The sequence below is a fragment of the Vagococcus carniphilus genome (assembly GCF_014397115.1).
GTDB classification, from domain to species: domain Bacteria; phylum Bacillota; class Bacilli; order Lactobacillales; family Vagococcaceae; genus Vagococcus; species Vagococcus carniphilus.
This window is the reverse complement of record NZ_CP060720.1, coordinates 979,033-1,036,703: the sequence shown is the minus strand read 5'-3', so window position 1 is coordinate 1,036,703 and position 57,671 is coordinate 979,033. Positions and strand designations below refer to the sequence as shown.

Annotated in this window: 60 protein-coding genes and 2 riboswitches (2 of these 62 only partly in view); of the genes, 13 read left to right on the top strand and 47 right to left on the bottom strand. The window is 33.4% G+C overall.

Going from position 1 to position 57,671, the window contains the following annotated elements; genetic code table 11:
* From H9L18_RS05180 to H9L18_RS05110, 15 genes are all read right to left on the bottom strand, one after another.
* A protein-coding gene (locus H9L18_RS05180) for a F0F1 ATP synthase subunit gamma (protein WP_126794203.1) crosses the window boundary here: on the bottom strand, window positions 1-806 show its 5' portion. 112 nt of this gene lie to the left of the window's left edge; only the first 806 of its 918 coding nucleotides appear in the window; it begins with the start codon at window positions 804-806; its stop codon lies off the left edge, out of view.
* 16 nt (window positions 807-822) lie between these two features.
* Window positions 823-2,361 carry a F0F1 ATP synthase subunit alpha gene (gene atpA, locus H9L18_RS05175; protein ID WP_126794206.1) on the bottom strand — a complete coding sequence of 513 codons (1,539 nt, stop codon included), beginning with the start codon at window positions 2,359-2,361 and terminating at the stop codon, window positions 823-825.
* Window positions 2,362-2,391: 30 nt separating this feature from the next.
* Window positions 2,392-2,931, bottom strand: a complete 540-nt coding sequence (gene atpH, locus H9L18_RS05170) for an ATP synthase F1 subunit delta (protein ID WP_185847487.1) — start codon at window positions 2,929-2,931, stop codon at window positions 2,392-2,394.
* On the bottom strand, window positions 2,924-3,445 hold the full coding sequence (atpF, locus tag H9L18_RS05165; protein ID WP_126794215.1) for a F0F1 ATP synthase subunit B: 522 nt from the start codon (window positions 3,443-3,445) through the stop codon (window positions 2,924-2,926). Before atpF ends, atpH begins: the two co-directional genes overlap by 8 nt.
* Before the next feature lie 74 nt (window positions 3,446-3,519).
* On the bottom strand, window positions 3,520-3,732 hold the full coding sequence (gene atpE, locus H9L18_RS05160; protein ID WP_126794218.1) for an ATP synthase F0 subunit C: 213 nt from the start codon (window positions 3,730-3,732) through the stop codon (window positions 3,520-3,522).
* 39 nt (window positions 3,733-3,771) lie between these two features.
* A complete protein-coding gene (atpB, locus tag H9L18_RS05155; RefSeq protein WP_126794220.1) occupies window positions 3,772-4,491 on the bottom strand; it encodes a F0F1 ATP synthase subunit A in 720 nt (239 codons plus the stop codon).
* A 262-nt stretch (window positions 4,492-4,753) separates the two neighbouring features.
* Window positions 4,754-5,218, bottom strand: a complete 465-nt coding sequence (gene smpB / locus H9L18_RS05150; protein ID WP_126794222.1) for an SsrA-binding protein SmpB — start codon at window positions 5,216-5,218, stop codon at window positions 4,754-4,756.
* A 5-nt stretch (window positions 5,219-5,223) separates the two neighbouring features.
* Window positions 5,224-7,587 carry a ribonuclease R gene (gene rnr, locus H9L18_RS05145; RefSeq protein ID WP_376765020.1) on the bottom strand — a complete coding sequence of 788 codons (2,364 nt, stop codon included), beginning with the start codon at window positions 7,585-7,587 and terminating at the stop codon, window positions 5,224-5,226.
* Window positions 7,587-8,315: an alpha/beta hydrolase gene (locus H9L18_RS05140; protein WP_187559360.1), complete on the bottom strand. Its 729-nt coding sequence runs from the start codon at window positions 8,313-8,315 to the stop codon at window positions 7,587-7,589. Before H9L18_RS05140 ends, rnr begins: the two co-directional genes overlap by 1 nt.
* 101 nt (window positions 8,316-8,416) lie before the next feature.
* Complete coding sequence (gene secG, locus H9L18_RS05135) at window positions 8,417-8,653, bottom strand: preprotein translocase subunit SecG (RefSeq protein WP_126794231.1); 237 nt, start codon at window positions 8,651-8,653, stop codon at window positions 8,417-8,419.
* Window positions 8,654-8,751: 98 nt separating this feature from the next.
* A complete protein-coding gene (locus H9L18_RS05130) occupies window positions 8,752-8,937 on the bottom strand; it encodes a 2-hydroxymuconate tautomerase (RefSeq protein WP_126794244.1) in 186 nt (61 codons plus the stop codon).
* Window positions 8,938-9,094: 157 nt separating this feature from the next.
* Window positions 9,095-10,342 carry an NAD-dependent dihydropyrimidine dehydrogenase subunit PreA gene (gene preA, locus H9L18_RS05125; protein WP_126794247.1) on the bottom strand — a complete coding sequence of 416 codons (1,248 nt, stop codon included), beginning with the start codon at window positions 10,340-10,342 and terminating at the stop codon, window positions 9,095-9,097.
* Complete coding sequence (locus H9L18_RS05120; protein WP_126794250.1) at window positions 10,342-11,571, bottom strand: FAD-dependent oxidoreductase; 1,230 nt, start codon at window positions 11,569-11,571, stop codon at window positions 10,342-10,344. The genes preA and H9L18_RS05120 overlap by 1 nt, the downstream gene beginning before the upstream one ends.
* 394 nt (window positions 11,572-11,965) lie before the next feature.
* The gene (locus tag H9L18_RS05115) at window positions 11,966-13,135 is read right to left on the bottom strand and encodes an IS256 family transposase (RefSeq protein ID WP_104859673.1); all 1,170 of its coding nucleotides are present in this window, start codon (window positions 13,133-13,135) and stop codon (window positions 11,966-11,968) included.
* Window positions 13,136-13,233: 98 nt separating this feature from the next.
* Window positions 13,234-14,073 carry a DMT family transporter gene (locus H9L18_RS05110; RefSeq protein WP_126794952.1) on the bottom strand — a complete coding sequence of 280 codons (840 nt, stop codon included), beginning with the start codon at window positions 14,071-14,073 and terminating at the stop codon, window positions 13,234-13,236.
* A gap of 109 nt (window positions 14,074-14,182) precedes the next feature.
* Between H9L18_RS05110 and H9L18_RS05105 the strand changes: the two genes are divergently transcribed.
* On the top strand, window positions 14,183-15,517 hold the full coding sequence (locus H9L18_RS05105) for an aminotransferase-like domain-containing protein (protein ID WP_126794954.1): 1,335 nt from the start codon (window positions 14,183-14,185) through the stop codon (window positions 15,515-15,517).
* Window positions 15,518-15,572: 55 nt separating this feature from the next.
* Here H9L18_RS05105 and abc-f read toward each other — a convergent pair whose 3' ends face one another.
* Entirely contained in the window at window positions 15,573-17,042 is a 1,470-nt protein-coding gene (gene abc-f, locus H9L18_RS05100; RefSeq protein ID WP_126794956.1) for a ribosomal protection-like ABC-F family protein, read from the bottom strand.
* 382 nt (window positions 17,043-17,424) lie between these two features.
* A riboswitch (cobalamin riboswitch) is annotated at window positions 17,425-17,599 on the top strand.
* Window positions 17,600-17,737: 138 nt separating this feature from the next.
* Between abc-f and H9L18_RS05095 the strand changes: the two genes are divergently transcribed.
* The 6 genes from H9L18_RS05095 to H9L18_RS05070 all read left to right on the top strand — a co-directional run bounded on the left by H9L18_RS05095 (window position 17,738) and on the right by H9L18_RS05070 (window position 23,087).
* A complete protein-coding gene (locus H9L18_RS05095) occupies window positions 17,738-18,685 on the top strand; it encodes a methyltransferase domain-containing protein (protein WP_126794958.1) in 948 nt (315 codons plus the stop codon).
* Entirely contained in the window at window positions 18,685-19,671 is a 987-nt protein-coding gene (locus tag H9L18_RS05090; protein ID WP_126794960.1) for an ABC transporter substrate-binding protein, read from the top strand. The genes H9L18_RS05095 and H9L18_RS05090 overlap by 1 nt, the downstream gene beginning before the upstream one ends.
* A gap of 20 nt (window positions 19,672-19,691) precedes the next feature.
* A complete protein-coding gene (locus H9L18_RS05085) occupies window positions 19,692-20,747 on the top strand; it encodes a FecCD family ABC transporter permease (RefSeq protein WP_126794962.1) in 1,056 nt (351 codons plus the stop codon).
* A 2-nt stretch (window positions 20,748-20,749) separates the two neighbouring features.
* Entirely contained in the window at window positions 20,750-21,508 is a 759-nt protein-coding gene (locus H9L18_RS05080; RefSeq protein ID WP_126794964.1) for an ABC transporter ATP-binding protein, read from the top strand.
* A 142-nt stretch (window positions 21,509-21,650) separates the two neighbouring features.
* Window positions 21,651-22,154 (top strand): C-GCAxxG-C-C family protein, encoded by a 504-nt coding sequence (locus H9L18_RS05075; RefSeq protein WP_126794966.1) that lies wholly within the window; start codon window positions 21,651-21,653, stop codon window positions 22,152-22,154.
* Window positions 22,155-22,157: 3 nt separating this feature from the next.
* A complete protein-coding gene (locus H9L18_RS05070) occupies window positions 22,158-23,087 on the top strand; it encodes a TDT family transporter (RefSeq protein ID WP_126794968.1) in 930 nt (309 codons plus the stop codon).
* 35 nt (window positions 23,088-23,122) lie between these two features.
* Here H9L18_RS05070 and H9L18_RS05065 read toward each other — a convergent pair whose 3' ends face one another.
* From H9L18_RS05065 to H9L18_RS04985, 17 genes are all read right to left on the bottom strand, one after another.
* Complete coding sequence (locus H9L18_RS05065) at window positions 23,123-24,307, bottom strand: acetate/propionate family kinase (protein WP_148109041.1); 1,185 nt, start codon at window positions 24,305-24,307, stop codon at window positions 23,123-23,125.
* 22 nt (window positions 24,308-24,329) lie between these two features.
* The gene (locus tag H9L18_RS05060; RefSeq protein WP_126794970.1) at window positions 24,330-25,043 is read right to left on the bottom strand and encodes an MIP/aquaporin family protein; all 714 of its coding nucleotides are present in this window, start codon (window positions 25,041-25,043) and stop codon (window positions 24,330-24,332) included.
* Between the two features lie 16 nt (window positions 25,044-25,059).
* Window positions 25,060-26,175: a 1-propanol dehydrogenase PduQ gene (locus H9L18_RS05055; RefSeq protein ID WP_126794972.1), complete on the bottom strand. Its 1,116-nt coding sequence runs from the start codon at window positions 26,173-26,175 to the stop codon at window positions 25,060-25,062.
* 15 nt (window positions 26,176-26,190) lie between these two features.
* Window positions 26,191-27,582 (bottom strand): aldehyde dehydrogenase family protein, encoded by a 1,392-nt coding sequence (locus tag H9L18_RS05050; RefSeq protein ID WP_126794974.1) that lies wholly within the window; start codon window positions 27,580-27,582, stop codon window positions 26,191-26,193.
* Window positions 27,572-28,582: a cob(I)yrinic acid a,c-diamide adenosyltransferase gene (locus tag H9L18_RS05045; protein WP_126794976.1), complete on the bottom strand. Its 1,011-nt coding sequence runs from the start codon at window positions 28,580-28,582 to the stop codon at window positions 27,572-27,574. Before H9L18_RS05045 ends, H9L18_RS05050 begins: the two co-directional genes overlap by 11 nt.
* Window positions 28,583-28,592: 10 nt before the next feature.
* Window positions 28,593-28,856, bottom strand: a complete 264-nt coding sequence (locus H9L18_RS05040; RefSeq protein WP_126794979.1) for a EutN/CcmL family microcompartment protein — start codon at window positions 28,854-28,856, stop codon at window positions 28,593-28,595.
* Window positions 28,853-29,347 carry a PduM family microcompartment protein gene (gene pduM / locus H9L18_RS05035; RefSeq protein WP_126794980.1) on the bottom strand — a complete coding sequence of 165 codons (495 nt, stop codon included), beginning with the start codon at window positions 29,345-29,347 and terminating at the stop codon, window positions 28,853-28,855. The genes H9L18_RS05040 and pduM overlap by 4 nt, the downstream gene beginning before the upstream one ends.
* A 90-nt stretch (window positions 29,348-29,437) precedes the next feature.
* Complete coding sequence (pduL, locus tag H9L18_RS05030; protein ID WP_126794982.1) at window positions 29,438-30,079, bottom strand: phosphate propanoyltransferase; 642 nt, start codon at window positions 30,077-30,079, stop codon at window positions 29,438-29,440.
* Window positions 30,072-30,356 (bottom strand): propanediol utilization microcompartment protein PduA, encoded by a 285-nt coding sequence (gene pduA, locus H9L18_RS05025; RefSeq protein WP_126794984.1) that lies wholly within the window; start codon window positions 30,354-30,356, stop codon window positions 30,072-30,074. Before pduA ends, pduL begins: the two co-directional genes overlap by 8 nt.
* Window positions 30,357-30,376: 20 nt before the next feature.
* Window positions 30,377-30,802 (bottom strand): BMC domain-containing protein, encoded by a 426-nt coding sequence (locus H9L18_RS05020; RefSeq protein ID WP_126794986.1) that lies wholly within the window; start codon window positions 30,800-30,802, stop codon window positions 30,377-30,379.
* Between the two features lie 13 nt (window positions 30,803-30,815).
* Complete coding sequence (locus H9L18_RS05015; RefSeq protein ID WP_185847501.1) at window positions 30,816-31,172, bottom strand: glycerol dehydratase reactivase beta/small subunit family protein; 357 nt, start codon at window positions 31,170-31,172, stop codon at window positions 30,816-30,818.
* On the bottom strand, window positions 31,165-33,000 hold the full coding sequence (locus H9L18_RS05010; protein ID WP_126794990.1) for a diol dehydratase reactivase subunit alpha: 1,836 nt from the start codon (window positions 32,998-33,000) through the stop codon (window positions 31,165-31,167). The genes H9L18_RS05015 and H9L18_RS05010 overlap by 8 nt, the downstream gene beginning before the upstream one ends.
* Before the next feature lie 32 nt (window positions 33,001-33,032).
* The gene (locus H9L18_RS05005; protein WP_126794992.1) at window positions 33,033-33,545 is read right to left on the bottom strand and encodes a diol dehydratase small subunit; all 513 of its coding nucleotides are present in this window, start codon (window positions 33,543-33,545) and stop codon (window positions 33,033-33,035) included.
* 13 nt (window positions 33,546-33,558) lie between these two features.
* The gene (locus H9L18_RS05000; protein WP_126794994.1) at window positions 33,559-34,227 is read right to left on the bottom strand and encodes a propanediol/glycerol family dehydratase medium subunit; all 669 of its coding nucleotides are present in this window, start codon (window positions 34,225-34,227) and stop codon (window positions 33,559-33,561) included.
* A 14-nt stretch (window positions 34,228-34,241) separates the two neighbouring features.
* Window positions 34,242-35,903, bottom strand: coding sequence for a propanediol/glycerol family dehydratase large subunit (locus H9L18_RS04995; protein ID WP_126794996.1), 1,662 nt, complete (start codon window positions 35,901-35,903; stop codon window positions 34,242-34,244).
* A 22-nt stretch (window positions 35,904-35,925) separates the two neighbouring features.
* A complete protein-coding gene (gene pduB / locus H9L18_RS04990) occupies window positions 35,926-36,735 on the bottom strand; it encodes a propanediol utilization microcompartment protein PduB (protein WP_126794998.1) in 810 nt (269 codons plus the stop codon).
* Window positions 36,736-36,757: 22 nt separating this feature from the next.
* Complete coding sequence (locus H9L18_RS04985; protein WP_126795000.1) at window positions 36,758-37,033, bottom strand: BMC domain-containing protein; 276 nt, start codon at window positions 37,031-37,033, stop codon at window positions 36,758-36,760.
* A 311-nt stretch (window positions 37,034-37,344) separates the two neighbouring features.
* On the opposite strand from H9L18_RS04985, the gene H9L18_RS04980 reads away from it, so the two are divergent.
* Window positions 37,345-38,241: a PocR ligand-binding domain-containing protein gene (locus H9L18_RS04980; RefSeq protein ID WP_126795002.1), complete on the top strand. Its 897-nt coding sequence runs from the start codon at window positions 37,345-37,347 to the stop codon at window positions 38,239-38,241.
* Between the two features lie 42 nt (window positions 38,242-38,283).
* Here the strand turns inward: H9L18_RS04980 and H9L18_RS04975 are convergent, their stop codons facing one another.
* Together H9L18_RS04975 and H9L18_RS04970 are read right to left on the bottom strand one after the other, a co-directional pair.
* Window positions 38,284-38,715 carry a EutP/PduV family microcompartment system protein gene (locus H9L18_RS04975; RefSeq protein WP_126795004.1) on the bottom strand — a complete coding sequence of 144 codons (432 nt, stop codon included), beginning with the start codon at window positions 38,713-38,715 and terminating at the stop codon, window positions 38,284-38,286.
* Window positions 38,716-38,725: 10 nt separating this feature from the next.
* A complete protein-coding gene (locus H9L18_RS04970; RefSeq protein WP_126795006.1) occupies window positions 38,726-39,073 on the bottom strand; it encodes a BMC domain-containing protein in 348 nt (115 codons plus the stop codon).
* Between the two features lie 234 nt (window positions 39,074-39,307).
* A riboswitch (cobalamin riboswitch) is annotated at window positions 39,308-39,482 on the bottom strand.
* Between the two features lie 156 nt (window positions 39,483-39,638).
* Here H9L18_RS04970 and H9L18_RS04965 point away from each other — a divergent pair.
* Window positions 39,639-40,136 (top strand): LURP-one-related/scramblase family protein, encoded by a 498-nt coding sequence (locus tag H9L18_RS04965; RefSeq protein WP_126795008.1) that lies wholly within the window; start codon window positions 39,639-39,641, stop codon window positions 40,134-40,136.
* 58 nt (window positions 40,137-40,194) lie between these two features.
* Here H9L18_RS04965 and fosX read toward each other — a convergent pair whose 3' ends face one another.
* Window positions 40,195-40,602: a FosX/FosE/FosI family fosfomycin resistance hydrolase gene (fosX, locus tag H9L18_RS04960; protein WP_126795010.1), complete on the bottom strand. Its 408-nt coding sequence runs from the start codon at window positions 40,600-40,602 to the stop codon at window positions 40,195-40,197.
* A 17-nt stretch (window positions 40,603-40,619) separates the two neighbouring features.
* On the bottom strand, window positions 40,620-41,375 hold the full coding sequence (locus H9L18_RS04955; protein WP_126795012.1) for an IclR family transcriptional regulator: 756 nt from the start codon (window positions 41,373-41,375) through the stop codon (window positions 40,620-40,622).
* A 192-nt stretch (window positions 41,376-41,567) separates the two neighbouring features.
* Between H9L18_RS04955 and H9L18_RS04950 the strand changes: the two genes are divergently transcribed.
* A complete protein-coding gene (locus H9L18_RS04950) occupies window positions 41,568-42,485 on the top strand; it encodes a lactate/malate family dehydrogenase (protein WP_126795014.1) in 918 nt (305 codons plus the stop codon).
* A gap of 10 nt (window positions 42,486-42,495) precedes the next feature.
* Complete coding sequence (locus H9L18_RS15375) at window positions 42,496-43,830, top strand: YjiH family protein (RefSeq protein ID WP_126795016.1); 1,335 nt, start codon at window positions 42,496-42,498, stop codon at window positions 43,828-43,830.
* Between the two features lie 411 nt (window positions 43,831-44,241).
* Here the strand turns inward: H9L18_RS15375 and nifJ are convergent, their stop codons facing one another.
* From nifJ to H9L18_RS04915, 6 genes are all read right to left on the bottom strand, one after another.
* Entirely contained in the window at window positions 44,242-47,778 is a 3,537-nt protein-coding gene (gene nifJ, locus H9L18_RS04940; RefSeq protein WP_126795018.1) for a pyruvate:ferredoxin (flavodoxin) oxidoreductase, read from the bottom strand.
* Window positions 47,779-47,811: 33 nt separating this feature from the next.
* Window positions 47,812-48,255 (bottom strand): flavodoxin, encoded by a 444-nt coding sequence (locus H9L18_RS04935; RefSeq protein ID WP_126795020.1) that lies wholly within the window; start codon window positions 48,253-48,255, stop codon window positions 47,812-47,814.
* A gap of 24 nt (window positions 48,256-48,279) precedes the next feature.
* The gene (locus tag H9L18_RS04930) at window positions 48,280-48,636 is read right to left on the bottom strand and encodes a DUF1667 domain-containing protein (RefSeq protein ID WP_126795022.1); all 357 of its coding nucleotides are present in this window, start codon (window positions 48,634-48,636) and stop codon (window positions 48,280-48,282) included.
* Window positions 48,637-48,640: 4 nt separating this feature from the next.
* Window positions 48,641-49,897 (bottom strand): NAD(P)/FAD-dependent oxidoreductase, encoded by a 1,257-nt coding sequence (locus H9L18_RS04925; RefSeq protein WP_126795024.1) that lies wholly within the window; start codon window positions 49,895-49,897, stop codon window positions 48,641-48,643.
* Window positions 49,898-51,343, bottom strand: a complete 1,446-nt coding sequence (locus tag H9L18_RS04920) for an NAD(P)/FAD-dependent oxidoreductase (RefSeq protein WP_126795026.1) — start codon at window positions 51,341-51,343, stop codon at window positions 49,898-49,900.
* Between the two features lie 141 nt (window positions 51,344-51,484).
* A complete protein-coding gene (locus H9L18_RS04915) occupies window positions 51,485-52,054 on the bottom strand; it encodes a glycerol-3-phosphate responsive antiterminator (protein WP_126795027.1) in 570 nt (189 codons plus the stop codon).
* A gap of 245 nt (window positions 52,055-52,299) precedes the next feature.
* Between H9L18_RS04915 and H9L18_RS04910 the strand changes: the two genes are divergently transcribed.
* Window positions 52,300-53,130, top strand: a complete 831-nt coding sequence (locus H9L18_RS04910) for an alpha/beta fold hydrolase (protein ID WP_126795029.1) — start codon at window positions 52,300-52,302, stop codon at window positions 53,128-53,130.
* A 166-nt stretch (window positions 53,131-53,296) separates the two neighbouring features.
* Window positions 53,297-53,935, top strand: a complete 639-nt coding sequence (locus H9L18_RS04905; protein ID WP_126795031.1) for an SDR family oxidoreductase — start codon at window positions 53,297-53,299, stop codon at window positions 53,933-53,935.
* 79 nt (window positions 53,936-54,014) lie between these two features.
* On the opposite strand, the gene map is transcribed toward H9L18_RS04905, so the two are convergent.
* The 4 genes from map to H9L18_RS04885 all read right to left on the bottom strand — a co-directional run.
* Window positions 54,015-54,779, bottom strand: a complete 765-nt coding sequence (gene map, locus H9L18_RS04900) for a type I methionyl aminopeptidase (RefSeq protein ID WP_126795032.1) — start codon at window positions 54,777-54,779, stop codon at window positions 54,015-54,017.
* Window positions 54,776-55,777: a LacI family DNA-binding transcriptional regulator gene (locus H9L18_RS04895; RefSeq protein ID WP_126795034.1), complete on the bottom strand. Its 1,002-nt coding sequence runs from the start codon at window positions 55,775-55,777 to the stop codon at window positions 54,776-54,778. The genes map and H9L18_RS04895 overlap by 4 nt, the downstream gene beginning before the upstream one ends.
* A 127-nt stretch (window positions 55,778-55,904) precedes the next feature.
* On the bottom strand, window positions 55,905-56,648 hold the full coding sequence (locus tag H9L18_RS04890; protein ID WP_126795036.1) for a zinc ribbon domain-containing protein: 744 nt from the start codon (window positions 56,646-56,648) through the stop codon (window positions 55,905-55,907).
* Window positions 56,649-56,667: 19 nt separating this feature from the next.
* A protein-coding gene (locus H9L18_RS04885) for a zinc ribbon domain-containing protein (RefSeq protein WP_185847502.1) crosses the window boundary here: on the bottom strand, window positions 56,668-57,671 show its 3' portion. 640 nt of this gene lie beyond the right edge of the window; 1,004 of the gene's 1,644 nt are visible here — the last part of the coding sequence; the start codon falls outside the window, past its right edge; the stop codon is at window positions 56,668-56,670.

Below are 57,671 nucleotides of genomic sequence, written 5' to 3'. Positions count from 1 at the left end.
TTTTCTGTCGCACTCTTCATCGCTGTCATACGAGCAGCATGCTCAGCAGTTTTAGAATCTAACACTGCTCCGTAGATTAAACTCTCAGCGTATAGGGGCAGTAATGTATTCAAAATTGCATCTTCAGAAGGTTCAAGAATATAATCTTGTTCATAAGATGTTGCTTCTTTCGAATCCAAATCTTCAATAGGTAACATTTTTTCTGCACGGAATGCAGAAGATAATGTATTAACATGATGATTGTAACATACGTACAATTCATCAAACATTTCATTGTTATACATTTGAATCGCTGAATTTACAATTTTACGAACTTCATTATAGCTTGGATGGTCACTAAGACCTCTTAATTCATAAGCAACTGGAATGTCTCTATGTTTAAAGAAATCTGCACCAGTTCCTCCAATAGACATGATAACAACTTCGTTTTGATCTTCATGATCATTTTGAAGTAATTCAATCGTATTTTTGATAACCGAGCTGTTGTAACCACCTGCTAAACCTTTATCTGAAGTGATAATAATATAGCCTGTTTTTTTTACTGGACGAGCAATCAATAACTTATGGTACATTTCCATGTTATCTTCAAAACTAGAAAAATCCGCATTTTCAATTGCTTGCAACTGAGAAGATGCTAAATGAGTTGTAATACTTCTAACTTTGGAAGCATACTCTTGAAAACGTCTAGATGATTGTTCAGATTTTGTCAATTTGGAAGCTGCTACCATTTGCATAGCACTTGTAATTTGACTCGTCTTTTTAGTTGAAGCTATTCTCTTTTTAATATCTATAAGGGAACCGCCCATACTCAATCACCACTTTCTAGGATTGTGTTAATTCGTCTGCTACTGAAAACTGACTAGAACTAAAAATCTCTTTAAATTCATCAATTGCTTTATTGATGTCTTCTGGATTAGGTAAATTCTTAGTATTTTTAATTGTATCAAAAATAGCAGGATAGTTGTTTCCTACGTATTCAAATAATTCACCTTCAAAACGAAGAATATCAGAAACTGGGATAGTATCTAAATAACCGTTTGTTAACGCATAAAGAATTAAAACTTGTTTTTCAACGCCAATTGGCTCATGAACATTTTGTTTTAAAACTTCAACAGTACGTTTACCACGGTTCAATTTAGCTTGAGTTGCCGCATCTAAATCAGAACCAAATTGAGTAAATGCTTCTAATTCACGATAACTTGCTAAATCAATACGTAATGTACCAGCTACTTTTTTCATCGCTTTAATTTGTGCTGATCCACCAACACGTGATACAGAAAGACCTGCATCAATCGCTGGACGAACACCTGAGTAGAACAGATCACTTTCTAAGAAGATTTGTCCATCAGTGATAGAAATAACGTTTGTTGGGATATAAGCTGAAATATCTCCGGCTTGGGTTTCAACGAATGGTAAAGCTGTCATTGAACCGCCACCTAAAGAATCATTTAACTTAGCTGCTCTTTCTAATAAACGAGAGTGCAAGTAGAATACATCCCCTGGGAACGCTTCACGACCTGGTGGTCTTCTAAGTAATAATGAAATCTCACGATAAGCTGCTGCTTGTTTTGATAAATCATCATAAACAACTAAAACGTGTTTTCCGTTATACATAAATTCTTCACCCATTGCAGCTCCAGCATATGGCGCTAAATAAAGTAGCGGTGCTGGTTGAGAAGCTGCAGCAGATACAACAATGGTATAATCCATTGCACCATATTTTTTAAGTGTTTCCACTTGGTTTCTTACAGTAGATTCTTTTTGTCCAATAGCCACGTAAATACAGATCATATTTTCATCTTTTTGGTTAATGATTGTATCAATAGCCACAGATGTTTTACCTGTTTTACGGTCTCCAATGATTAACTCACGTTGACCACGGCCGATTGGAACCAATGCATCAATCGCTTTAATCCCTGTTTGTAATGGTTCAGCAACTGATTTACGATCCATAACACCAGGAGCAATTGCTTCAATTGGTCTTGATTTTCTTGTTTTGATTTCACCCATACCATCAATTGCTTGACCTAATGGATTAACAACTCGCCCGATAAGAGCGTCCCCTACTGGAACCTCCATGATACGACCAGTACGTTTCACTTTATCGCCTTCACGAATTTCTTGGTATTTACCTAAAATGATAATACCAACACTATCAGACTCTAAGTTTTGAGCCATACCGAATACACCGTTGTCAAATTCTAATAACTCACCTGACATGGCATTCTCTAAACCGTAAGCACGTGCAATACCATCCCCAACGTAAGAGACAGTACCAACTTCGTCTACCGTTAAAGATTCTTCGTATTTAGCAAGCTGTTGTTTTATATGCGAACTAATTTCTTCCGCTTTAATACTCATGTATTTCACCTCTCACCTTGTCACTAAGTATCATTTTAATAGCGCACCATGAATCTCTTCTAATTCACTTCTTACACTTTGATCAATGACACGATGTTCAGATTCGATAATCATTCCACCCATAATAGCTGGATTTAATTTTGGTCGAATAACAACTTTATTAGCATGAAATTGCACTGCTAAACGTTTCTCTAAATCATGTCGTTGGTCCATGCTAAGTGCTACTGCGGTTGTTACATCCACTACTACAATACCAAACTGTTCATAGTATAGATGTTCAAACTCATCAATAATTTCAGGCATTTCATCCATACGACCATAATCATAAACCGTATGAATAAATTTAGCGACTGTGTCTCCAAAACTATTTTCTAAGTCTTTTACAATATTTACTTTTTCATAAACCGATAGGCGATCATCTGAAAGAATATCACCTAAATCCGGAACTTGACGGTAAACTTCCCGTAACTGAAGCATTTCCTGATAAGTCTCAGAAACTGACTTTAACTGCAATGCCTCAGAATATAAGGCTTTACCATAAGTTTTTGCTACAGTATATTTTCTATTCATCGTCATCGACTCCTAGCTTTTCAATACTAGACTGGATTAACTCTTGATGAGTGCTTGCCGATAATTCCTTTTTAAGAATTTTAGAAGCAATTTCGACTGATAAGTCTGCTACTTCTTTTTTCGCTTCGTCAATCATTCGCTCACGTTCAATACGCAAATCTTCTTGAGCTTGTTTTTTAATACGTGTGGCATGCTCTTGTGCGTCAACCAAAATAGCATGAGCGTTGTTCTCAGCTGTATCTTTTGCTTGTGCAATAATATTTTGCGCTTCCGTACGTGACTGTTTAAGTTCTAATTGTTTTTGTTTTTCTAACTTATCGGCTTCTATTTTAGAGTTTTCTGCATTATCAATGTCTGACGCGATTTTATCTTCACGTTGTTGCATCATATCAACAACAGGACCCCATGCAAATTTCTTCAAAGCCAATAACAACACTAGAAAAGAAACAGTTACGAAAAGGATTGTACTTAGCGTACTTTGACCTGCATTAGCCACGACTAATTCGTTGATCATAAGTTCACTACACTTCCTTCCTCAATCATTAAAAAAATGATTCTCCTTCTTTTGTATCTATTAAAAAATTGTTATTACTTGAAGACTAATAATAGTGCGATAACCACACCTAGGATTGGAACGGCCTCGATTAAGGCTACCCCGATAAACATTGTACCTCTTAATTGTCCAGACATTTCTGGTTGACGAGTCATAGACTCAAGTGTTTTAGAAATTACTTTACCATTACCATAAGCTGCTCCGATTGAAGCGCCAAAAACTGCGATTGCTGCTGCAAGATATTGCATTATACGTTTCCTCCTAAAAAAATGTTTATTGTTTTTTGTTTAATGTTCAGCTTCTATTTTGTGTGACATGTAAACCATCATCAACGTTACAAAAATAAAGGCTTGTACTGCTCCAATAAATAGAGAGAATGTTTGCCAGATAACTTCTAAAGGTAAGGCCAACACAAACTTGGTTGGACTACTTGCTCCTAGTTTAGCTATCAAAGTTAACAATACTTCCCCAGCAAAAAGGTTTCCATATAAACGAAGACCTAACGTTAAAACGTTAGTAAACTCTTCAATAATCTTAATTGGAAGTAAAATTGCTGTTGGCTTCATAAAACTATTAATAAAATAGTTCTTTGCACCCTGTTTCTTCAATCCATAATAATGCGTTAAAATAATGGCTATAAAAGCTAATGTAAGCGTCACTAATGGATCGGCTGTTGGACTCTTCCAAAAAGAAACTTCATCTGGGAAAATCACAACCTTAGTCATTAACCCAAGAATATTGGATACTAAGACAAACATAAAGAATGTAAATGCTAATAAATGATAGTCATTAACTTCCTTTTTAGTCACATTGTCAGACACGATGCCCTTAACAAAGTCAACTATAGCTTCAAGCACATTTTGTTTCCCTTTTGGCTTCATCTGTAAATTTCGACTGCAGAAAAAAACAATACAAAAGACAATTACGCACGTTAAAATTGTCATTAATGCCATTGTTCCATCTAACGGTATTCCTGCAATGTCAATTATCCAGGATATTTCTTCCACCTCAATTCACCCCTTTTCTCTTCTAAATGATACTTTTAACAAAAAGGCAATTTTTACCTTTTGTTTTTTCATGATGAAATGACTTAGAGAAGCCCTTTTCTATCACCTATTAAGGCCCACAATTTTTGACCTCAACTAGAACTATGATAACACCAAATGATAAATAACACAAAGCAAATCTAAGAAATTTTATATGAGTTTTTAGTGATTTGTCCATTAAAAAAAAAGAGAATAAACCGAGTACAGTTTATTCTCACTTTTTTTATCTTTGTCTATCTTTTAAGGTACGATCGATTTCACGATTCATATCTTTTTTCTTTAAATCTTGTCGCTTGTCATATTGTTTTTTCCCTTTTGCAACACCTATCAATACTTTAGCAAAGCCATCTTTTATGTAAATCTTAAGTGGTATCAATGCTATCCCTGTATTTTTTGCCTCAGCTCCAAGCTTAGCAATTTGTTTTTTATGCATTAATAGTTTTCTTGTTCTAAGGGGATCATGATTAAATAGATTACCTTGCTCGTATGGGCTAATATGAACATTTACTAAGAAGGCTTCTCCATCTCTAATTCTAACGTAACCATCTTTTAAGTTTACACGTCGATTTCTAATCGCCTTGATTTCTGTTCCTTTTAAAACCATACCTGCCTCAATCGTCTCCATGACTGTATAATCATGACGAGCTTTTCGATTTTGAGCAATTAAATTTCCTTCACCTTTTGGCAACTTGATCACCTCATTTTATTTCGAGAACTCTTTCCTTTTTTCTTCTTAGCTACTTTTTTATAAAAGGGTTGGTTCGATTTCTTTTTGCCACCTGTTTTCTTTTCATTTCGATAACCAGGTTTACTTCCCTGTTGACGTTTTCTGTCTGTTTTTCTGTTATTATTTTTTTGTTGTTTTGGTATATCAATGGGTGTAGTAATAGGTTCTGCTGACAATAGTTCAAAATCAATTTCTTTTGTATCTACATCAGCTTTTGTTACTTTAATTTTAACAGCTTGACCTATTTTATAAATAGTACCCGTTCTCTCACCAACTAAAGCTAAATGAGTTTCAACAAAATGGAAATAATCATTTTTTAATTGAGAAACATGAATTAATCCTTCTATTGTATTAGGCAATTCTACGAACATTCCAAATTTAGTAATTGAAGTAATAATCCCGTCAAATTCTTGATCCACTTTATCAACCATAAATTCAGCTTTCTTCATATTATCAGTATCACGTTCTGCTTCTACAGCACGTCGTTCCATTTTTGAGCTGTGATCTGCTATGTCTGGTAATACTTCATCCCATTTTGACTTCACTTCATCTTTAATTGGTTTTACCATATATGATTTAATCAAACGATGAACTATCAAATCTGGGTATCGTCTAATTGGTGACGTAAAATGAGTATAATCTTCAGCAGCTAATCCATAATGTCCTACTGGATCTTCAGAATATCTTGCTTGTTGCATGCTTCTTAAAAGCATCATACTAACAACTGGTTCTTCAGGTTTTCCTGCTATTTTATCCAAAACTTTTTGTAGTTCTTTTGGACTTACATCATCTTTTTTACCACGAACTAAAATTCCAAAGTTTGTGACAAACTCAAAGAATCGCTGAACTTTCTCTTCTTTAGGATGCTCGTGAATTCGATAAATGAAAGGCAATTTTAATTTAGTATAATGTCTTGCTACAGTTTCATTAGCCGCTAACATAAAGGACTCAATTAAACGTTCTGCCACTTTTCTTTCTCTCAATTCAATATCAATTGGATGCCCAGCATCATCAACGATAATTTTAGCTTCTCTATCTTCAAATGAAATAGCTCCACGATTTTTTCTCATCGTTTCTAAAATATCATGAAGTTCCGCCATATTTTCAAAATAAGGTATTAACGCTTGATATTCTTTTAATGTTTCTTCATTTGATTTTTCTAAAATTTCATTGACAGCTGTATAAGTCATACGAGCAGTAGAATGGATAACTGCTTCAAAAATGTCATGAGAGATAACTTGACCTTCTCCATTAATTTCCATCTCACAAGCCATAACTAATCTGTCTACATTTGGGTTGAGGGAACAAATGCCATTAGATAGTTTTCTAGGTAACATTGGGATAACTCGATCAGTCAGATAAACACTAGTTGCTCTATCACTTGCTTCCATATCAAGTGGACTATTTTCTGTCACATAATGAGACACGTCAGCAATATAGACACCTAAAAAATAATTGCCATTATCTAATTTCTCAACTCTAACAGCATCATCTAAATCCTTAGCTTCTTCCCCATCAATCGTCACAATTGTTTCATTTCTTAAATCAACACGACCTTCTGATTCAGAATCAAGGACTACATCAGGTAAGCTTTCTGCTTCTTTTAAAGTACTCTCTTCAAATTTCGTTGGTATTCCATGCTGAAGTACAATTGATAAAATATCCATTCCGGGATCATTCTTATGGCCAATAACTTGTTTAACAATTCCCTCAAAACTATTTGTATGTTCACTATCAGGATAAAAAGTTACTTCAGCTACAACGACACTGCCATCTTCAGGTTTTATTCCTTCGTTTGCCACAAACAAACGATAACGACTTAACTTCTTATCCTTAGGAATCACAACACCATACAGTTCACTTTTTTGAATATCTGCATCACTATAAAGAGTAAATATCCCTACTATTTGGGTTGTATTTCTCTCAATAACTTCAACAACTTTGCCCTCTGCCGCTTGGTCTTCCATTGGACTTCCTTGTTTCAATATTTCAATTTTTACTTTATCACCTTCTAAGGCAAAATTCGTAAAGTCTTTAGGGATAAAGATATCATCTTCTTCTCCTTCAATTGAAACAAAACCAAATCCTCGGTCATTTGCACGAAATAGACCTTCCATAAATTTTTCTTGCTTATTTAATTTAATTTTTCCTTTTTGATTAAAAAGGATACTTCCTTCTCTTTCCATTTGAGCAATCGTTTGGACAAGTAGCTTAAAGTCCTTGCTCTTTTGAAACTTTAATCCTTCTGCAATTTGCTCCAGAGAAAAAGTTTGTTTTTTACTCTCTGACATAAAGTTTAGGATTGTTTCTTTGATATTATTTGTCATAATCATTCCTCATTCCATGGTATATGACTTAAAAATGCTGCCACATCTTTTTCAAACAATTGACGCTCCTTACTAATTGTTATTACATGGGTACTTTTAGCATACCAATGTATTTCATGATAGGTTTTCTTAAGTAACTTTCCTACTTCATAAACGCCGCTACTATCAATCATTTCATCTAAAGCTGATTGAGCTAGAAATATCGGTACTTCTAACTCTTCTAGTTTAGAAGCTGTTTGATTAGTTACATTTAAAATAGCTTGAAGTTGTTCTTTTAAAGGCATTTTAATCATATTTAATTTTTGTTCTAATTCATCATTTGATGATGTTTGTTTCTTATATATAAATTCAGCATAAGCCATAAAGTTTGGATAGATATCATGTTTACCTGCAGGATCAAGAGGTGAACAAAAAGCACCTCCGGCAACAAATTCTCCTGGAAACTCTTCTAAAAGTTTCATAGCAAACAAACCACCCATTGATAAACCAAAGACAGCTATTTCTTCGTAGCCATCATTTTTCAACTTTTTAAAAGCATTAATTGCGTCTTGATACCAAACATCTGGTGTCATATTTAAAATATTCATCGGGTCTTCTGTCCCGTGACCTGAAAAAATTGGTGCTAATACTGTATAGCCTTCTCTTTCAAGTTTTCTTGCTAACATTCTAACGTCATTTGGACTTCCTGTATAAGCATGTAAAAGTAACACAGCTTTTTTTCCACTTTGCAAATATACTTCCCTCGGTAACATTCTCATCATCCTTATCATAAATCTTGTTTACATTGTACCAATAAAAAAGTCTCCTGTCAGAACAGGAGACTAAGATTTACTTATTTTGATGAAAGAAAGGCTAAAGTAATAGCTATACCTACCCAAGCAACACCCATAACAGCAGTTGCTTTTTGCATAAACGCCTCAAAGCCTCTTGCTTTTGTTTTTCCAAACAATTCACTCGCACCACCAGAAAAAGCACTGGCTGCACTATTTTGTTTACTTGGTTGCATCATAACAGCAATAATAATTAATACTGATAAAATAAGCATAATGGTTAATAAGACTTGATACACAGTATGTCCTCCTCGTCTCTTCTAAACTAATTGACATCTTTATAATTTTATCATAAGTATCTTTTAAATTCTAGCTATTATGTTAAAAAAATAAAACCTTATTTTTGAACCAATGTTTTTCCGCCAACAGCATAATTTCCTTTTGACATATCAGAAATAACAATTGAAACAGCTTCTTCTTTGGCCCCTGTTGTTCTAACAATAGCCTCTGTTACTTCCTTTACCATCTCATTTTTTTGCTCTTGTGTACGACCTTCTAATAATTCAATATGAACGATTGGCATAATAAAATCTCCTTTAAATTTACTCTTTCTTTCAGTCTAACTCTCTCATACGAATCATGTCAATCTGTTTATTTTTGAAATACTTTTTTTCATTCAAAAAGACTATGAGATAAGTAAGAAACTTAAAATCATAGTCTTTAAATAGATCTAAATCAAATTAAAATACTTTCTCTGATGCTTTTCCTTCTCTGCCCGGTTTCATCTCTACAATACCTTTACTAATTGCACCAACTGGACAAACTAAGGTACACAAATGACAACCGACACATTTATCTGTATTACAATGAGGTACTCGGTTTTCATCATCCCAAACAATTGCTTGATGTGCTCCATCATAACAAGAAATATAACAACGACCACAAGCAATACATTTATCTAAATCAATAACAGGATATACTTTGTAATCACGATCTAATTTTTCTGCTGGAATAATATTTTCATTTGCTAAACCAACAAGATCTTCTAATCGGTCAACTCCTTGTTCATCCATATAATGCATCAACCCATTTTTCATATCTTCAACAATTCGGTAACCATACTGCATGATTCCTGTTGTCACTTGAAGTGTAGATGCTCCTAACAGAATAAATTCAGCTGCATCTTCCCACGTTTCAATCCCACCAATTCCTGAGATTGGTAAGTTTTCAAAGCCTTCTGCTGAACGTAGTTGTTGCATAAAACGTAACGCAATTGGTTTTACGGCTTTTCCTGAATAACCTGAAATAGATGATTTCCCATTAACTACTGGTAAACCGATTTTACGGTCCAAATCAATATTAGCAATTGATTTAACTGTATTAATAGTTGCAATACCATCTGCTCCACCTTCCATAGAGGCTTTAGCAACTGTTACCATATCAGTCACGTTTGGTGTCATTTTAGCCATCATTGGTAATTTGGATCCACGTTTTACAGCGGCACAATATTTACGACACAACTCAGGATTAGTACCTACATCTGATCCCATAGCGTGTGACGTCATTTGAGGACAAGACAGATTCATTTCAATCATATCTGCTCCTGCCTCATCAACTAAACGAGCTAGTTCTTCCCAGTCTTCTTCATTAGTTCCCATAATAGAGGCAATCAGAACTTTCTCTGGGTATTCATCTTTCAAACGTCTTAAATCAGCTAAGTTTTCTTCTAAAGAATGCTCAGCAATTTGTTCCATATTTTTAAATCCAACAAAAGGAGTTCCTTCTTTTGTTAAAATATCAAAACGAGGAGAAACTTCATCAATGACAAAATGCTCAGGTCCAATTGTTTTAAAAACAACGCCACCCCAGCCGACATCATAAGCTTTTTTACACATATCATAACAATTACCTACTGGTGAAGATGATAAACAAAACGGATTTTCAAATCTTACACCTAAAAAATCAATCGACAAGTCTTTATTAATCATTAGTTGTTACCTCCTAAAAATTCATGAATTTCAGCAGCAACTTCTTTTCCTTTTTTAACTGCCCAAACAACCGTCATGTCTCCATGAACGATATCTCCTGTTACAAAGACTTTCTTATCATCCGTTTTAAATCCTGGTGTTAAGACTTGATTGTTTTTAATTTCAATATTTAAATTTTTAGCATCTACTTCTTGACCAACTGCTAAAATGATTTTTTCAGCCTCTACTGCTAATTCATTATTTAAATGACGATGTTTAAATGTGACGCGATTTCCATCAACTGCAACGGGATAATAACCATCAATAATCGTCACACCTTGATTTTGAGCACCTTCTAATTCTTTTTTAGATGCTTTGAACTCACAGAATTCTTCATAAACAACGTCTGTTACTCGTTCTACACCTAATAATTTAAGAGAAGTCACAACATCCATTGCCACATCTCCACCACCAATAACTAAAGCGTCGTTTGGTAAATCGATTGCACCTTGATTATCACGAGCTCTTGATAAAAATGATACAGCAGTTTCACAAGCTGAATTCCCTTCAAACAAGTCAATTATTTTACCTTGACTCGCACCAATAGCAACAATGACTGCATCATATTGTTCCTTGAGTTCATCTATTGTTATGTCATCTCCAATAGTTGTATTAAAAATAAATTCTGCACCTAAATTCGCAATTCTTAAAATTTCATAATTAACAATAGCATTTGGTAAACGATACTCAGGAATACCATATCTTAAGTAGCCACCAGCTTGCTCACTTTTTTCATAGATAGTCACATCATAGCCGAGTTGTAATAAAGAAGCTGCTGATTGCAAACCAGAAGGTCCACTACCTATAATAGCTATTTTTTTACCATTTGATTCACCTTTTTTTAGAATCTCCATTTCAGTTTGTTGCTCGAAATCAGTCACAAATTTTTGAATCCCACCAATATTAATTGGTTTGTCAATTTGAGATCTTGCACAACCCATCTCACAATATTTTTCAGTTGGGCAAACAAGAGCACAAACAGCGCCTAAAGCGTTGTTTTCTCTAATTGTTTCAGCAGCACCTTTAAAATTTCTAAATCTCACGCTTCTAATAAACGCTGCAGGATCAGTTCCTGCTGGACATGCTTTTGAACAAGGGGCATCCAAACAAAGCAGACATCTTTCTGCTTCTTCCATAATCGTCAGCATTGAATACGATGGTTCAATTTCTTCTAAATACTTATTATTCATAATGGCATCCTCACTTTATTTGTTTTTAAGGAAATTCCTTAAGCGCTTTTTAATTGTGATAAAAATCACATGTATACTTAAAAAAATATTGTTTAGAACGATTATAAATTATTTGCAAATACTATTATAATATATGTCTATTTTACCTTTTTATCCTCTTTTTTACAATAACTATTTTAAATAATAAATAAAAAGTGTCCATTAATTAGAATTATTATAATTAAAAAAGAGTTATTCTATTAATAGAATACTCTTTTTCATTTTATTTCCTCAGTTGTCCAACATTTAATCCAATAATAGAACCTAGAATAATCAAAATTCCGATTATTTGATAAGAATAAATGGTTGCGTCAAGAATTATGTGTAAATGGAAAAAACCATTCTGTCGGTTAAGTTAAAACATTGATTCTAATGTATCTTGTATTTCTTTAAAACCTTTATGAATCCGACACAAAAATTTCTGATTATAGTTGTTGAATTGAGAAACTAAGAATCTCTCTAGAGATTCTTCATTAGGGAATTGTTCTTTTCTTTTTGTATATTTCTTTAATTGTTTGTTAAAACCTTCAATCAAGTTAGTTGAATAAATGGTTCTTCTGATTGATGGAGGAAAATTATAAAAGGTTAATATAGCAGGATTCATGAGTAATTTAACTACTCGTGGATACTGCTTTTTCCATTTATCTATCATAAAACTTATTTGATTCATAGCTTCTTCTTTTGAAGCTGCTTGATAAACCAATTTAAAATCATTACAGACTTCTTGTCGATCACTAACACGAACCTTATGAGCAATATTTCTAGAGATATGGACACAACATTGTTGAAATTGAGCATTTGGATAAATACTATGGATACTATCGTCAATGCCGCTTAAACCATCAGTTACGACTAATAAAACCTCTTCTAAACCACGGTCTTTTAGGTCTTGAAGTATTTCTTTCCAAACATACGAAGACTCAGTTGGAGCAATACTAAACCCAAGAACCTCTTTGGTCCCATCCAGTCGGATACCTATGACAATATATACAGCTTCTTTTGAGACAGTTTGTCTTTTTAAAGGAATGTGAGTAGCATCCATAAAAATGATTGAGTATTGGGATTCTAAGGACCTTTCTTTAAAAGCAACAACATCTTCAGATACTATTTGAGTGATATTGGAAATGGTTTGTGGTGTATAGTAATGACCATACATTTTTTCAATCAACTCAGAGATTTCAGACATAGTGATTCCTTTTTGAAATAATTGGATAATGGTGGTTTCTAAAGAGTCGTTACTTCTTTTATAAGCAGGCAACGTTTGTTGAGAAAACTCTCCATTTCTATCTCTAGGAATTGCCAAATTTAATTCTCCATACTCTGTTTTAAATGAACGAGAATAATTCCCATTTCGGGAATTACCTGAATTAAAACCAGTGCGATCATATTTCTCATAATCAAGAAAAGCCGTTAATTCAGCTTGTAGCAGTGTATTGATAGCTAATTCTAGATGACGACGGAATAAGTCATCCAAATCACCTTTATTGATTAGTGTTTCCATAATTTCTGTAGTAAAATTAGTCATGAGAAAGTCCTCCTATAAAATTTCGGTTGTGGTAACTTTAATTTTACAGAATGGACTTTCTTTTTATCTACCTAAAATTTCTATTTACACAAAATATTTTACGCTATCGAATAAATAGGCTCACCTAAGATAAGAATTCCTGCAAGAATGGTAATGACAGGAGATAAATTAGAGAATAAGCCAATAGTTGATGCATTAACATGATGAATTGCATAGTTGGATAAAAAAGCACTTCCTAAAGAAGATAGTAATCCTAAGTACAACACAGCAATCATGTATGGACTATGCACTAAGGGTTCAAAATAACTCGTTTTGGTAAAACCTAAAATATGTTGTAAAAAAGAAATAGTGGTAAAGACAATCATTCCAAAAGTTAACATGAAAGTTGTCATATCAATTGTTTCATATTTTACAGATACTTTCTTAGCTGTAATAGTATATAGTCCAGATGATAATGCAGATAAAAACATTAAACTAGTTCCAAATAAACTAAACTCTACAGCCGTTCCTTGTCCCTTTAAATTAATATAAATAACTGCACCAAAAGATAGGATAACAACTAACTTTTGTTTAGCATTTGGTTTCTCCTTTAACATCACAATAGCCAGAATCATAATGATTATAGGTATTGTCGCACTAATAATTCCCGCTTCAAGTGTTGTTATATAAGATAGAGACAATGTTTGTAATGAAAAAAAGAGAACCGGATAAAATATTCCTAAAGGAAGTAAATCTTTTATTACTTCCTTCGTTAACAACTTATTATGAGGCAAAATTAGTCTTAATATCCAAATACCAATACTTGCAATAATAAATCGATGAGATAGTTGAGTCATTGGATCTGCGTACCCTAAGCCCTCCTTCACAAAAAGATAGGATAACCCAATAATACTAACTTGTATCAAAATAGCTACGTGAGCCTTAATTTGTTCTTTCATTTTTTTAATCTTCCTTTCTATATTGATTGTAGTTTCTTCTTTAAATAGATACAATGACTTCGTATACAATCTGTACCGGTACAGTTAGGAGAGGTTTAACATAAAATATATGACTGTTTATTCTAAAATAAAATGCGATATTCAAAATGATCATTATCAGGAAGGAGAAAAAATTCCTTCTTTAAGAAATTTAGCTAGTACTCATCAATGTAGCCTAGAAACAATAAAGAAAGCTTTACATCTTCTAATAGAAGAAAACTTACTCTATTCTAAAGATAGAAGCGGCTATTACGTTCTTCAAAAAACCCATACAATTCCTGAAATCTCTAAAAATGGTGTCATTGATTTTACATCCTCAAAAGCGAATTGTATCACTTTCCCTTATAGTGAATTTCAATGGTGCCTAAAAAAAGCAACAGAAAATTATAAAGAAGAATTCTTTAGATATGGAAAATCCCAAGGTTTACCAGAATTAATCCAAACGTTACAATCTTGGTTTTCAACACAGCAACTCTATGTTAAAAAAGAAAATTTATTTATTACAACTGGGATCCAACAAGCCCTTTTTATCTTAAGTCGTTTAACTTTTCCAAATAAGAAAAATCAAATACTTATTGAGATGCCAACTTATCATTTAATGCTAGATTTGCTAAAACTTGAAAATTTACCTTTTTTAACAATTGACCGAAATGCTCAAGGAATAGATTGGGAAAAATTAGAATTTTACTTTAAGGAACATTCTATTAAGTTTTTTTATACAACCACTCGATTATCTAGTCCTCTTGGTTTATCTTATTCTGAGAGTGAAAAGAAGAAATTAGTTCAACTTGCTCAAAAATATGATGTTTATATCATTGAAGATGATTATTTAGCTGATTACGTAACAGACTCTACTAATCAACCTCTTCATTTTTATGATACGTCAGAGCATGTTATTTATTTAAAGAGTTTTTCTAAAATTATGTTTCCAGGATTAAGAATTGGTGCTTGCCTTTTACCAAGTCAATTGGTTTCTTCTTTTCAACAATACAGAGCGCTCCTTGAAATAGACAGTGCTATGTTTTCTCAAGCAGCTTTAAATCTTTATATAAAGTCGGGCTTATTTGATCAACACATCAAACAAACACAACTTTTACAAGAAAAGAGAAATCAAGCATTCATTCAAGCATCACAAAATTATCGAGATCTAAAACTTTTTAATACAGATAATTTTAAATCTAGCAAAGCATTTTTAACATTACCTTCTATTATTAGTCCTTCTTCTTTTGAAAAAGAGTTAATAAACCAACAAATAAAATTGGATGATATGAACCGTCATTTTTTAAATAATACGTCAAATAAACAAAACGTCTATGGACTTGAATTATTTAACGTCAATACGGAACAAATTGAAACAGGCCTTGCTAAAATTGTTGATGTCTATGAATCTATTCAAAATAAATAGATGACACAAAAATGAGGCTGACGTGCTTGTCAGCCTCTGTACTATTTAGTAGCTTTTAATTATTGATTCTAACTATTTTTTTATTTGAAATTTCATAGACAACCTCTGCCGTATTTTGAATAAAGGTCTTATCGTGAGAGGTGAAGAGTACTGTTCCTGGATAACTTTGGATCAAACTTTCTAAAGCTTCTATTGTTCTTAAGTCTACAAAATTGGTTGGTTCATCTAAAATTAAAATATTAGAAGGCCTAAGCATTGTCAAAGCTAGAGAAACTCTCGTCCGTTCTCCTCCACTTAAAACATTGTAGCGTTTAGTCAATTCATTTTGAGTAAACCCAATTTTGTGTAGAATACTTCGAACAACTGCTTCTTTATAATCTGTTTGATTCATCAAGTAAGTAATGACTGATTCATTATGATTCAATTGATAAGCTAGTTGCTCATAGACTGAAATGAACGCTTTAGATGAAACGGATATTCCTTCTTTTGCTTCTAAAATCGCGTCAAGAAAAGTTGTTTTTCCTGATCCGTTCTCCCCAACAATAGCAATTTTTTTACCCTTTTCAAATTGAAAATCTACATCTTCAACTAATACTTTATTCTCATTTACTAGAGTTACTTTATCACCTTTGATTGGAAAATCATTATGAAGCATCTCAAATTTAGTTTTTGGAAAACTAATATGCTTTTCATTTCCCTCACTTGTCACCACTTCTAAACCAGATAATCTTTTTTCTAATGTTTTCACATTTTTTTGAATACTTTTTTGAACCGTATCTTTTTGTTTCGATGAGGACAATCGACTTGGTTTAATCTGTTTCTTTGTATTTTTCTTCCTATTTTGAGTCAGTTTATCAACTTGCTGTTTGCTTTTTTCGATAGATTTTTCTAAACTTTTCTTCTGATTTTCGTAATTTTCATAAGTCTTTTTCTTTTCCATCACTTCTAAATCTTTTTGACGACGATAGTCTTCAAAGTTTCCGCTATATTCTTTTACTTTACCATCCGATATTTCCCAAATCTTAGTCGCTAATTCATTTAAAAAATAGCGATCATGACTGACAAATAATAGTGTTCCATAAAAAAATCGTAATTCTTCTATTAAATAGGAAATACTTCTTTGATCTAAGTGAGTCGTAGGTTCATCTAAAATCAAGCCTTCTTTATATTCGGATAAGATATAAGCTAGATTATATTTGGCTTTTTCTCCTCCGCTCATTTTTTCAATAGAATAATCTGGCACAGAAAATCGACTTAATATCTCTTCATTCACTTCACCATTCATTGGCTTTTCTGTGTGATTTAACTGATCAAAATAAGAAAATTCAATTTGAGAGTTAACACTACCTTTTCCTTCAGGCAATCTTCCCTCAATAGCTTTTAATAAAGTAGATTTCCCTTCACCATTATTTCCGATAATACCTATTCTTTCATGTTGATAAACCATCAGTTTTTCAATTTCTAGTACGGTTTTCGTACCATAAACTACATTTAAATCTTCAATTGTTAATACTAATTCTTTCATTATTACGTTCTCCATTCGAGTCTAACGCAGTAAAAAAGAACACAAAAAAGAGACAGCCGTAGCGTGCCTCTTCACATTTTAGATAGATAAAAATAAACATGTATCCTTAAAAAATGCCACATTGCTAGACTTTTACATTATTTGATTGATTTGTTAGTCTTGAAAACGCAATTCGAATTCTTCCAGGCATGTCTATTCCTCCTTGATAAATTATTAACTAAATCATAGCATAAATTACTTAAAATTCAAGAATTATTAAATATTCACTAAGTTTAATCTAAAAAAAAAAAGTTTGTTATCTTTTTTATTATATAAATAAGGTCTTTTTCAACTATTTATGGCAGTGTAATAACAATTCTCAATTAACTCTTGCAGAGTTATTCTGATTTTGTTACTATAATCACGTGATAGTATATGTGAAAAATGGGAATGAGGTGAGAACCCTCGACAGCCCCTTTCTTCTGTATAACGGACGAAATCTCAAGAGCCATCGAAAGAGAAGGCGAGAAAGTAGAATGAAGTTGAGTCAGAATACCTTTTTTACATAACCTTCAGATAATTCGATTGGGGAATTGTCTTGTTTAAAGATCCGTATATACTGGTTTCTTTTCACAAGGCATTCTAATAACTAGAATGTCTTTTTTTTGTCTGAATCTATCTAAAAACCAATTACGAAAGAAAGGAGTTTACAGTAGATGCGTAAATATTTTTGTGATACTTGTCACTTTATTTATGATGAAAAAGAAGGCGATTGTAAAAACGGTGTACCTCCTGAGACACCTCTTAATGAATTGTGTGACTCTTTGTGTAACCGTTGTCAAATGAGAGATTTGAGCCGATACCATGTGATGTTTCCTGAATATAGAAACTTAGAAGCAAATTATTATTTTGCCTTTTCAGGTAAATGGCACATTGATTTCTTTTTATCTTATTTAAAGCAATCAGGAATAGATTCACCTAGCATTCTTGAGATTGGTTCTGGCTTAGGAAGAGCCGCTTATCCTTTAGTATCCCAAGGTTTTCAAGTAACTAGTGTTGAAAGAAGTAGTGATTTTGTTTCACTACTACAAAAACAAAAATGGTGTGAAACATCTGCCTTCGAACTAATAGAAGGAGACATTTTTTCTTTATCACTAGAGAAAAAATTTGATGTCATCTTACTAACCGATTCAACCTATCAAGAATTAATTTATCAAAGAAATGAAATCGAATGTCTAGCCATGCTTTCATCTCTTTTGACACCAAATGGATTCTTATGGATTGAAACAATGACAGCAACTAAATCGCATCAAACATTGAGAAAAAAAGATCTTGATTTAAGAAGAGAAATCATCTTAGAAAGTACTATTTCAGTTTCACAACAATATTTTACCTATCATCATGTATTTGAGTTATTCCGTGATGGTGTTTCAAAAGAAAGAAGTATGGTAAGTCGAACACTTCCAACCGTTTCTCTTGAATCAATGCTTAGCCATCTACCAAAATCATTGGAGTTTAAAGATGCCTTAACTTTTCCAAAGGAAGGAAAAATTAAAACAGATCATCCTCTGCAAAATTGGACAGACGGCGGTTATCCATTAGCGACTTCAAATCCATTAGTAAAAAAAGAAATTATTATTTTAAAAAACAAAGGAGATTTATAATGAAAAAGAAATTATTAGGCATGTTAGCAGTAACTGCACTTATCTTTACTGGGTGTGGAGCAAATGATTCAAAAACTGAATCAACGAAAGAATCATCAAAAGGTAACAGTGAATCAACTGTTATTACGACTTACAACTACGAAAAAAAACCAGTAGAACAAACTTTTAAAAAAGTTCCTGAAAAAGTTGTTGCTGTATATCAAAGCCCAATCGAAATTATGTTAGCTTTAGGTTTAGAAGATAAAATGGTTGCTGCGTCTCAATTAGATACAGATGTTAAACCAGAATTCAAAGATGCTTTCAAAAAAGTTAAATATTATGATAAAGCACCTAGTAAAGAAGAAGTATTAAGCTTGAATCCTGATTTTATTTTTAGTTGGTATTCTTATTTTGGTCCAGATACTCTAGGTGATATTGATTTCTGGATGGATCGTGATACTAATACTTACATGTCTCAAAATAGTGGTGTTAAAACTCCTAACACTTTAGAAAATGAATATGAAGATATTTTAAACATTGGTAAAATTTTCGATGTTGAAGATAAAGCTCAAAAAATGGTCGATGACATGAAATCAGAAATTGACAAAGCGATTAAATTTGCTGAAGGTAAAGAAAAAGTGACTGCTGTTATTTTCGAAGTTAATAAAGACGGTCAATACCGTATTTATGGTGCTGATAGTATTGGTGGCGATATGGCTCAACAAGTTGGCGCTGAATTAGTAGCAGACAAAAATGGCAATATTACAAAAGAAGAATTAGTTAAATTAAATCCAGACGTTATCTTCAGTGTTTACTACGGTGAATCAATTGAAGAAAAACAAGCTTTAACATCAATTACTGAAAATGATGCACTTAAAAATTTAGATGCTGTTAAAAATGAACGTGTTTACCCAATGGTTCTAAGTAACGTTTACTCAACAGGTATTAGAACATTAGATGGTATCCAAGCTATTTCTGAAGGACTTTATCCAGATTTACATAAATAATATTAAGAGGTGAAGAATAAATGGAACAAATTCAACGTTCAAATTGGAAATTTAATATGATTCTACTAGGAATGGTTTTACTTTTAATTGTTTCTATCATTTATTCTATCACCTTAGGATCAGCTGATATTTCAATGAAAGATGTTTATCAAATTTTGTTTGCAAAAATAACTGGAAACAATGCTTTATTAGAAGGATTTGAAAAAGGTTGGATTGATATTGTTTGGCTCATTCGATTACCTAGGATTTTATTAGCTGTTTTTGCTGGTATTGCTTTATCTTTATCTGGAGCTGTGATGCAAGCTATCGTTAACAATCCTTTAGCAGACCCATACATTTTAGGTATCTCTTCTGGTGCTTCTCTTGGTGCAACTTTAGCCATTCTATTAGGCGTTGGAATCTCTTTTGGACCTAACTATGTGGGTATATCAGCCTTTATTGGTGCCTTATCAGTTTCTTTCTTAGTTTTACTTTTTGGAAGCTCTTCTAGTCGGGCTGATGTTTCTAGACTTTTACTTGTCGGGATTGCTTTAAGTTCCCTTTGCTCTGCCATTTCAAGTATTATTGTTTTTGCAGCAAACAATCGAAACGGTATGATGACACTAAATTTTTGGCTATTAGGTAGCCTATCTGCGGCTAATTGGCAAATTGTTAAGATATTAGCTCCTATTGTCATTGTTATTAGTATCTTCTTTTGTTTCCAATCACGTATTTTAAATTTAATGCTTGTTGGAGATGAAGCAGCAGTGACTCTTGGGCAAGAAAATCATATCTACCGAATCGTTTACATCATATTAGCTGCCATTTTAATTGGCTTTATTGTCTATGCGTGCGGAATCATCGGTTTTGTCGGTTTAGTCGTCCCTCATATTGCTAGATTATTAGTTGGTGTTAATCACAAGCGAATGATTCCTATTACGATTCTCTTTGGTGGCTTATTCCTTTTATGGGCAGACATATTATCAAGAATGATTATTAAAGGTGTTGAAATTCCAATTGGAGTAATTGTTTCCATCGTCGGTGCTCCCTTCTTCTTATACTTAGTCATTCAAAACTCTGGCGAAAGGAGGCAGTAAAGATGAAATATGAAATCGATCACTTAAGTGTTTCATTAAGCAATAAAGATATTTTAAAAGAATTGAGTTTAACACTTCCTAAGAATCAATTTATTGGTATTATTGGGCCTAATGGTAGTGGCAAAAGTACCCTTCTCAAAACACTTTACAAAGGGATAAAAGATTATTCTGGCCATATTGTTTTTCTGGGTAAAGATTTAAAATCATGGAAAACAAAAGATATCGCTAAAGAAAATGCTGTTGTCGCCCAACTTAATGAAGTTAATTTCAACTTTACTGTCTTAGACATTGTTTTGATGGGAAGAGAACCTCATAAAGAATGGTGGCAAGTGAATAATGTTGAGGATTTAGAAACAGCCCTCGACTCATTAGAAAAAGTTGGTATGACTAAATTTAAAGATGACTATTTCTCTCATCTTTCTGGTGGAGAAAAACAGCGAGTTATTTTAGCTCGCGCTTTAGCTCAAAAAGCTGAGTGTTTAATTCTAGACGAACCAACTAATCATTTAGATGTTAAAAACCAACTGGAATTTTTAAGTTTAGTAAGAGATCTTGATTTAACCATTATTTCAGTTATTCATGATTTAAATTTAGCTGCTAATTACTGTGACTTACTTTATGTGATGAAAAATGGAGAAATTTGTTTACAGGGTTGTCCTGAAACAGTCTTAACCGTTTCAAATATTAAAGACGTTTTTGAAGTTGATTGTCATGTCACAACAATTGATGAACAGCTTCAAATATGCTATAAAATCATTTAATAGAGTTATCTTATCTGACACTTTGAGTCTTCTCATTTGTGTCAGATTTTTTTTAATTTGTTTCTTAAAAATAACAGAAAACAACTCTTCAACCCTTATTTGTGATATTATGAGCTTGTTATAAAGAATAGGAGTGATACACATGGAAAAAGAAGAATATCTTGAAATGGTTCGATCAGTAGCAGAAGAATATTTCCGCTCAGGTACTTATTATTGTTCAGAAGCAGTTGTAGAGACACTAAATGATGTCTTAGGAAAACCTTACGAAGATGATGTTGTTCGTCTTGCCTCTGGTTTCCCTATCGGTATGGGAAAAGCTCAATGTTTATGTGGAGCAGTTTCTGGTGGTCAAATTGCATTAGGCATGGTTTATGGTAGAAAACGCGGTGAACCAATGGATCCTGAAATGTTTGAAATTTCAAAGGGACTTCATGATTACATCAAAGAAGAATACCGTTCTTGCTGTTGTCGTGTTATTACACGTGAATGGCGTGGTGACGATTTCCAATCGGAAGGTCGTAGACAACACTGTATTAAAATAACAGGAAATGTAGCAGTTTGGGTAGTAAATGAATTGATTGAAAGAGGTAAAATTGATCCTGAAACAGCTCCTAAAATTGAACCAAACGTTATGTCGGAGTCTTAGCAGATGAAAAATTTTCTATTGAAACTTCCAATTCCAGTTTCAGCAATTGGTTTGAGTTTTGCTGGATTAGCTGGTTTATTTGCCGAGTACGGATTAATCAAGAATAGTTTTATGATAGTAAGTTGTTTAATTCTTGTTTCAGTTATCATTAAATTCTTCTTGAATCCTGCTATGTTTAAAGAACAATTAAATCAAGCTCCAATAGCAGCAACATTTCCAACCTTTTTTATGGCTCTTGCATTTTTGTCTAAACTATTTTTACCCATTCATTATTATACGGCTCTGATACTTTGGCTAGTAGCAACTATTGGTCATTGCTGGTGTATTATCAGTTTTACGAAAAAATTTGCTACAAAACGTGATCTATCTTTAGTCTTACCTTCTTGGTTTATCGTTTATGTGGGTATTGTAGCGTCTGCAATTGCAGCTCCAGTATTTAACATGCCAATCCTGATTAGAGTAGCTCAACTTATTTTAGCATTCGGTTATATTTCATTTTTTGTTCTACTACCTATTATTGTCAAACGCATCAAAACAATACCTTTACCAGAACCACTACAAGCAACATTTGGTATTTTTGCGGCTCCTGCCTCTCTTAATTTGGTCGGTTATTTGGCAATTACGACAAACAAAAGTTTTACATTAATTGTTCTACAAGCTATTTTAGCCTTACTTTTATATGTGATTGTTTTAATTAACTTGTTTTCACTTATTAAAAAGAACTTTTCACCTGCTCAAGTAGCTCTAACTTTCCCACTTGTTATTTCAGTTACTGCTATCAAATTATCGACAGGTATCTTTGTTACAAAAATGGCAAGCCTAGCTAGTATTTCTATGATTGTTAGTTATCTAGCCCTTATTATTGCTGTTCTTGTTGTTTTTATCGTCTTTATCAGATATTTAAATTTTACTCGGAATGCCGTAAAAAAATGAGGCTTCCCTGTTGAGGGGACCTCATTTTTTTATGTTTAAATTAAGCTAACTGTTTCTTTAGCAATCATTAACTCTTCATTTGTTGGTATCACCAAAACCTCAACTCCACTTTTAAATGTGCTAATGATTACATCATTTCTTTCATTTTTATTTTTTTCGATATTCACTTTTAAGAACTCTAAACCTTCACAACATTTTTCCCGAATTTTAGCTGAATTTTCTCCAAGTCCTGCTGTAAAGATGAGTCCATCTATGCCACCCAGCTCAGCTGCATAAGCACCAATCGTTTGTTTCACTCGACTAATAAAGATATCTAATGCTAAAACAGCTTGCTTATTTCCATTATCAGCAGCCTCAATCACATCACGAAAATCATTACTTAACTCTGAAATTCCTAAAAGTCCCGATTGATTATTTAACAGATTGCTTATCTCATCAGCACTCATTCCTCTTTCTTTTTGTAGAAAAGGAATAATCGAAGGATCTATATCACCAGATCTTGTTCCCATCATTAATCCTGCTAGTGGCGTAAATCCCATTGATGTCACATATGATTTCCCCTCTTTTACACCACAAACACTTGCTCCATTTCCTAAATGACACGTAATAAGATTCAAGTCAGATAACTCTTTATTCATTATTTCAGCAGCTTTTTGAGCCACATACTGATGACTTGTTCCATGAAAACCGTACCTTCTTATTTTATTTTCATGATAATACTTCATTGGTATTGGATAAATGTATTGTGATTCTGGTAGCGTTTGATGAAAAGATGTATCAAACACAGCAACTTGAGGACATTTAGGCAAACTTTTTTTAAAGGCTTGAATTCCTGCTAAATTTACAGGATTATGTAGCGGAGCTAATTTAGCTAACTGACTAATTTGCTCCATCTCTTTTTCAAGCACCAGACTGGAAGATTTAAAAAATTCTCCACCGTGAGCAACTCGGTGTCCAACACCTTCTAGTTCATCTAATGTTTCAACAAATTTTTCTTCTAATAAAAAATTTAATAAATAGTGTACTGCTTCTACGTGACTAATAATTTTTAGCTCTGTTCTTCTTTTTTCATCTTTGACAGTATAAGAAAATAACATTCCCTTAGGGTCGTTGATTCTCTCAAATATTCCTTTAACTATTATGTTTTCTTCTGGCATATTGAATAATTGAAATTTTAAAGAAGAACTCCCTGCATTAATAGCCATTATTTTTTTAGACAATTAAATAAACCTCCCATACCATTTAAAACAGATTAAATATGATTACAGCTATAATAGCTCCAATAATAGGACCTATTGTCGGAACCCATGCATATGACCAGTTACCTTTACCTTTGTTAGGAATAGGCATTAGTGTATAGGCTAATCTTGGTCCTAAATCTCTTGCTGGATTAATCGCGTATCCTGTTGTAGACCCGAATGAGAAAGAAATAGCGACAAGTAAAAAGGCTAAAACTAAAGGTTTCAATGCAGGTGCAAAATCAACAGGTAAAAATAATAATGTAAATGTGAAAGCAAAAGTCGCAATAACTTCACTAATTAAATTAAATGTTTTATCTTCTATAGCAGGTCCAGTTGCAAAAACACCCACTGTATTTCCTTCATCTTGTTTTGTTTCTCTAAAATGTGGCCAATAATGAATACTTGTTATAATCGCTCCTAACAAAGCTCCAGCCAGCTGTGCTATAACGTAAGGTGCCACATCTCCCCATTCAAACAATCCTCCTAAAGCAAAAGCAATTGTTAATGCTGGATTTAAATGACCAGGTGCTCCAAAGAATTCAGCTGTATAAACACCTAACATCACGGCAACTCCCCATCCAAAAGCAACAACCACCCAATTACTCCCAACAGCTTTAGCTAATGTTTTTTTCAAGTTAATTGAACAGCCAACACCTGTTCCAAAAAAAGTTAAAACAGCGGTTCCTATAAATTCACCTAAAATTGGATTTTCCATTAGATTTCTCCTTAAATTATATTATTTTTTCAATCATCTCTTTTAACTGACTACTAGTTAAAAGAACCGGATTACTTTGAAACGTTACATCGTTCTTTGCATTAGCAACTATCTCTTCAATTTCTTCATTTTTATGGTGCATAATTATACCCATTTCACTCAGTGTTTTAGGGCACTCCAATTTTCGAGATAAAGCTTGAATAGCTTGCATCAAATTATTAACAGCAATATCATTAGACAAACACGACTGAGCAACTCCTAATTTAATTGCCAGTTTTGAATACAATTCTTTTGTTTTCTGATCACAACTATTAATCTTAATGACATGTGGTAATAACATAAGATTGGCTAATCCATGTGGTATTTTGAATTTTGCGCCTATTTGATGTGCTAAAGCATGACAAACGCCTAATCCTGCAGAATCAAAAGCTAAACCAGCCAAACAAGAAGCTTGATGCATGTTATCTCGTGCGTCCATATTTTTACCATCTTTGAAGCATAATTCTAAGTTGGTAAATACTAGCTCAATTGCTTTTTCGGCTAAAGCTTCTGTATATAAACTTCGATTAGTTGCAACAAGTGCCTCTAACCCGTGAGTTAGCACATCCATTCCACTATAGACAGTTACTGTTTTAGGACTAGACAAAACTAATTTTGTCGCAAGTAAAGCCTCATTAGGAACTAACTCCTCATGAAAAATTGGATATTTTATTTTTTCTCTTGTATCAGTTATTACTGAAGCACTTGTTACCTCAGAACCAGTCCCACTTGTTGTTGGAATAGCGATGAAACGATTAATTCGATGTTCAGTTATTTGATTATGAGTAAAAATCATTCCTTTTGCTGTATCAATTGCAGAACCTCCACCGATTGCAATTAGCACACTTGGCTTATGCTCCAGCATTTTTAAAGCGCCTGCCGCCACTGTTTCAATTGGAGGATCAGGAATAATATCTGAAAAAATAGATAATGTTGAATTAATTGGAATATAATTCATAATCTCTTTAAACTCATCCGTTTTAACAAGATATGGATCACAAACAAAGCAAATTTTTTCATTTTTTAGTTTTTTTAGCCGATTTAAACACGTATCACCTGAATAGATGACAGGTTTCATTTCCCATTTTTTCATAATATTCCCTTTCTACTAGCGGATTGAAAATCCATCTGTTAAGACACAACGTCTTCTTCTGGCAAAATGTCTGGCAGTTGTTGTACATTCTCCCGTTGGTGTTGCAATTGTAAACGTTGTAGCTCCTTCTCCACCAAATCCAAGTCCAGCAAAAGATGGACCATTTTTAATGAATAAAGACGTTTGAAATTTTCGTGCTGCTAAATTCAGACGGCCAATATTTTGAGAATGCATCGTTGCTGTATGATGTAATTTTTGTTCTATTTCAAGTGCTACAGGTAGCGCTTCTTCAAAATCATTCACTGAAACAATCGGTAAAATCGGCATCAACATTTCTTTTACCACAAATGGGTGATCTTTTGACGCTTTTAAAATAATTAATCTAACATCAAAATCAACAGTTACTCCAGCTTTTTCTAGTATTTCATTGGCATTTTTACCAATAAAATCACGACTAGGAGCGCCATTTTCCATGATAGTTAATTGAACTAATCGATCAATAACTGATTGATCTTTTATCAAATAAGCTCCTTGTTTTTCCATTTGTAAAATTAAGTAGTCTGTAATATCATTAACTGCGACGACACTCTTTTCTGCAATACATAAAATATTGTTATCAAAAGAAGCACCATCTACAATATCCTTTGCAGCTTTTTCAATATTAGCCGTCTCATCAACAATTGCTGGTGGGTTACCGGCACCTGCTGCCACTACTTTTTTTCCTGACATCATAGCTTGTTTTACAACTCCAGGTCCACCAGTAATAACTAATAGTGAAACATCTGGATGTACCATCATTTCTTGTGCTGCTTCAATTGAAGGTTGATTAATCGTAACGACTAAATTTTGAATGCCACAAGCTTGGCAAACTATCTCATTTAATTTAGAAACAATCCATTTAGAGGTATTTTTGGCTCCCGGGTGAACACTAAAATAAACAGCATTTCCTGCTGCTAACATGCCAATAGCATTACAAATTAATGTTTCTCCTGGATTAGTGCTTGGTGTTACAGCACCTACTACACCATATGGAGATAGTTCATATAAAGTCATCCCATTATCCCCAGTTTCTGCTTCTGTTACCAAATCTTCCACGCCTGGCGTCTTATCTAGAACTAGATTTAATTTAGCCATTTTATCCGATACTTTTCCCATACCAGTTTCTTCAAACGTGTCTTTTGCTATTTGTTCTACAAAAGGAAGCATTTCAAGCTTGATTGCTTTAATCACTTGTCTTCTAAGTTCTAAATCACAAGCTTCAAATTTTTCTTGAGCTATTTTTGCTGCTGTCACAGCTTCATCAACTGTTTCAAAAACACCAACTTGTTTAACTGATTTTTTAGAATCTTTCTCTAATACTTCTTGAATAATTGATTTTATTAATTGATTCATCTCTTCATTTTGCATAACCTAACTCCCTCGCTCGTTGTATCCCTGTTTCTGCTATTTGGATATCTTCTTTAGTTGTTCCACCACTGACACCAATGGCACCAATAAAATTTTTTTCTCCATCAACCATTGGAATGCCACCGCCAAAGGTAACCAGTTTTCCATTCATCATCGTTTCTAATTGATAAAAGGCCCCTCCTGGCTGTGTTAATTGCTGTAAGTCCTCTGTTTTAGACTTCATACTAATTGCAGAATAAGCTTTTTTAAAGGACACCTCATGACTAACCAGTATAGCTTCAGGCATAACGTAACTAGCTATGACTAATCCTTTAGAATCTACAATTGTAATAGCAACAGAGCTTTTTAATACTTCAGCTTCTTTAACACAACGATTGATTATCTCTGAAACAATCGAAAAATTAGTCATTTCGTGTTTAGTTCTTGCTTCGTTTTGCTTGTGATATCGATTAATCACTTCTGTTACTATTTTTTCTTTTTTTTCAGCTTTATCTTCTACTCGAGCAAACGTATAGAGACAATCAGACAACCGATTAACAAATTGAATTATTTCAGGCCTAATCATTTCATGTTCTGATAATTCAATAAGTCGTCTTTCACCTCTTCTACAAATGGTTCTAGCAACATGAAGTTCTGCTCCAGCTAAACTTTCACCTGGTAGAATAAAGCTTGATAGTTGAGGTAACTGATTTTGATAAGAATCAATCCATTTTTCAAGCAATTCAATATCAACTTTTTCAATTAAAGTACTCTTTTTTCTTAATTGTTGATAGTCTTCACCTGTAGCTATTTCTGCATTTAAATGAAATAGTTTTTCTTCCAAAAAGAGTAAATGAGTTTTAATGTTAGCTTCTTTAGCTAATTTTTGAGCAACACTTAATTGCGCTGAACATTCATCAAAAACACCATAAGTTTCAACTCGAAGATTGTATTTTTTTACTCGTTTTCCATCAAAAAGACTTGTCTCACCTGTATCACCTGTTTTTGTATAAATACTCATATCTCATCCCTCACTTATCAAACGTATCAATAATACCAACAATCGCTAAATCGACTGCACCTGATTCTTCTCCAATTATTTTTCTTGCTGATGAGCCACTTGTTACTAAAACAAAGTCTCCAACTCCTGCGCCAACCGTATCAATAGCAATTTGCTCATAACGTATTTCTTTTTTTTCTGAATTAACTTGTCTAATGACCATTAATTTTTTACCAATTAAGGAGGTATCTTTTTGAGTCGAAACAACACTACCAATGACTTGTGCCATAATCATTCACATCTACCCCTTTCTAAAAATTCAATATTTTCCTGTTCTAATTTTTCTCTAGCTAACATTGTTAGTCGCTGTTGATCAAAAAGAACTAAAATAATAGTAGAATCTAATAAAGCGACGTCTGAATAGGTAATAAATGATTTATTTAAACATTTATATTCTCGCTTCTGATAGTTTAAAAACGTAAAAGGAGAATCAATTAACCACTTCAAATCCATTAAAAATGGCGCATTAAAAGAGAGCTGTAAAGTTACTTGACAGTCATAATCTAGTGCCTGATAGATGAAGGAAACAACATCATCGCTTTCATCTATCTCAATAATTTTTTTTAAAAGAATCAGTCCAATATCCTTAATCACTAGATGCTTATTGTTAATATAATAATGTCTGTTTTTTTTAGAGTCAGACAAATTTTCTTTACTTGAAAGTGTCAGAGTTTTGGCTTCACGATTAATTAATCTATCTAAAACATATTGAACAATCTCTTCCATCGTTCTTCTCCTATCACTTGTAAAACTTTAATAAAAAGAGACTGTCAACAAGGTCAGTCTCTTTTTTTATTGTCAAACAGCTTTAAAAGTTTATTCCATTTTTTCATCTCTCATTAAAAGTGCTTTTGTTGAATTAGTGACATTCGCTGCATTAGCTTCGTCTGTATCAATATGCATCTCTAATATAAATTTTTCGCCTAAACGAATTGAGACATCCTTATAGATAGTCTCTCGTTCTGGTGTTTTTAATTTCACAGTCAAAACATCATCTTCTTTGAGATTAAATCGTTCAAGATCATTAGGATTCATATGGATATGTCTTTTCGCTACAATTGCCGCTCGTAAACTCACTTCATTATTAACACTTTTTAAAGTAACTATGCCTGCGTCAACTAGGTTTCCTGACAAACGGATTGGCGCATCAATACCCAGAACACGTGCATCTGTTTTAGATATTTCAACTTGCGTTCTTTTTCTTAGTGGACCCAAGATTCTTACTTTCTCTTGTTTTCCTTTTTTTCCGATAAGAGTTAATGTTTGTTTTGCTGCAAATTCTCCAGGTTGTTTTAACATCTTTAAAGGCTCTAAAGTTTCACCTGGAAATAATAACTCAAAATCTTCTTGAGACAAATGAATATGACGATTTGAAACTCCCACTGGTATTTCATTTCTCATTTCTTTCATCAAATCACTAACGATTTTCTTTATCTCATTTTTTGTAAAATTATTCATTGTCTACCTTATTAATTAAAACTTTTTCAACATCTGTATGAGGTCGTGGAATAACATGAACTGAAACAACTTCTCCTACTTTCTCAGCAGCCGCACAGCCAGCATCTGTTGCCGCTTTTACTGCTCCGACATCGCCTCTAACCATAATTGTTACAAGTCCTGAGCCAATTTTTTCAGTTCCAACTAGGGTCACATTTGCAGCTTTTACCATTGCATCTGCCGCTTCAACTGCACCTATTAATCCTCTTGTCTCAATCATTCCTAATGCATCATTCATCTCTAATTCCTCCTTATTAATTACTGTTTGTTAGCTTTTCCATTTGTTTTCTTTTTTTTCTCTTTTTTTACAGCTACTTCAGTTTTTATTTCTTCTACTTTTTTCTCATTTTTCAATTCTTTTTCAGGTTCTTCTTTTATTGTTGGTTCACTCTTTTTTAGTTCTTTTTTAGATTGATTAAAAAACAATTTTTCTAAGTTTTCTGCAGGTCTTGGAATAACTAAAGATGAGATATAACTATTATTTTCAATACTCATTGACTTTCCCGCATCAACTGATGCCTTTACTGCTCCGACATCGCCTAAAACTTTAATTGTCATCCAACCATTTCCTTTGGCTTTTTCAATACCTAAAAGCGCCACCGTTGCCACTTTTACCATTGTATCTGCCACATTAACAGCTGATGCTAGACCTCTAACTTCAATTAAGCCAACAGCTTGTTTCATATAGACACCTCCACTACTCAATTACTTTAAATGGAATTCCTTTTACTAACCTTGCTGCATTTGCTCCGAAATTTTTCAACTGCTCTTTTGGACGAGTTTGATATCTCGTTAGCATCATGTAAGGTTCATCTTCTTTTAAATTTTTATGATGAATGACTATCATTTCCTCATCACAACAAATTCCTACTTGTAAAGAAGACGCGACCGCCCCTACATAAGCTTCAGCATTTATATTCATAATCTCTTTTTCTTCAAGGAGAAAAGGAATTCCTTCTTCTTCCAAACCGTTTAAAATAGGTTGAATGATTTCTTGATTTACTTCTTTTGTATAGCTAAACATGATGACTGGCTTTACAAATAAATCAACCATGACTCTCATCCTCCCTTAATAACGAAAGAATCAAACCTGTTGCTACGGCATTTCTTGGTCCTTCAATACCACGAATATTTCCTCTGCCTGCCACTAATCCATAGTGAGATAAAGAATCTGTTACAATTTGAGGTACTTCAAAATCTAAGGCTGAACCTCCAACAATAACTACAAATGGAATATCTCTAATATTTCCTGTAGGACTTACGCGACTTAAAGCTCTGATAGTATTCGTTACAAAAATTCGCTCTTTGGCTGTTTGCCTAACAATCTTTATCTGCTCAACAGAGGCATCTCCTGGAATTGGTAAAAATCCATCCGGTTTAACAACTATAACTTTCGCAAAAAGACTTGGATCCAAAGGTTTATCAAAAAATTCAACCGTTCCATCTTCATGCCGAATATAAAAGATATTTTCTACTTTAGCTAAAGGATATTTTTTGATATCTTCAGCCAAATATTTATCATCAATACCTAATTCAGAACCAATCAACATCGTTACCATATCTCCAGCACCCGCTAAATGCGTAGAGACAATTTCTCCGTTACTTTTAATAATCGATGCGTCTGTAGAACCAGCTCCAAAATCTAATATGGCAAGAGGTGTTGTTGTTCCTGGAGTGGTTAAAGCTCCTAGAATAGCAGACTCCGCTTCTGCTCCTCCAACTTCTACTGGAACATCTAAGTCTTTGTTTATTTCACTAGCAATTTTTGACATTTGTAAATGATCCGACTTCACCATTGAAGCAATCCCTACCGCCTGTTCCATAGAAAATTCTCCTGCCAGTCCACCTTTTACACTTAATGGGACAAAAGTATTCACAGCTAATAAATCTTGAATAAAAATATCATTTGCCGGTCTTTCTGTTAATTGGGCCATTGTATGTCTTACTTTTTCTAACATACCACCAACATTAGTTCCTGACTCACCAGTCACATTATCTATTTTTTTGAAAAGCGATAATGTTTCCATTATTTTTTCTGCTCCAAGTGAGACATCAACTAGCTTTCTTTTATTGCCTCCAACGATTTCAATACTACCAGCTGGAATTGTTCTTGCCTTTACATCTCCTTGTGGCGTTTTTATGACAACCGCAGAACGATTACCAATTAACGCTCTTGAAACAGGGACTATATTTTTCATCGCATCTGCATCTAAATTAAATACAGTTGCAATACCATAAGGATTTGATAATTGTTCAATTCCTCGTCCAGGTGAAGCCACTTCAACTGCCGCTAACATGTTTTGTGGCACTTTATCAATAAATGAAACCTCATCAACTATTGGAATTTTCCGATGCAACCGATTATTTACAAGGACTCCGTCGTCTGCTTGTAAAATAGCTGCTGTGATTGAATAACTTTGACGAGACAACTGATTTATTTCATTAGCCACATCTGCAAAATCTATTTCTTTTTCGACAATGACAATGTAATCTACATTTTGTTTAGCTTTTTCTTTAAACTCTGATAATAAGATTGTTTTTCCTACTCCTAATCCAAGGCCACCAGGAGTTTTGGGATTATGACCAATCATCGTTGATTCAGTAATAATCGTTTCAGTGATTGTTTCCATCGCTACATCCCCGATAACTGGAGTTGCTTCGTTAATTCGAATCAATGAAATATCACTAAAGGAAAGATTTGCTTTATCTATCACATCATTTAAAGCTTTATAGATACCAAATAGATTTTGTTTTGTGCCTTTAATTCCTGTTGTATCAGCAATCGCTGATTCTAAAAATCGAATTTCTTTTGACTCAGTTATTTCGGCTAAGACAACTTCTGTGGAAGAGTTTCCGATATCTACTCCTATTATTCTCTTCATATTTTCAACTCCCGTTCGTGAGAAGAAAAAATTTAATTGTCGCCTTTTAACTTCTTACGTTTTTCATAATGATTAGCTGCTTCTCTAAAATAATTGGCGCTAATATTTGCTGAGTATTTATTTTCTAATTCATCGGCTATTTCAAGTAATTCTTGTTTTGAAGAACGATAAGGACGAAGTGCATTATACATAGCTAATACTCTTTCATCTGGTACAACTGTTAACTCAGCTGCTCTTTCAAAGTTACGTGATATGGTCTTTCTACCTGCACTCGTTGCAATCTCACCTTGTGCTTTCAAAATAGCTGGTGTGATTTTCAAGTCATCTGGCGTTAAAGAGCCATTCATTACGTTACTAAGCGTAATATCTTCTAAAGTTTTACCAGTTTTGGTTTTAATCCATTCCGGATGTTTTTTAGCAATTGGATAATCAGCAACTGTTGCTACTCCAACTTCAGAATGTGAAGAAACTTCAGCAGATGTTTCTTTAGAATTCATTTCTTGTAAAATACCTCGAACTAAATTTTCTATTGATTCTTGACTCATTTCTTTCACCTCTTTATATTGTTACAGCAATTTCTTCTGCTGGTTTACCAATGACAACATGTTTTGTCTCTTTAATATGTAATAAAGCTGATAAAGCTTGATATTTTGGTCGGGCCATTTGATCGTTCATCATTGGAACTGGGTTAGGAGACTCTCCTTTGGCATACTTAGCTGCATTTTTACCAATCGCTCGATAAGTTTCTAATGTAATTAATGGCGCTTGTGGAAACAGTTCTAAATTAGACAAAGGTTGTAAATCTTTTTGATGAATAATAGCTGTTCCTTTTGACTGCATTGAAACACAAACACCAGAACCTGAGAGTTGGTCTCCTTCTACTGCCACAAAAGCCACATCAGAAGATCTAAAGACTTTAACAACTCTTGCCTTCAATCCCTCTTCTTCAATTCCTGCGATTACTTGGCGAAGAATATCTCTGTGAGGAACTTCTAAAATATTAGTTGTTTGAGAATCAGCAAATGCTGGTCCTACTGCAATGACTACTTCGTCTCGTGAGTTTCCTGGTTTGGCTATCCCCACTGATTTAAACCAATCAGATGATGATGCAGTTTGAGAAGTTTGTTCTTCTTTAAAAACAACTTCTTGAGACTTTTCATTTCCATTCATCTCTTGAATAACTTCTTCAATGATTTGCTTTAATAACTGTTCATTAATTTCTGACATCTTTTATTTCCTCCTTAAATATCATTTGGATTGATGGCTTTAGGAATTGCTTTAACTTTTTCCCACTCAGCACCTTCTAAACGGTAACCAGTTCCTGGGCCTGCATAATCATTTTTATCATTGACTGCTGAGATAACATTCCAATCTTTATCAAAAATAGCTGATGTTTGTAAAAAGTCACCGGCTACTCTTTGTTTTAATAAAGATAAAACATTTTCTGCTACATCTTCATAACCACATTCAACTAAGGCTTTAACCAAATCAAGACCAGTTAAACCACGAGTTAATACTTCTTGAGCAGCTTTTATATCTTCCACCATGTCACGAGCAGGCATATCATTAGAGCCACGAGCAAATGTTGCTGCTTCAACTTCTTCATCAGTAATAGTTGGTAAGCCTAACTGTTCGAACAACCCTTGAAGAGCTCTAGCTGCTTTATTTCTAACCGCAATAACATCTTCTTCATTAACTGGACGCAAACCTCCATCTACTCTTAAATCACGTTGAATGACATTGTAATCATCAAAGTCATCTGCATCAAAATTTGATCCAGCAAACATATTGTCATAGTTTGGTGTTGCTGAATATCCAGAAGAAATAAAATCAGTTCCTGGTAAAAACTGCATTAATAAACGTGCTGTTCTTCTAATATCTGAATGTGAAAATGTCTGATCATTTCCTGAAGCTACTTCTAAATCAAGTAACATAGCAATCAAGTTTTCAGCTAAGATAGCTCGAATGCCAGAAGGAACCGCTCCAGGGACACCGATACAACTGATAGAGCCATTTTGCAATCCTTGTACTCCAGCTGCTTTTGTTAAGAAGATACAGCGTGTTTCTAAATACAACATTGATTTGCCTTCTGCATATCCCATTTGAACTTCAGATCCCGTTCCTGAGGTAAAGCGCATTTTTAATCCTCGAGACGCGTAACAAGAAGCTAAAAATCCTTTAGACCACGGTGTATCATCGCCATCTGTAAATACTTGCTCTGTTCCATAGACTGAAATAGTTTCTGCATAAGCTGTAAATCCTCTCATTCCTAAGTCTAATTCAGTTGCTTCTTCTAAAGAACACTGAGTTAGAACACCAGGACGTCCGATTTGTGAACCAACCATAATTGAAATTGCATTAAATGGAGCGTAACGCGCAACAGCAACAGTCGTTTCTTGTTCATCAAACCCTCTTAGCGCGCCTTCTGCGGCATCTGCTGCTATTTGAACTGGGTTATCTCTTAAGTTAGTAACGTGAGATTGAGTTGCTGGTCTTTTACGAGCTCTCATTTTTTGGACAGCCATCATCATTTCAACCACATTCATATAACCTAAAATCTCATTAATTTTAGCTGGTGTAGCAGAAGTAGTTAAATCAACAATTTCTTCTCTTGAAACAGTAGGATCAGTAATTTTTCGTGCTAATTCATCTGAGGGAATACTCATTACCTCTTCAGCCTTATCTAAGCTAATACCATAAGTTGCAATATATGAGTCAATTAGATCAAACTCTTCTATTTTTTTTCCATCTAATTCAACGACAATACCATCTTGAATTTTTAAACTTGGTTTTGGATCATTTGGGCTCTGCATTGCAATTAACCCTTCATCTATCCACTCATCCACAAATCCATCTTGGTTAACTGGTCTTTTCGCTAGTTCTTCAAAACGTTTTGATTTCATCTGACTATTCACTCCTTATTTTCTAAATATATGATGGTTGATCATTCTTAGGTTCTGAGCCTAATGTTCCTAATAATTTAATACCAATTTCTCTTGCTGAGATGACAGCCTGTCTTACCGCACCTGAATCTCCAGTAATTGTCATCGTTACTTCGTTTGAAAAACTTTGACCATTTTGAGGAGTTGCATAAGCGACTACTTCAACATTAGCTGACTTCAATGCTGTATCTGCCATAACGACACCAATTGCTGCAGGTGCTCCTACGATAATGCCGAAAGCTTTTCCAATCGGTGTTCCCCAAACTTTATTACAAGCAAAACTTGCTCTAGCAGTATATTGCATCTCAATATGCCCTGCTTCATTTCCATACACATCTCCAAAGGTACGTGTATCAACATCATTTAATGTCACTTCAACAGCTCGTTTCACATCAGATACATCGTCTCCTCCAAAAATAATTAAAGACCCATGACCTGCGCCACCTTTAGTATCTCTTGGCAATTCAATTGAGATAACTTCCGTATTAGTGGCTTTAACTGCCTCATCAGCTGCCATAATATGAGGTCCAGCCCCAGTTCTTGCTCCAACAATACCAATTGAGCGGTATTTTTTTTCTAACTTCATAATATCTAGTAATGAAGAATCAACATTAGCAATAACTAAACCAATCGTATCTCCAAATTCACTTGAACCTACATATTCTGTTAAGTTGCATTTTTTTTCATTCATTTTTATCTTTCCTCCATTTGCTTCAGAAGTTGGTGTTTTTTCATCAAATCTTTCAAGCACGCGTTTCATTACATCTTCTACATTAATTTGATTTTCCGACATATTTATATTTCCTCCCTACTTCTTATTTTTTAGGAAGTAGAGTTTCTACTTCAGTATGAGGACGTGGTATTACATAATTAGAAACGACTTCTCCAACACTAGAAGCTGCCGAAACACCTGCATCAACTGATGCTTTAACTGCTCCAACATCTCCTCGAACCATTACTGTTACTAAACCTGAACCTATTTTTTCAGTTCCTATTAAGTTAACATTTGCAGCTTTCACCATAGCATCAGCTGCTTCAATAGCACCTATTAACCCTTTTGTTTCAATCATGCCTAATGCTTCTTGTTGCATAAAAAAACCTCCTAATTATTTTTAGTTTTCTAATTCGAGTTCATTGTAATCAAATAAAATAAAAAATAGTTGTTGTAAAACATTAGTTATTATTCTAAAAACGTTAAATTTTTGTCATTTCAACACACAAAAAAACGCCTCTACATTAAGTAGAAGCGTTTTAAAATATGTGAAAGAAGTTTAACAAAATATTACTATTTTGTTGAATTATAGCAAAATAATGGTAGCGTTTTAAATTTACTTTCTTATAAATACCCTTTTTGGTAATATAAGGTTAACTATCGTAGATTGGTAAGAAAGGAGATAGTCAAATGAAACAAAACATGTCCCCTGCTGCTCCTAGTCTTTTAACCGGTATTATTGAGGATTTTGCATGTTCAACTGATTTTGGCTCTGTTCTAGTAGATATTCGAGGTATTGAAAACTCAAATCTTTATAATTTTTCACCTTTTTGTAATTTAATGCGCTCAAGTCCTGAATTTCGTCACCTTTGTCAAAAATGTGATCTATATGGAGGCTTGGAGGCCTATAAAACAGGGCAACCATCTATTTATCGTTGCCACGCCGGATTAACCGATATTTCTTTGCCCATTGTTCAAAGTAATCAGCTTTCTGGTTTCCTTTTATTTGGTCAAGTTCAAGTCACTGACGAAGAAAATTCAAATTATACAAGCATCCAAACTATTAATACCGATTGGATGAATTCTCCAAATCTTAGACAAGCAAGAAACAAAGTCAAACTGGTTTCTAGTAAACAAGTTGAAAGTGCTGCTTCTATTTTACGTGAAATTAGTCAATTTCATACCAGAGATGTCAACCCTCGTGATCAGATAAAATTTAATGTAAAATCAAAGAAGTCATCTAATCAACAAGAAAAAGTTTCCAATAATGAAGAAATCAGGAAAGCTTTAACTTATATTCAAAAAAATCTAAGTCGACCAATTACACTAGAAGAAGTTGCTAACCACGTTTATTTAAGTCAGTACTATTTTAGTAAACTTTTCAAAAAAGAAATGAATATCAATTTTGTTACTTACGTTAACCAAAGAAGAATCGAAGAAGCAAAAAAATTACTCGTTGAATCTAGTCTAAGTATTGAAACCATATCTAGAAATTTAGGTTTTTCTCAACCTAGTTATTTTATTAAAACATTCCGCTCAATGACCTCTTCTACTCCTGCCAATTATAGAAGAGATCACAGTGCTTAAGCATTTACTTGTCTTGATAGTCTGCCAACTATCAAGATTTTTTTATGCTTCCAAATAAGTTAACAACTCTGCCATACCTTCACCTGTTTTAGCTGAAATCATAAAAATTTGTCTTGCTCCAGCTTGCTCTAGGAAAATTTTTGAACGTTCTAAATCTGTCTTATCCTGTGCTAATTCTGTCTTCGTGACAATACCGACAACTGGTAAATTAAAGCGTGAAGAAAAAGTTGGTGGAAAATAATTTTGTACATGTTCCACACTTTGAATCAACCCAACTACTTCAGCATCAACTGCTGCACTTACTAATGCATTATAGAAAAAGCGATTTTCCATGAACTCACCTGGTGTATCAATGACGTGATCAAATTGATAAATTTGTTGTGTTTTATGATAAACCTGTTCCTTGTCATGTAAACATTGAGTTAATGTTGTTTTTCCTGATCCTGTTTCACCCATTAAAATAATTTTTTTCATTTTGTTAGCCTCACGTTCTTGTGATTTCAGGAACGTTGAATTTCAGCACATTACTCAATACAGAGTTAACTTGTCTTAAAGCACTTTCCACCGATGAGACTTCACCTGTTATAACCACAGCACCACTAAAACGGTCCATAAAACCAATTTGGACATTTCCAGATTTTTTAGCGATATCAGCTCCAATTATAGAAGCTTCACTTGGCGTAATTGTTAGAATACCAATTGCATTCCCATCTTCTGCCAAACCAAGTTTAGTAAATACTTCTTTATCAGCATTAGGGATTAAATGGGCTAAGGTAACTTGTTTACCAGGAACATACTCTTGAATCGTTCTCTCTAAATTTTTATCTTCCATTTTTTCACACTCCATAAAAGCTTTATTTACCGTCAGTCTATCACAGTTTAATAACACTATTTTGTTAGAAACCTACGATTAATATCACATATTGACTCACTTTTAAAGTATGAATATCTTGCTCTGGAAAACAAAAAACCACTACAAAACATTGAAAAAATGTTTTTTGTAGTGGTTACTTTTAGACACAATCATCCAAAAATTAACAAAGACAAACAATTTTCCCAATCCAATTATTGTTAAGCAGTCAAAAACGGTATCCTGGCTTTGCATCATTTTACTCTCTCACCTTCCCTATTCAGTGGTTTTCGAGATTTCATCAGCGTATACAGTAGAAAGGGGCTGCTGAGGATTTTCACCTCATTCCCAATTTTAGACATGCATATTTAATTTGACTCCATTGTATTATACTTTTTACTAACTGCCTATAACATAAAGAATAAACAACAATATTTTGATATTTTTACCTTTTACAACAAGAAAGTAACAGAATTTTTGATTCTTATTGCAATCTCCTTTAACTAATAATAAAGTAAATATAAGTGAAGCAAAGGAGTGGTAAAAAATGAGAACTTTATTTATGAAGCAAAAAATGCTTAGCTTTAACGAAAAATTTGCCATTAAAGACGAAGATGGAAGCATCATCTACCGTGTGCATGGTAGCCTCTTTAAGAGTCCAAAATCTTTTTCAATGGTTGATCAAAATGATGAACAAATTGGAACTGTGACAAAAGAATTATTTAAACTCTTACCTAAATTTACCGTTGATGTTTTCGATGACTCTCCTATCTTAATCGAAAAAGAATTTACCTTTTTTAAACCAAAATATCGTATTAAAAGTGAAAATATTCAAATTGATGGGGATTGGCTAGATAAGAATTTTGATATTTATCGTGGCAATAAAAAAATTGCTCACATTTCAGAAAAATGGTTAGCTATGAGTAGTACATATGAAATTAATATTTTTGATCAATCATATGAGCATCTCATCGTTCTACTTGTTGCTGCTATTGATTTTGTTCATGCTGAAGAACGAGCAGCCTCTTCTGCCTCAAACCCGTAAAAAAAGAGACTGTGGTATTAAGCATAAGCTTTTACTACAGTCTTTTTTAAATCATCTCCTATTTTAAATAGCCTTTTAATCTTTCTTCAAGTGTCCCTGTATGAAGTTCAAACAAATGGTTATCATAATCATAAAAATAAATAGATTGGGCTTCTTCTGCTATTCGGGATCTATCTGACAAAAGAGATAATCCTAAACTTTCTATTTGCCTCAAATAATTAGCCATCTCATCTTTTTCTATTTTAAAAGCAATATGATTATAGGTTTGAGATGGTAATTCCTCACCTTCCATTAAAGCAATCCACAAGTCATCGATTAATAAGAACTTTTCTCTAGAATGTGAAAAATTTTTGTCAATGCTATCATAAACTTCTTTTGCATCAAATAAAACTTTAAAGAGAGTTGCTGATTTTTCAATATCTTTAACAATAAAAGTTAGATGACTAATACTTACTTTTTTATTCATTACCTTATTCCTCTTAACTAATAGTTTCTTTGAAGCGCTTCTTCAAGTGCTCTTCCTTTTTCTTTTAGTTCTGATTTTAACTTATCGATTCCTTTATGATACAAACGACTTGATGGTCCTGAAACACTCATTGAACAAATCATTTTTCCTTCTTTATCATAAATTGGAACGGCATAACAAGAAAGACCATATTCGTACTCTTCATCATCCACTGAGATGCCTTCTTCTTTAATTATTTCTACATTTTTAAGAAACTCGTTATAATCAACAATCGTATTAACGGTTCTTTTTTTCAAATCAACAAAATAATGTTTTAACTCCTCTTCACTATATTCACTTAAAAATAATTTACCCATTCCTGAACAATATAGTGGGCTCATTGGAACTAAACTTGCTTGTAGCTGATAAAATTCTCCTTCAACTGTTTGAACAATCACGACTTGATTTTCATGAAGTATTCCTAGATTAACTGTTTCTGAATAGCTATCTTTTAGTTGATTCATAAAAGGAGTCGCCATCTCAACTAATTGATTATCTTTAGCTGCACTTTTTGCATAAGCACTCAATCGATAGTCCAATGTATAATCACTATCTGGTAATTGCTTGATGACATGGACTTCTTCAAGAGTTTTTATAATTCTAAAAATAGTTGTTTTAGGAATATCTAACTGTTGAGATAAAAAAGCTATTCCCGCTTTTTCTTTTTCATTTAAGACATCTAAAATTCGAAAAGTATCTACCACATTTTTAATAATCGGACTTTTTTTTTCCATTCATTTTTCCTCCGCCTATCTTTCTCTTATTTCTACTTTACTATATTTCAATAATTTTTCAATTGTGAAATTTTTATTTTAAAGCCTCCTTTTTTAGTTTTTTTAATTTTTAACCATTGACTTTGTGATATTAATAACATATATTATAAATGTGGAACGCGTTCCGAAATATAATTTTAGGAGATGTATAGAATGAAAGTTAGTATTATTGGTGCAGGATCAGTGGGAGCAACCACTGCATTTTCATTAGCAAAATCAAATTTAGTGGATGAGTTAGTAATAGTCGACCTTGATGAAAGAAGAGCTCAAGGAGTGGCTTTAGATATTTTACATGGTTTGTCATTAACACAAGAAGTTAAAATTTCTTCTGGAGACTATGATTCAACTGTAGACTCTAATGTGATAATAGTCACAATTGGTGTTCCTGAAAAAGTTGGCGAGTCTCGCTTAGTTCCGCTTCAAAAAAATGCAGATATCTTAAAAGATATTGTTCCAAAAATTACAAAGGCTAGTCCGAATGGTATTTTACTACTAGTTAGTAACCCAGTTGATATTCTTGCCTACTTTGCTCAACAAATTTCTGGATGGGATCCTAGTCGCGTTATCGGTCTTGGCACTACTCTTGATTCAGCTCGATTAAACTATTTGTTAGCACGTGATTTAGATGTTGCTCAAACAGATATTAATGGAATGATTGTTGGTGAACACGGTGATTCTCAAGTTGTTGCTTGGTCACAAACAGCGGTTAAAGGGACAAATATCAAAGATTTCTTAACAGCAAATAATATAGATATTGCTGACAATTACTTTACTGATATCGCTCAAGAAGTAAAAGATACAGCCTTTGATGTATGGGAGATGAAAGGTCCTAACTGTTACTGTGTTGCTTTAGCGATTGAAAGAGTTGTCAAAGCAATTAGTCAAAACGAAAATGCGATTTTACCGGTTTCACAACCTTTTACTTCTAAAGAATATATCAGTTTACCTCATGTTATTAATAAAAATGGAGCTGTTAAACCTATTGAATTAGGTTATTCAAATGAAGAATTGGCAAAATTAAACGACTCTTATAGTGGTTTAGTTGAGCTAGCTAATCAAATACAGTTATAGGAGCATGTTTATGAAATCGTCACAACGAATCGGCTTTATTAAATTTTTAATTGGAACAATTCTTGGTATTGTCTTAGTTTTAATTCCTTTTAACTTTGACAACGGTATGGATACAATTCTTTTCCATTACTTAAAATTATTTATTGCCGCAAATAAAACCGTTATACAATATCTTTTAGTTCTATGCGTTACTTTAAGTGCTGTTCTTTCACTCTATGCTTTAATCAATAAGAACAGTTTCTTACATTCAAAAAGGCTTTGTAAAAAACTATTTGTTACATCACCTTTTTATGTTGTGAATCGTTTTTTTGGAGCCTTAGTTTCAATTCTTTGTCTATTTAAAATTGGACCTGAATTCATTATTTCAGCAGATACAGGAACTGCTATGTTAGATTTAGCAACTCAGCTTTCTATCTTAGTTCCTATGATGCTTCTATTCCAAACATTGATTTTAGAATTTGGTGCGATGGAATTTTTAGGTGAATTAATTGGCTTTATTGTTAAACCACTTTTTAAAGTTTCTGAAATTTGTGCAGTTAACATTATCAGTGCTTGGGTAGGACCAGGTAATGCTGCTATTCTTGGAACACAAGACCTATTTGAAAAGGGTTATTTCACAGTTAAAGAAGCAGCAGTGATTGGTAGTCAATTTGCCACTTCAAGTATTGGCTGGGTTGTTTTAGTTAGTTCTGTCTTAGGTTTAATGGATAATTTTGGCTTAATTTTCTTAGGTATTACACTAATTGGCATTATTCTTGGTTTCATTACCGTTAGAATTCCTCCGGTTAAAAACTATCCTAATACTTATGTAGATGGTTCAACAGAATCTACTATTAAATCTAATAGTAGTGGTAGTAAATTAAAAACAAGTTACATCAATGCTTCTGAACGTGCTAACAGTGTCACTCTAACTAATTTTACAAGTAAAATTGATAACATGAGTTTTTACGTCTTTTGGCTAACTCCAATTATTATTTTCTGGGGAGCAGCAGCCTTAATGATCTCAATTTATACCCCTGTCCTTTCTTGGATTTCTCTACCTGTGGAAATGATTTTAAACTTAGCAGGAGTGCCCGATGCTTCTGTTACTGCAAGTGCTATTATGTCTGGTTTTGCTGATAATTACCTACCAGTTATTTTAGGTGAGGCTCTACCTTCTATTGAAAGTAAAGCAATCATTGCGATGATGAGTATTTTACAATTAATCTTTATGTCAGAGATTGCCACACTTTTAAAATCATGTAAACTAGTTAATAAATTTAGTGATATCATCATCATTTTCTTAGAGAGAACATTCATATCATTACCATTTGTAATTATCTTTGTTAAACTATTTATTAGTTAAGAAAAAAGACTTTTGACAAAAATGTCAAAAGTCTTTTTTAATTATTTAACTATATCCAAAAATTAAAGTGAAACATAAAAAATATGAACCTACTATTACTAATAAAGTCCCCATAATTGCTAATAATAATTGATTTGTGTGAATTCGTGTTTTTTTAATTTTTAAATTACTCACTACTAAATAAAAGCCTGAAAGTATCACACCGATGCATATGATCGATAAAACGAACTGACCGTTTAAAAAAAACATCTTAGTTCTCCCCCTTTTTCATCCCCTACAACTACTGATAATATACCGTTTTTTTGATACGGCTTCAATTATATTGACCGTTAAACACTACTTTTTTTCACAAATTTTTTTCCTCTTAATAAAAAAAGAGATTTCCCAAATAATTTGGAAAACCTCTTTACTTTATTTATCTTTTTTCAAACTAGATAGACGTTTATAATTATCATTTCTCTCAATAAAGTCTTGTTTTGTGTTATCGTACATTTTATCCACTTTTTCTTCATCTTTAACCACATTCACTAAAGAAGAAAAGCGCGTTTGAGTTTGTAAAAATTCTGGTATTTTATCTGTATCTGCTTTTTTATAATCCATTCGCATCGGATCTTTTCCTTTTTCAGCTAGTCTTGGATCATAACGATACAATTGCCAATAACCTGACTCTACTGCTTCTTGCGCATTTAATAGAGCGTTTGACATACCACCTTTAATACCATGATTAATACATGGTGTATAACCAATTACTAATGAAGGTCCTGGGTAGCTTTCTGCTTCAGCAATTGCTTTAATGGCTTGATTTGGATGAGCATTAATTGAAATTTGAGCAACATAGACATTACCATAAGTCGCTGCCATCATTCCTAAATCTTTTTTCGTTGTTTTCTTACCAGATGCTGAGAATTTAGCAATAGCCGATTGTGGAGTTGCTTTTGATGTTTGACCACCTGTATTAGCATAAAGCTCATTATCCATTACCAAAATATTAATATCTTCACCAGAAGATAGGATATGATCAATTCCTCCAAAGCCAATATCATATGCCCAACCATCGCCACCAATCATCCATTGACTTGGTTTAACAAACATATTCTCATGTTTTAAAAGCTCTGAAAATTCTGATTGACTTTCTTTTTGCAAAGCTTCTGATAATCTTGTTGCTCGTTGTCTTGTTCCATTTCCATCATCTACATGTTCTAGCCACTCACTTAGCACTTCTTTTGTTTCATCAGAACCGATGCCTTCATTTAAGATAGCTTCTGCTTTTTCCATCGCACGTCCACGTTTAACTTGATTAGCAACGTACATTCCAAAACCAAATTCAGCGTTATCTTCAAATAAAGAGTTACTCCAAGCAGGTCCTTGACCAAACTGATTCGTTGTATATGGTGTTGTTGGTGCCGAAGCTCCCCAAATAGAAGAACAACCTGTTGTATTAGCAATCATCATTCGATCCCCAAATAGTTGAGTCAATAGTTTAACATAGGGTGTTTCACCACATCCAGAACAAGCTCCTGAAAACTCTAGTAACGGTTGCTCAAATTGAGAGCCTTTAACTGATTCTTTTTTCACTGTATTTTCTTTTTGTTTTAAAGTCATAGAGAATGCCCAGTTAACAGCTTCTTCATGTTGTTCTTCATAAGGTTTCATCACTAATGCTTTATCTTTTGCTGGACAAGCATCCACACAAAGACCACAACCCGTACAATCTTCCACAGATACTTGAATTCGGTAATTCAAACCATCTTTACCTTTAAAGTCTCTTGTAATATAACCTTCTGGTGCTTCTTCCATTTCCTTATCATCTGCTAAGAATGGTCGAATAGCTGCATGTGGACAAACAAAGGCACACTCATTACACATCGTACAAGCTTCTGGAATCCATTCAGGAACCTCAAGAGCGATACCACGTTTTTCATAAGCTGATGTTCCAAGAGGCATCGTTCCACCTAGCATGCCATTTTCAATTAAATCATTGACAGATAATTGATCTCCTTCTTGTCTTTCGATTGGTTGAACAATATTTTGAACATATGATGGAAGAGTTTTATCTTCTTCTCTTTCTACCACTTCAATAGCTGCCCATTCTTTTGGTACATCTATTTTTTCAAGGGCATCAAATGTCTTTTCAATTACATTCCAGTTTCTATCAACAATTTCAGAAGATTTCTTACCATAAGTATTTTTAATTTCTTCTTTCAGTAAAGGCAAATACTCTTCTCTAGTCATCAGGCCAGTCAATTCGAAAAAGGCTGTTGACATGACTGTATTAATTCTTCGACCTAGCCCTTCTTCTTTAGCGATATCCATCGCATTAATAATATAGAAGTTAATTTCATGCTCAGCAATATATTTTTTCAAATGTTTCGGAAGTAGTCTCAATACTTTTTCTTTAGACCACACTGTATTCAATAGGAAAGTTCCACCATCTTTGAGCCCTTTAATCAAATCATATTTATGAATATAAGCAGCATTATGACAGCCTACAAAGTCTGGGTTCTCTACTAAATAAATTGAGTCAATTGGTTCTTTTCCAAATCGTAAATGAGATACAGTTAACCCACCTGATTTTTTGGAATCATAAGAAAAATAAGCTTGAGCATAATGATCTGTATGATCACCAATAATTTTAATTGCTTGTTTATTAGCACCAACAGTCCCGTCAGAACCAAATCCCCAGAATTTAGCTTGAAAAGTTGATTTTGGTGTTAAATCTAAAACTTCCGTCATTGGTAATGATAAATGAGTTACATCATCCACAATTCCAATTGTAAATCTTGGTTTCATTTCTCCTTCATCTAATAACAGATGGTCATAGACAGACACGATTTGATTTGGTGTGACATCTTTTGAACCAATTCCGTAACGTCCACCAATGATAATTGGACGATTTTTATGTCGATAAAGCACACTTTGAACATCTAATAGTAAAGGTTCGCCATCAGCACCTGGTTCTTTTGTTCGGTCTAAAACAGCAATTCTCTCTACTGTATCAGGTAGTTTTTCTAATAAGTTTTCACTTGGGAATGGACGATATAAATGAATGGCAATATGTCCTACTTTTCTTCCTGATTGATTCAAGTAATCTACCGTTTGTCTAATGGTTGGTGTTGCTGAACCCATTGAGATAATAATCTCAGTAGCTTCTGGATCACCATAATACGTTGTTAAATCATAATCAGTTCCTCGTAACGTATTAATTTCTTTCATGTATTTTTGAACGATTCCAGGAATTTCTTCATAATGCTTATTCACTGTTTCTCTTGATTGGAAGTAAATATCTGGGTTTTGTGCTGTTCCTGAAACGGTTGGTGTATTAGGGTTTAGACCACGTCTTCTAAAGTTTTCTAAAGCCTCTTCATCTAGTAACCCTTTTAAGTCTTCATAATCAATCACTTCAATTTTTTGTAATTCGTGACTTGTTCTAAACCCATCAAAGAAATTAATAAAGGGTAAACTTCCTTCAATACTGGCTAAATGAGCTACTCCTGACAAGTCCATTACCTCTTGAACGCTTCCTTCAGCAAGCATTGCAAAACCTGTTTGTCTAGTTGCCATCACATCACTATGGTCACCAAATATACTTAAAGCATTCGTTGCTATTGCTCTAGCAGAAACGTGGAACACCGTTGGTAATAATTCACCTGCGATTTTATACATATTAGGAATCATTAAAAGCAACCCTTGAGAAGCAGTGTATGTAGAAGTTAACGCACCCGTTTTTAAAGAGCCATGAACTGTTCCTGCTGCCCCTGCTTCAGATTGCATCTCAACTACTTTAACTGGTTCACCAAATATATTTTTCTTTCCCTTAGAGGCCCAATCATCCACAACTTCTGCCATAGTGGAACTTGGAGTTATTGGATAAATAGCTGCAACTTCTGTAAACGCGTAAGACATATAAGCTGCTGCTGTATTACCATCCATTGTTTTTGTTTTCTTCATCGTCCTCGTCCTTTTCTACATAGTTTTTCTATGTTATTTTGAAGCTACTTCTTTAGCAAAAGCATTAATTCGTTCGACATCTTCACCTTCTGCTTCATTTTCAATTGTCAGAACTTCTGCTCCTTTAGTTGCTCCAGTTTGGGCCAATGCTTTATCAAATAAATGAGCTGCTTCACAGAAAAAGTCTGGGTATAATTCACTGTCTCCCGTTCCAACAACACCATAAATTTTTCCTTCCAGTTCTTGATCTGTTATTTCTTCATAGAAATCTTCAAAGCCAAATGGAATTTCTCCATCACCATCTGTAAATGTTGCAACAATTGCAATATCAGCATCTTCAAAAAAGTCTGAATCGATATCGTCTGCTTCTTCTCTTACAACTTCCATTTCTAAGTCTTCAAAAGCATCTTCTAAATATTCTGAAATTCCTTCTGTGTTTCCTGTATTAGTTGTATAAGCGATTTTTACTAGTGTCATTTTCTTTTCCTCCAATAATTTTTATTAGTTTACTTTTTCCATATTTTTACAAGCCACAACATCGACTCCTGTATCTAAGATATTCGGAATAATCACATCTCCTACGTGAACAGGCGCTTGTAATTCAACTTGATTAATTTCATACATAATGGCTTGCATTTTACCTTTTGGAATGGTTTCACTTGTTTTAACTGGAACTCTTGGTAAATTAGCTTCTCTAATTCGACAAGTAGATGTGATGGTTCTAACAGGATTAATCATTTCTTGTTTTCCGTATACTTTTCCTCGTCCACACTGATTACCAGTTACTTTAAAATCGTTGTCCTCGTCCACATGTAAGTGACATCCCTTAGGACAAACAATACAAATCAAATCAGCCATTTTCTCACATCTCCTTAATTGAAATTTCTAAATCTTTAATGGACTCATCATCAAAATATTTTTTTCGTAATTTCAAAGTTTCCATTTCACCTGGTGCTAAGTCTTTCTTTTTAAAAGTTGTAATAATTTCATCTCCATGAGAAACAACTACTTCACAGGCTTCGATGACGCGATTGACTCTAAAATAAACTTCCACTCGTTTATCAACCTGATTTTTTCTCACTCTTTGAGGTAATACATAAGAAATACCTTCCCCATTTTGAAGTGTCAACTTGTCTTCTTCAACTGTTTCAGATAAATTTTTGACATATTCAGCAGCTGATTGGCCTGCTACCATACTTTCTGCACTCACATGATCCACTAAATCATGGACATGAAGAACATTACCACAAGCAAAGATACCCGGAATAGATGTTTCACGATTTTCAAAAACGAGTGCTCCTTTAGTTCGTTTATCCATTTCAATACCAACTTTTCTTGAAATTTCATTTTCTGGTATCAATCCAACAGATAAAAGAAGTGTGTCACATTCAATTTCTTGTTCTGTTCCAGGAATCACTTGACGATTTTCATCAATTTCTGCCATAGTGATTGATTCTAGTCGTTCATTTCCTTTAATATCAATGATACTATGAGAAAGATAAAGAGGTATATCAAAGTCATGTAAACATTGAACAATATTTCGATTCAACCCTCCTGAATAAGGCATCACCTCAATACAAGCTAAAACTTCAGCTCCTTCTAACGTCATCCGTCTTGCCATGATTAAACCGATATCACCTGACCCTAGAATAACTACTTTCTTACCTACCATATAACCTTCCATGTTGACATATCGTTGAGCTGCTCCAGCTGTTAAAATGCCTGCTGGTCTGCCACCAGGTAATTGAATAGCCCCTCTTGTTCGTTCACGACATCCCATCGCAAGAATAATCGATTGACTTGATAAAACTTGATAACCTTGTGTTTTATTCATAATATGAACTTTTTTATCATCAGATACCTCTAAACAAATAGTGTCTAGCATAACCTCAATGGTTGTCTCTTGCACTTTTTCAATGAAACGTCCTGCGTATTCAGGTCCTGTTAACTCTTCTTTAAAATAATGAAGTCCAAAACCATTGTGAATACACTGATTCAAAATACCGCCAAGTTCCACGTCTCTTTCGACAATTAGTATTTTTTCTAAACCATTTTCATAGGCACTTAGAGCCGCCGCAAGTCCTGCAGGTCCACCACCGATTACAATCAAATCGTACATTTATAAAACCTCCTTAGATTGACTAACTAAAATGTGACTATTCCATCGATCTAAATCAACCTCTAAAGGAGAAATATTTAACTCATCCGCGATAATTTCAACAACACGAGGACCACAAAATCCTCCTTGGCATCTACCCATGCCTGCAATAGTTCTTCTCTTAACACCTTCGACTGATTTAGCTGGTAATGTTTGATGCAAACTTTCTCTAATATCTGCTTCTGTAATATTTTCACATCGGCAAATAATTCGACCATAATCAGGATTTTCACTAATTAATTGTTGCTTTTCTTCAATACTAGCCTGATTAAAATGAATTCTTTTTCTTTCATCCACATAGTCATTCTTTTTATCTAACACTAATCCATCTTGTTTCATCAATTCAATTAGATAAAGAGAATTGGCTGGAGCAGCCGTTAAACCAGGTGACTTAATACCTGCTACATCGTAAAACTGTGGCATAACCTGCTCAATAATAAAATCTTCTCGATCTGTATTTGCTCGAACACCAGAAAAATTTCGGATAGAGTTAGCTAAATTAATTGTTGGAACACTTTTTTTAGCTCCTTCTGCTACACCTTTTAAACCAGTAGCTGTATTAGCTACATCTTTTCCCGTATTAACCCACTCATCAGGAATATTTTCGGCATTTGGTCCCACAATAATATTCCCGTGAGTTGTAGGTGCTACTAAAATACCTTTACCTACTTTTGTTGGGCATTGAAAAACGATATGTTTGACAGTATCTGTTTCTTCTAAATCAAGTAAATAATATTCCCCACGACATGGGATTGTTTTAAAAGTTGGCTCTGAAACAAGTTCATGAATCTCCCCAGCATTAACACCTGCAGCATTAATAATATATTCACTTTCAATTGTTTCTTTATCTGTTTTTATCTCAAAATGATCTCCTACTTTTTGGATGTCTTTAACTTTTTGATTAAAAGAAAAAGTCACTCCATTTTGAATGGCAACTTCTGCCATAGCAATTGTGTATTCCCAAGGATTTACCACTGCTGCACTTGGTGCGTAAAGAGCACCATAAATATCTGGATTCAAATTAGGTTCTTTAGCTAATGTTTCTTCTTTCGTTAAAATCTGGATATCGGGCACTTTATTTTTTACCCCACGTTCATAAAGTGTCTGTACCATTTCCAAGTCTTCTTCTGAAAAAGCAACAACAAGAGAACCAATCTGATTTCTTGGGACATCTAATTTACTACAAATTTCTTTGGCTAAAACAGAACCTTCTACATTTAGCTTCGCATTCAATGACCCTGGTAATGGATCGTATCCTGCATGTAAAATAGCGCTATTTGCTTTGGTTGTTTTAACTGCCACATCATTTTCTGCTTCTAATACACAAACACTGACATCATATTTACTTAGTTCATACGCTAATGAGGAACCACTAACACCAGCTCCAATAATCGTAATATCGTACATTTTTTCCCCTCCAATATGAGTAAAAAGAGCACACTGAACCATCCTCACGTTAGTGAAGACAGTTCAGTGTGCTCTTTTCTCTGGCTGTTTATTTAATTAAGTTTAGTATAGGACGATTCACAAACTTTTGCAAGCGATTTCTTAAAGTTTCCATATTTTTTTATTAGTAGAGGAAATAGCAATCGCCCCATTTTTTAAAGCTGTTATTACATCTTCCTTATCTGTGATCAAGCCACTAACAATTAACGGTCGTTTGATTTGTTCTGTGACAGCTTTAATTGTCTTTCCATTAGGATTAGGTAGTATCTCAATAAAGTCAGGAAACTTAGGATTTTGGCTCTTTTTGAGAGAATTAAAAGCTAAAGAATCCACTAAAAAATTACGATAAACAGTCATAAAACCTAAAGCTTGTGCTCTAACTAACTGTGGCCATTTCGTTGAGATAATTCCTGAAAAATGAGTATGCTCTTTTAAAAAACGCAACCCAATCTCATCATCAGACAATCCCTTAATAAGTCCTAAATGGACAAATCCAACTTTACCACTTTCATCAATTTTTTTTGATAATTCTTCAACGGTTAACAATGAAGACTGTAAAACAAAAATAACTTCTACATCCGATTCTAAAAGCTCATCCAAATCCGCTTCATCTTTGATAGCTGCAATAATTGGATTATTTCTAAGTTTTTCATAAATGTTAACTTCTTTCATCTCAGACCCTCTTTTTTGTTTTTCATATCTTAATTATACCTAAAAATAACAAGATAGATATCTTATTTGTTAAATTTTTTACAACTCAAATTAATTATGCTAACATATCCTCAAAGAAAGGATGATCGCTATGGGGTTATCAGGTTCATTTATCCGGTGACGTCTCTTGTTGTAATTAACTAAATCAATGGTCATAGACAGCTCGATCTCTTTGATTGAGTTGATTAAAACAAGAGGTGAAAAAAATGAAAACAATAAAAAAAGAAAATTATACATTAACTTATCTTCAAAAAGGAGACACTAACGAACCACCGATTATGGTTATTGGGAGTCCTATTTATTACCCTAAATTATTTAATAATGAGATTTACAAAGATTTAAACTTAATTTTTATTTCTCATATTGGTTTTACTGAAATAGCTCCCGAAAAAAGTAAGCATACCCTTCAAGATGTCGTTAACGATATAGAACAAATTAGACAAAAAGCTAATCTAGAATCTATGTATTTGTTAGGTCACTCTGGGCATGGCTTTATGGCAATGGCTTATGCTGAAGCTTATCCTGAAAGAGTTAATGGTGTTATACTTTCAAATCTAGCGCCAACTAACAAAAAAGAAAGACAAGACCTTAGTATCACCTATTTTGAAGACACAGCTTCTAAAGAAAGAAAAGACTATTTCTATCAAGAAATAGCTAAATTAGAAGATGATATTAAAAAAGCTCCTGAAAAGAGATTTTCTTCAATGAATATTCGTATGCAAGCTCATGGCTTTTATGACTACACTTATGATGGTGCGTACCTGTGGGATGATTTACCTAATAACATGCCCGCTCTTGATTTTTTATGGGGTGAAGCTTTTGCCGTTTATGACACGGAACATTTCTTTAAAAAATGGCAAAAACCTGTTATCTTATTGCTAAGTGATTATGATTACCTAGTTGCACCAACTAATCTTTGGGATGATATTAGCAATACTTATCATGTTCCTGTTATAAAATTTGATAAAAGTGGACACAACCCTATGCTTGAAGAGCCTCAAAAATATCATCAAGCTTTAAAAGATTTCATTAAATAAAAATGACAATAAGCTAGCTATGAACAATCGTTTTTTGATTGGTTAATAACTAGTTTTTATTTATTTCAAGCACTATTTTTTCACTACCGAGAACGTTTCTTTGCCTAAAAAAATTAATAGGACTATACTTGTAGCTGTAACAAATAGTTGAAAGAAGGAAAACAAGATGAAAAAAGTATTAATTTTAGGTGCAAACGGTCAAATCGCAAAAATTGTTAGTCACGATTTACTCTCAGAAGATATCGATCAACGGCTATTTTTACGACGTTCATCTCGTTTAACTACGAAAAATCCTAAAAAACAAGAAATAATCGAAGGTGATGCTTTAAATCAAGCGGATTTAGAAGTAGCAATGAAAGGTGTTGATATTGTCTACGCTAATTTAGCTGGTGAAATTATTGAAGAAGCGAAACTGGTTGTTTCTGCTATGAAAAAAACAGGCGTTAAACGTTTAATTTGGATTTCTACCTTAGGAATTTATGATGAAGTACCTGGCAACTATGGTAAATGGAATCATCAACAATTAGATGGTGGCTATTTAGAAACTTATGCTGAAGCTGCCAAAATCATTGAAGCTTCAGAGTTAGATTACACCATTATTCGACCAGCTTGGTTAGATAATAAAGACGAAATTGATTACGAGTTAACACAAAGAAATGAAGCTTTTAAAGGAACTGAGGTATCACGTAAAAGTATTGCTCACTTAGTTAGCCAAATTATTCTTAATCCTGATCAACACATAGGTGAATCACTTGGAGTTAACAAACCTAATACAGATGGAGATAAACCTGCTTGGGTTAAATAAAAAGCTTTTTATAACTTAATAATAATAAAGTCACGGAAATAAAAAATAATTTCCGTGACTTTTCTATTTTGAGATCCTTTTAATAACTGCCTTCTTCACCTTGAGAAGTTAAAATGACCGGTCCTTCTTTTGTAATAGCAATACTATGTTCATATTGACAACTTAAGCTGCCATCTTTCGTTTTTGACTCCCAACCATTTGGTAACATCATCATTTCCCATGAACCAATATTTACCATGGGTTCAATTGTAATCGTCATGCCTTCTTTCAAACGAGCACCTTTTCCTTTTTCACCGTAATGAGCAAAAAATGGTTCTTCATGAATGGATGGGCCAATGCCATGAGCAATAAAATCTCTCACAACACTGTAACCTTCTCCTTCAACATATGTTTGAATCGCATCTCCAATATCACCAGTTCGGTTACCAATTTGTGCTTGCTCGATACCCAAATAAAGAGCTTTTTTTGTTACTTCCATTAACTTTTTTACTTCATCTGTTGCTTCACCTACAACATAGGCCCAACAAGAATCTGAAATTGCTCCATTTAAATCAATACACATATCTACTTTCACTAAATCATTGGTTTTTAAAACTTGTTTCTTAGGAAAGCCATGGCAAATTTCATCGTTCACACTAATACAGGTAGCGTATTTATATCCTTCAAAACCAATTTGTGCCGCTACTCCTCCGTGTTCTTCAATGTAATTTCGGACGAACACTTCAATCTCCCAAGTTGTAATCCCTGGTTTAATAAATGTTCTTAACTCTTTATGAACAGAGGCTAACAAAGCACCTGATTCTGCCATTAATTCTATTTCTCTTGGTGATTTCAAAGTAATCATATTGTTCTTTCCTTCTTTTCTATAAATTTCATTTTTAGATAGTCATCTTCTTGTTTTTGATGTGGGAATTCCATTGCTTTAACTAATTTTTTTGATAAAATTTCAGCATACTCGTGAAAAGGAATTTCAAGTGTTTGAATTTGTGGTCGAATACTTTTTAATAACTCAATGCCATCAAATCCAATGACTACAATCTCGTCATTCACTTTTTTCCCACTATCATAAACGGCTTGGTAACACCCTAATGCTAAATTATCATCACAACAAAAAATAGCAGTAACTTCTTCATCCTTCAAAATTGTTTTAGTCGCCTGATAGCCGTTCTCTACTGAAAAATCAGTTTTAACAACTAAGTGAGGGTAAATCTCTTTTTTATTATTCTTCATCGTATCAAAATAAGCATTTGATCGCTCAATAAAGGAGTAACCACTTCCATCATCAGTGATTAATCCAATTTTTTCATGATTATTCTGAATCAACCATTCAATAGCTTGGGTTACTGTTTCATACTCATTATAATAAACATTTCCGAAATGGCTATTATTTATGCCAGCATCTACAAACACAATCGGAATATTTCGATAAGCACTTGAAACAACCACATCTTCTGAAAAACGATTAGATGTAAAACAGAGAATAGCTTCCACAGCTATTTGATGATATCGATTAAATAACTCGATTTCTTCCTTCATCTCTCCAGAAGATTCACTCACCATTAAATAATACCCTTCTTCACTTAAGCTTTTTCGAATTAAGTTAATTAAAGTGGCTGAAAATTGTTCCGTGATAAACGGAACGATAACACCAATTAATTTAGATTCTTTTTTAATAATATTAGAAGCAAAATAATTTGGTGTGTATTGATTTTCTTCCACTACCTTCAAGACACGTTTGACTGTTTCCTCACTGAAACGATCACTTTTTTTATTTAAAATTTGCGAAACTGTTGTTATTGAAACGCCAGATAATTCGGCTATTTCTCTAATAGTTAACTTCATTTTTAACACCTTCTTACTTTTATCCTAACAATAGAAAACCTATTGTTCCAAGCCTTTTCCTTTACTTTAACACAAAAAATTTAGTTTACAATTAAAAAAAGAGGCTGACCAATTGTCAACCTCCTAACTATTTTTCTACTTTTTTATCCATTAAAAATGACTCTTCTTTATGCTCTCTATCTCCAAAAACGATTTGGGTACTTCCTTTAGGTCTTATTGAAAATTCAAAATTAATAAATTCATCTAATTCAAGAAAATCTACGGAATCAACAGAATTCATTTTTTCATAATCTTTCATACTCATACTAAGAATTAAATCATTCCCTGATTTTTGGAGTGAATCAAATGTTTTTTGTATCTTTTTTTGTTCTTTTGGAGGCAAATCAGACGCCATAACTTCCTCTTTTAAACTTTCAAGCATTTCTTCTATATCTTCTTGATTACTTACTGCATCACGAAACGTAACTTTTACTGTCGATGTATTGATGGGAAACACGTACTCTTTTTTGCTTACTTTTTTTATTGGCCCTTCAAAAGAAATACTCATGTCATTTAGAAAATCAGGAAACATCAGCTCTGCTGAATTACCTTTAATTCCAACTTCAACACCTTCTGACTCAGAAATCCAATCGCCAGTCATAGGATTTTTGTTAAATAACCAAACTCCCATTATTAAAATAAAAGCTATCCCTACAATAAAAGGCCATTTATTTTTTGTCAGATATTTAGCTTGAACACTTTTAGTTTCAGAAAAACTAGTCTGCTCTGTCGAACTAACAACTACATTTGAATTAAGCTTTGTTCCACATTTCGAACAAAATTTACTTTCCTCGGGTAGCTCTGTTCCACAATTTGTACAAAATTTTGTCATTTACTAACTCCTTTTTAAGCTATTCATTCGCTCGATTATCCTCAACTTTTTTACCACCATCACCCATATCAATAAATTTAAAGTTTTTAACGTCACTTGAGTCTTCATCTTGCTCAAATTGAACTTTGACATCACTGTAATCAAAGCCTTCTATTCTAGGTGTTTTCTTAGTCGAATAAGGATAAGTCGTGCGGTAAACAACGTTGTACTTGATCTTATAAGTATTGTTAGATAAAGGCTCTACTGATTTAACATTTACATTAAATGTTACCCCTTCATACTCACGTTTACTTGACCTTTCACGACACCAATTGATGTAGTCTTTAATGCCAGAAAAACTTGCATTTTTATCACCATCAACATAATACTTGCTAGCAAATTCGCTTGGTTCAAAATGACTATTAGAATCTACAACATGTGAGAAATCATCATAGAATAATTTTATTCCTGATTCGATATCATAATCATCTGCAGAATTAAAATTAAGAACGATTTCTGGGTAGGTTCCACTATCTTCATCCACATCAACTTGCTTTAATTCTTTAACGTCTGTCTTTAATTTATCTGTATCTGTTTTTTTCACCAATTGAACTTTCATTTTATTATTCCATAGCAATGGTCCAATCTCTGTTTCACCATCAGTTAATTTACCAGCTTCTTTGTCATTAATTAAAACAGTCGCTTCTTTCATGTTTGAACGAATTGGTATTTTAACCATCACAAATCGCATATCAACAGATTCTTCACCTTTAGGTAGTAATGTATAAGTTGATTCCTTTTTATCTTTTTTATTTTTGATAGTTGCTTCAAAAGAATAAACACCAGGAATCAAAGGGCCTATTTTTTTAGAGTATTTATTACTGTCTGTTGTTGCTACTTCCTTACCATCCATCAAAATAACACTATTCTTTACATTCGATTCAATGGTTGAATAAGCTGGTGTAACTTGAATATTATACTTAGTAAAAAGAAGTGCTACTTTTCCTTCTGCTTTTAAAGAAAAACCATTAAAAAATTGTTGTG

Coding starts and splice junctions, on each gene's coding strand:
- atpA (WP_126794206.1), bottom strand. CDS start 2,361: ATGAGTATTAAAGCGGAAGAAATTAGTTCGCATATAAAACAACAGCTT.
- atpH (WP_185847487.1), bottom strand. CDS start 2,931: ATGAATAGAAAATATACTGTAGCAAAAACTTATGGTAAAGCCTTATAT.
- atpF (WP_126794215.1), bottom strand. CDS start 3,445: ATGATCAACGAATTAGTCGTGGCTAATGCAGGTCAAAGTACGCTAAGT.
- atpE (WP_126794218.1), bottom strand. CDS start 3,732: ATGCAATATCTTGCAGCAGCAATCGCAGTTTTTGGCGCTTCAATCGGA.
- H9L18_RS05130 (WP_126794244.1), bottom strand. CDS start 8,937: ATGCCAATCGTTCATATTGAATTATTAGAAGGTCGTACACAAGAGCAA.
- preA (WP_126794247.1), bottom strand. CDS start 10,342: ATGATTAATAAAGACTTGTCGATTGATTTTTTAGGTGTAAGATTTGAA.
- H9L18_RS05120 (WP_126794250.1), bottom strand. CDS start 11,571: ATGAATAATAAGTATTTAGAAGAAATTGAACCATCGTATTCAATGCTG.
- H9L18_RS05115 (WP_104859673.1), bottom strand. CDS start 13,135: ATGACTAATTTTACTACAGAAATTATGGAAACACTAATCAATAAAGGT.
- H9L18_RS05110 (WP_126794952.1), bottom strand. CDS start 14,073: ATGAAAGAACAAATTAAGGCTCACGTAGCTATTTTGATACAAGTTAGT.
- H9L18_RS05105 (WP_126794954.1), top strand. CDS start 14,183: ATGACTGTTTATTCTAAAATAAAATGCGATATTCAAAATGATCATTAT.
- abc-f (WP_126794956.1), bottom strand. CDS start 17,042: ATGAAAGAATTAGTATTAACAATTGAAGATTTAAATGTAGTTTATGGT.
- H9L18_RS05095 (WP_126794958.1), top strand. CDS start 17,738: ATGCGTAAATATTTTTGTGATACTTGTCACTTTATTTATGATGAAAAA.
- H9L18_RS05090 (WP_126794960.1), top strand. CDS start 18,685: ATGAAAAAGAAATTATTAGGCATGTTAGCAGTAACTGCACTTATCTTT.
- H9L18_RS05085 (WP_126794962.1), top strand. CDS start 19,692: ATGGAACAAATTCAACGTTCAAATTGGAAATTTAATATGATTCTACTA.
- H9L18_RS05080 (WP_126794964.1), top strand. CDS start 20,750: ATGAAATATGAAATCGATCACTTAAGTGTTTCATTAAGCAATAAAGAT.
- H9L18_RS05075 (WP_126794966.1), top strand. CDS start 21,651: ATGGAAAAAGAAGAATATCTTGAAATGGTTCGATCAGTAGCAGAAGAA.
- H9L18_RS05070 (WP_126794968.1), top strand. CDS start 22,158: ATGAAAAATTTTCTATTGAAACTTCCAATTCCAGTTTCAGCAATTGGT.
- H9L18_RS05060 (WP_126794970.1), bottom strand. CDS start 25,043: ATGGAAAATCCAATTTTAGGTGAATTTATAGGAACCGCTGTTTTAACT.
- H9L18_RS05055 (WP_126794972.1), bottom strand. CDS start 26,175: ATGAAAAAATGGGAAATGAAACCTGTCATCTATTCAGGTGATACGTGT.
- H9L18_RS05050 (WP_126794974.1), bottom strand. CDS start 27,582: ATGCAAAATGAAGAGATGAATCAATTAATAAAATCAATTATTCAAGAA.
- H9L18_RS05045 (WP_126794976.1), bottom strand. CDS start 28,582: ATGAGTATTTATACAAAAACAGGTGATACAGGTGAGACAAGTCTTTTT.
- H9L18_RS05040 (WP_126794979.1), bottom strand. CDS start 28,856: ATGATTATGGCACAAGTCATTGGTAGTGTTGTTTCGACTCAAAAAGAT.
- pduM (WP_126794980.1), bottom strand. CDS start 29,347: ATGGAAGAGATTGTTCAATATGTTTTAGATAGATTAATTAATCGTGAA.
- pduL (WP_126794982.1), bottom strand. CDS start 30,079: ATGAATAATTTTACAAAAAATGAGATAAAGAAAATCGTTAGTGATTTG.
- pduA (WP_126794984.1), bottom strand. CDS start 30,356: ATGAATGATGCATTAGGAATGATTGAGACAAGAGGATTAATAGGTGCA.
- H9L18_RS05020 (WP_126794986.1), bottom strand. CDS start 30,802: ATGAAACAAGCTGTTGGCTTAATTGAAGTTAGAGGTCTAGCATCAGCT.
- H9L18_RS05015 (WP_185847501.1), bottom strand. CDS start 31,172: ATGGTTGATTTATTTGTAAAGCCAGTCATCATGTTTAGCTATACAAAA.
- H9L18_RS05010 (WP_126794990.1), bottom strand. CDS start 33,000: ATGAAGAGAATAATAGGAGTAGATATCGGAAACTCTTCCACAGAAGTT.
- H9L18_RS05005 (WP_126794992.1), bottom strand. CDS start 33,545: ATGAGTCAAGAATCAATAGAAAATTTAGTTCGAGGTATTTTACAAGAA.
- H9L18_RS05000 (WP_126794994.1), bottom strand. CDS start 34,227: ATGTCAGAAATTAATGAACAGTTATTAAAGCAAATCATTGAAGAAGTT.
- H9L18_RS04995 (WP_126794996.1), bottom strand. CDS start 35,903: ATGAAATCAAAACGTTTTGAAGAACTAGCGAAAAGACCAGTTAACCAA.
- pduB (WP_126794998.1), bottom strand. CDS start 36,735: ATGTCGGAAAATCAAATTAATGTAGAAGATGTAATGAAACGCGTGCTT.
- H9L18_RS04985 (WP_126795000.1), bottom strand. CDS start 37,033: ATGCAACAAGAAGCATTAGGCATGATTGAAACAAAAGGGTTAATAGGT.
- H9L18_RS04980 (WP_126795002.1), top strand. CDS start 37,345: ATGAAACAAAACATGTCCCCTGCTGCTCCTAGTCTTTTAACCGGTATT.
- H9L18_RS04975 (WP_126795004.1), bottom strand. CDS start 38,715: ATGAAAAAAATTATTTTAATGGGTGAAACAGGATCAGGAAAAACAACA.
- H9L18_RS04970 (WP_126795006.1), bottom strand. CDS start 39,073: ATGGAAGATAAAAATTTAGAGAGAACGATTCAAGAGTATGTTCCTGGT.
- H9L18_RS04965 (WP_126795008.1), top strand. CDS start 39,639: ATGAGAACTTTATTTATGAAGCAAAAAATGCTTAGCTTTAACGAAAAA.
- fosX (WP_126795010.1), bottom strand. CDS start 40,602: ATGAATAAAAAAGTAAGTATTAGTCATCTAACTTTTATTGTTAAAGAT.
- H9L18_RS04955 (WP_126795012.1), bottom strand. CDS start 41,375: ATGGAAAAAAAAAGTCCGATTATTAAAAATGTGGTAGATACTTTTCGA.
- H9L18_RS04950 (WP_126795014.1), top strand. CDS start 41,568: ATGAAAGTTAGTATTATTGGTGCAGGATCAGTGGGAGCAACCACTGCA.
- H9L18_RS15375 (WP_126795016.1), top strand. CDS start 42,496: ATGAAATCGTCACAACGAATCGGCTTTATTAAATTTTTAATTGGAACA.
- nifJ (WP_126795018.1), bottom strand. CDS start 47,778: ATGAAGAAAACAAAAACAATGGATGGTAATACAGCAGCAGCTTATATG.
- H9L18_RS04935 (WP_126795020.1), bottom strand. CDS start 48,255: ATGACACTAGTAAAAATCGCTTATACAACTAATACAGGAAACACAGAA.
- H9L18_RS04930 (WP_126795022.1), bottom strand. CDS start 48,636: ATGGCTGATTTGATTTGTATTGTTTGTCCTAAGGGATGTCACTTACAT.
- H9L18_RS04925 (WP_126795024.1), bottom strand. CDS start 49,897: ATGTACGATTTGATTGTAATCGGTGGTGGACCTGCAGGACTTGCGGCG.
- H9L18_RS04920 (WP_126795026.1), bottom strand. CDS start 51,343: ATGTACGATATTACGATTATTGGAGCTGGTGTTAGTGGTTCCTCATTA.
- H9L18_RS04915 (WP_126795027.1), bottom strand. CDS start 52,054: ATGAAAGAAGTTAACATTTATGAAAAACTTAGAAATAATCCAATTATT.
- H9L18_RS04910 (WP_126795029.1), top strand. CDS start 52,300: ATGAAAACAATAAAAAAAGAAAATTATACATTAACTTATCTTCAAAAA.
- H9L18_RS04905 (WP_126795031.1), top strand. CDS start 53,297: ATGAAAAAAGTATTAATTTTAGGTGCAAACGGTCAAATCGCAAAAATT.
- map (WP_126795032.1), bottom strand. CDS start 54,779: ATGATTACTTTGAAATCACCAAGAGAAATAGAATTAATGGCAGAATCA.
- H9L18_RS04895 (WP_126795034.1), bottom strand. CDS start 55,777: ATGAAGTTAACTATTAGAGAAATAGCCGAATTATCTGGCGTTTCAATA.
- H9L18_RS04890 (WP_126795036.1), bottom strand. CDS start 56,648: ATGACAAAATTTTGTACAAATTGTGGAACAGAGCTACCCGAGGAAAGT.